The organism is Paenibacillus sp. B-A-8, assembly GCF_048572915.1.
Taxonomy (GTDB): domain Bacteria; phylum Bacillota; class Bacilli; order Paenibacillales; family Paenibacillaceae; genus Paenibacillus_AQ.
This window is the reverse complement of sequence record NZ_CP183882.1, coordinates 2,018,504-2,076,174: the sequence shown is the minus strand read 5'-3', so window position 1 is coordinate 2,076,174 and position 57,671 is coordinate 2,018,504. Positions and strand designations below refer to the sequence as shown.

At 43.0% G+C, this 57,671-nt stretch carries 27 protein-coding genes and 2 pseudogenes (1 of these 29 cut by a window edge); 10 read left to right on the top strand and 19 right to left on the bottom strand.

Annotation, left to right across the window (positions count from 1 at the left end; genetic code table 11):
- The first annotated feature begins 475 nt into the window (after positions 1-475).
- The 6 genes from ACN6MV_RS08980 (at position 476) to ACN6MV_RS08955 (ending at position 8,190) form a co-directional block, all read left to right on the top strand.
- Entirely contained in the window at positions 476-1,426 is a 951-nt protein-coding gene (locus ACN6MV_RS08980) for an ABC transporter permease (RefSeq protein WP_042125771.1), read from the top strand.
- 11 nt (positions 1,427-1,437) lie between these two features.
- A complete protein-coding gene (locus ACN6MV_RS08975; RefSeq protein WP_042125769.1) occupies positions 1,438-2,367 on the top strand; it encodes a carbohydrate ABC transporter permease in 930 nt (309 codons plus the stop codon).
- 92 nt (positions 2,368-2,459) lie between these two features.
- A complete protein-coding gene (locus ACN6MV_RS08970) occupies positions 2,460-3,965 on the top strand; it encodes an ABC transporter substrate-binding protein (protein WP_042125767.1) in 1,506 nt (501 codons plus the stop codon).
- A 187-nt stretch (positions 3,966-4,152) separates the two neighbouring features.
- Positions 4,153-5,892 (top strand): sensor histidine kinase, encoded by a 1,740-nt coding sequence (locus tag ACN6MV_RS08965; protein ID WP_375102385.1) that lies wholly within the window; start codon positions 4,153-4,155, stop codon positions 5,890-5,892.
- Positions 5,893-5,894: 2 nt separating this feature from the next.
- Complete coding sequence (locus tag ACN6MV_RS08960) at positions 5,895-6,656, top strand: response regulator transcription factor (protein ID WP_076121812.1); 762 nt, start codon at positions 5,895-5,897, stop codon at positions 6,654-6,656.
- Positions 6,657-6,696: 40 nt separating this feature from the next.
- Positions 6,697-8,190, top strand: coding sequence for an ABC transporter substrate-binding protein (locus ACN6MV_RS08955; RefSeq protein ID WP_419886176.1), 1,494 nt, complete (start codon positions 6,697-6,699; stop codon positions 8,188-8,190).
- Between the two features lie 74 nt (positions 8,191-8,264).
- On the opposite strand, the gene ACN6MV_RS08950 is transcribed toward ACN6MV_RS08955, so the two are convergent.
- From ACN6MV_RS08950 to ACN6MV_RS08920, 7 genes are all read right to left on the bottom strand, one after another.
- The gene (locus ACN6MV_RS08950; protein WP_042125761.1) at positions 8,265-9,755 is read right to left on the bottom strand and encodes a DHA2 family efflux MFS transporter permease subunit; all 1,491 of its coding nucleotides are present in this window, start codon (positions 9,753-9,755) and stop codon (positions 8,265-8,267) included.
- Between the two features lie 17 nt (positions 9,756-9,772).
- Entirely contained in the window at positions 9,773-10,372 is a 600-nt protein-coding gene (locus ACN6MV_RS08945; protein WP_042125759.1) for a TetR/AcrR family transcriptional regulator, read from the bottom strand.
- 251 nt (positions 10,373-10,623) lie between these two features.
- Positions 10,624-11,526: a carbohydrate ABC transporter permease gene (locus tag ACN6MV_RS08940; RefSeq protein WP_081954242.1), complete on the bottom strand. Its 903-nt coding sequence runs from the start codon at positions 11,524-11,526 to the stop codon at positions 10,624-10,626.
- Positions 11,527-11,554: 28 nt separating this feature from the next.
- Positions 11,555-12,445: an ABC transporter permease gene (locus ACN6MV_RS08935; protein ID WP_419886175.1), complete on the bottom strand. Its 891-nt coding sequence runs from the start codon at positions 12,443-12,445 to the stop codon at positions 11,555-11,557.
- Between the two features lie 127 nt (positions 12,446-12,572).
- The gene (locus tag ACN6MV_RS08930; protein WP_419886174.1) at positions 12,573-14,222 is read right to left on the bottom strand and encodes an extracellular solute-binding protein; all 1,650 of its coding nucleotides are present in this window, start codon (positions 14,220-14,222) and stop codon (positions 12,573-12,575) included.
- Positions 14,223-14,445: 223 nt separating this feature from the next.
- Entirely contained in the window at positions 14,446-16,065 is a 1,620-nt protein-coding gene (locus tag ACN6MV_RS08925; protein WP_419886173.1) for an extracellular solute-binding protein, read from the bottom strand.
- 44 nt (positions 16,066-16,109) lie between these two features.
- A complete protein-coding gene (locus tag ACN6MV_RS08920) occupies positions 16,110-18,356 on the bottom strand; it encodes a helix-turn-helix domain-containing protein (RefSeq protein WP_419886172.1) in 2,247 nt (748 codons plus the stop codon).
- 655 nt (positions 18,357-19,011) lie between these two features.
- On the opposite strand from ACN6MV_RS08920, the gene ACN6MV_RS08915 reads away from it, so the two are divergent.
- Positions 19,012-20,403, top strand: a complete 1,392-nt coding sequence (locus ACN6MV_RS08915; RefSeq protein ID WP_419886171.1) for a SpoVR family protein — start codon at positions 19,012-19,014, stop codon at positions 20,401-20,403.
- A 55-nt stretch (positions 20,404-20,458) separates the two neighbouring features.
- On the opposite strand, the gene ACN6MV_RS08910 is transcribed toward ACN6MV_RS08915, so the two are convergent.
- The 3 genes from ACN6MV_RS08910 to ACN6MV_RS08900 form a co-directional block, all read right to left on the bottom strand.
- The gene (locus tag ACN6MV_RS08910) at positions 20,459-23,539 is read right to left on the bottom strand and encodes an S-layer homology domain-containing protein (RefSeq protein ID WP_419886170.1); all 3,081 of its coding nucleotides are present in this window, start codon (positions 23,537-23,539) and stop codon (positions 20,459-20,461) included.
- Between the two features lie 471 nt (positions 23,540-24,010).
- Positions 24,011-24,910, bottom strand: a complete 900-nt coding sequence (locus ACN6MV_RS08905) for an AraC family transcriptional regulator (RefSeq protein WP_419886169.1) — start codon at positions 24,908-24,910, stop codon at positions 24,011-24,013.
- A 179-nt stretch (positions 24,911-25,089) separates the two neighbouring features.
- Positions 25,090-32,481, bottom strand: coding sequence for an endo-alpha-N-acetylgalactosaminidase family protein (locus tag ACN6MV_RS08900; protein WP_419886168.1), 7,392 nt, complete (start codon positions 32,479-32,481; stop codon positions 25,090-25,092).
- 268 nt (positions 32,482-32,749) lie between these two features.
- Here ACN6MV_RS08900 and ACN6MV_RS08895 point away from each other — a divergent pair, with 268 nt between their 5' ends.
- The gene (locus ACN6MV_RS08895; RefSeq protein ID WP_042125692.1) at positions 32,750-33,610 is read left to right on the top strand and encodes a helix-turn-helix transcriptional regulator; all 861 of its coding nucleotides are present in this window, start codon (positions 32,750-32,752) and stop codon (positions 33,608-33,610) included.
- Between the two features lie 119 nt (positions 33,611-33,729).
- Here ACN6MV_RS08895 and ACN6MV_RS08890 read toward each other — a convergent pair.
- The 6 genes and pseudogenes from ACN6MV_RS08890 to ACN6MV_RS08865 form a co-directional block, all read right to left on the bottom strand.
- Positions 33,730-34,767, bottom strand: a pseudogene (locus ACN6MV_RS08890) (protein prkA); the annotation flags it as partial.
- A 421-nt stretch (positions 34,768-35,188) separates the two neighbouring features.
- Positions 35,189-39,664 carry a beta-L-arabinofuranosidase domain-containing protein gene (locus tag ACN6MV_RS08885; RefSeq protein WP_419886167.1) on the bottom strand — a complete coding sequence of 1,492 codons (4,476 nt, stop codon included), beginning with the start codon at positions 39,662-39,664 and terminating at the stop codon, positions 35,189-35,191.
- Between the two features lie 111 nt (positions 39,665-39,775).
- Positions 39,776-43,066, bottom strand: a complete 3,291-nt coding sequence (locus tag ACN6MV_RS08880; RefSeq protein WP_419886166.1) for a family 43 glycosylhydrolase — start codon at positions 43,064-43,066, stop codon at positions 39,776-39,778.
- Between the two features lie 89 nt (positions 43,067-43,155).
- Positions 43,156-46,650 (bottom strand): carbohydrate-binding protein, encoded by a 3,495-nt coding sequence (locus ACN6MV_RS08875; RefSeq protein WP_419886165.1) that lies wholly within the window; start codon positions 46,648-46,650, stop codon positions 43,156-43,158.
- Positions 46,651-46,789: 139 nt separating this feature from the next.
- Complete coding sequence (locus ACN6MV_RS08870; RefSeq protein WP_419886164.1) at positions 46,790-47,782, bottom strand: S-layer homology domain-containing protein; 993 nt, start codon at positions 47,780-47,782, stop codon at positions 46,790-46,792.
- 86 nt (positions 47,783-47,868) lie between these two features.
- Entirely contained in the window at positions 47,869-51,117 is a 3,249-nt protein-coding gene (locus tag ACN6MV_RS08865; protein ID WP_419886163.1) for a family 43 glycosylhydrolase, read from the bottom strand.
- Positions 51,118-51,573: 456 nt separating this feature from the next.
- Between ACN6MV_RS08865 and ACN6MV_RS08860 the strand changes: the two genes are divergently transcribed.
- Positions 51,574-53,208 (top strand): recombinase family protein, encoded by a 1,635-nt coding sequence (locus ACN6MV_RS08860; protein ID WP_419886162.1) that lies wholly within the window; start codon positions 51,574-51,576, stop codon positions 53,206-53,208.
- 59 nt (positions 53,209-53,267) lie between these two features.
- Here ACN6MV_RS08860 and ACN6MV_RS08855 read toward each other — a convergent pair.
- A pseudogene (locus tag ACN6MV_RS08855) lies at positions 53,268-54,140 on the bottom strand (protein prkA); the annotation flags it as partial.
- A 181-nt stretch (positions 54,141-54,321) separates the two neighbouring features.
- On the opposite strand from ACN6MV_RS08855, the gene ACN6MV_RS08850 reads away from it, so the two are divergent.
- The gene (locus tag ACN6MV_RS08850) at positions 54,322-55,260 is read left to right on the top strand and encodes a DUF2161 family putative PD-(D/E)XK-type phosphodiesterase (RefSeq protein ID WP_419886161.1); all 939 of its coding nucleotides are present in this window, start codon (positions 54,322-54,324) and stop codon (positions 55,258-55,260) included.
- Between the two features lie 973 nt (positions 55,261-56,233).
- On the opposite strand, the gene ACN6MV_RS08845 is transcribed toward ACN6MV_RS08850, so the two are convergent.
- Positions 56,234-57,451, bottom strand: a complete 1,218-nt coding sequence (locus ACN6MV_RS08845; protein ID WP_419886160.1) for a PLP-dependent aminotransferase family protein — start codon at positions 57,449-57,451, stop codon at positions 56,234-56,236.
- A 139-nt stretch (positions 57,452-57,590) separates the two neighbouring features.
- Positions 57,591-57,671, bottom strand: partial view of a response regulator transcription factor gene (locus ACN6MV_RS08840; RefSeq protein ID WP_042125683.1) — the 3' end only. 576 nt of this gene lie beyond the right edge of the window; only the last 81 of its 657 coding nucleotides appear in the window; its start codon lies off the right edge, out of view — the gene reads right to left on this strand; the stop codon is at positions 57,591-57,593.

The window sequence follows — 57,671 nt, the reverse complement described above, 5'->3', positions numbered from 1 at the left end:
ATCGCGACATCCCCTCCTTATAGGTAATGATGAGAACATTCAGATCATCGAGTGAGCATCATTATCTATCGAATTGTTATCAATCGCATTAATGCTAGCGCTTACATTTACACTATATAGAATCGAGCAAATCGTAAATATGTCATTCTCGCTTATCAAGAATTTCGTGTTGTACTGCGGGATGATTTACGTTTCACCGCTATGTTGATGTTCTAGAAGTGTGTCATTCTTGCGCTTTTCGCCCATAATTCCGTTGCATTACAATGCCAAAGCTGCTCAAAGAGGCAATGTGTATAAATCTCCATAGCACATGTTTTTTTTGCGTTTTTAAAGGAAATTCATCCTGAATCTAACGTTTGTTGACTGAAGTATCATGTTTCTTAACTGGAAGCCTCTCATCGTACTTCTATAAAATTAATTTAGGGAAAGCGGTTACAAAGGCAGCATGTATGAAACACATGAAGGAGCGGATGATATGAGCACTAAACTTGAGCGGAGCAAATCTAGAAAGCGCATACACTGGCGAAAGCAAGATTCCGAGTTAACCCTGCTCGCCTTGCCGACATTGATCTGGTATATCTTATTTTCTTTCTTACCGATGTTCGGTATGGTTATCGCTTTTAAAAATTTCAAAATAAGCGGCAACTTTATTAGCAACGTACTAAATAGTTCTTGGGTCGGCTTCAAAAACTTTGAATTCTTATTCAAATCCAATGATGCCTGGATCATTCTTCGCAACACGATAGGGTATAACATCATCTTCATTATTCTTGGCATCGTGTTACCAGTAATGTTCGCCATTATGATCAGCCTGCTGCATAGCCGCAAAGCAAGCAAGGTTTATCAGACCATGATGTTTCTGCCCTACTTTCTGTCATGGGTAGTCGTCTCTGCTGTAGGTTGGGCCTTCTTCAGCTTTGATAAAGGCATCCTCAATCAATTTCTTGCCAGCCTTGGGCATGATGCTGTGAATTGGTATATGGAACCGCAATATTGGCCCTACATTCTTATCTTTTTAAACATCTGGAAGAGCATAGGTTATGGCATGATTATTTATCTGGCAACCATTACAGGAATCGACAGCACCTATTATGAGGCGGCAGTTATTGATGGAGCTTCCATCTGGCAGCAGACACGCTTCATTACCTTACCCATGCTAAAGCTGGTCATTGTCATGATGTTCATCCTGTCAGTAGGTCGTATTTTCTACACGGATTTCGGACTGTTCTATCAGGTCACACGCGACTCCAACTCCCTCTACAATGTGGCCACAACAGTTGATGTCCTAGTTTATAAACAGCTAAAAACCGCCACTGTAGGAATGGCATCCGCTGCCGCTTTCGTCCAATCGATGCTGGGCTGTATTACAATCCTGAGTGCTAACTGGATCGTTAAAAAAATCGATTCTGACAGTGCAATGATCTAGGAGGAGAGACAATGGCAAAGACACCCACCTATCAATCTGGCTTGGAGAAATTCAACCGCACAAGTAACGGCATCAATGCTTTGTTCACCCTAATTTTTATTCTGATGGCAATTGCCTGCGTTGTGCCTGTGATCGTCGTGTTATCCATCTCGCTTACCGATGAGTCCTATATTCGTGAAACGGGATACAGCATTCTTCCAACCGCACTTTCCGCAGACGCATACGCTTATATCGCCAAACAGGGAACGATGATTCTGCGTGCGCTAGGTGTATCCCTGCTTGTAACAGTCGTAGGTACTGTACTTGGCGTGCTGCTCACCACAACGATGGGATACGTCATTTCACGTCCTGGTTACAAGCTAAAGAACTTCCTCACCTGGGTTGTATTTATCCCGATGGTATTTAACGGTGGTCTTGTATCCAGTTACTTTATCAACACAAATTTCTTGGGACTCAAAAACAGTGTTTGGGCACTCATTCTGCCGCTCGCAGTATCATCGTTTAACGTTATTATTTGTAAAACCTTTTTTAGGAGCACAATCCCTGATGGCTTAACCGAATCTGCTGAAATTGACGGGGCTAGTCAGTTTCGCACCTTCTTCTCAATCATCCTCCCCATCTCATTGCCTGTACTAGCTACGATTGGACTGTTCCTTTGCTTCGGTTACTGGAACGACTGGTTTCAATCGATGCTGTATATCGATAATCAGAATCTGTATTCGCTCCAAGCGCTGCTTAACAGCTTGATGTCCAATGCTGATGCGCTCGCCAGAAACTCCATAAGTATGGGGATCAGCTTCGCTGAGCTTGTCGCAACAATGCCCAAGGAATCTGCCCGCATGGCAGTTGCTATTCTCATCGTGTTGCCTGTTGCCTGCGCATATCCCTTCTTCCAGAGATACTTTATTACCGGCCTTACCATTGGCGCAGTCAAAGGCTAGTTCCGAAATAAGCCAAGCCCAGCTTGGTTTATGATAGATAACCGTACTTTTACTACGGTACATTTCATCATTCAACACTAGGAGGAGTTAAAGTGAAGAACACCCTCAAGTTCGCCTCAACATTATGTATTCTCGCATTAATGCTGTCCCTGCTTGCTGCATGTGGCAACTCGAACTCGAATTCGAAGCCAGCATCCACAGCAACCAATGAAAGCGAGAGTGGTACGACGGCTACTGATGCACCAACCACCAAAGAAATTCCTACATTGGTATGGTGGCTGATCGGCGGACAGGTTCCTGAGAACTTTAGTAAAGCAGTTGAGCAGATGAACGAATACACCGCTGAGAAAATCGGTGTCAAAGTGGATATTAAGGTGGCTAGCTGGGGCGAATGGGATACAAAAATCAACACCATTGTGAATACGGGTGAACCCTTTGATATGATGTTTACCAACAATACAAAGTACAGTAAACAGGTCGCTATGGGAGCGTTCGCTGACATTACAGATCTTGTACAAAGTGAAGCTCCTGAACTTTACAAGTCTATCCCTACCAAAGTATGGGATGGTGTGAAAATTGGTGGAAAATATTTCGCTGTACCGACGTATAAGGATTCTTCATTAACTCAATATTGGGTGTTCGATGACAAGCTTGTACAAAAATATAATATCGATTACCAAAACATTAAAACGATGCAAGATTTAGACAAACCGTTCCATGATATGAAAGCTGGTGAAGGCAAGAGCTTCTACCCGTTGCAGTTGATCCAAGGCGAAGGCTTCCCAGGCATTTTAAATAATTATGATGATATGACTTTAGGTTTCAATCCTATTGGAGTTAACGTGGAGGATGCTTCCCGGAAAGTCGTGTCCGTGTTTGAACAACCGGAAGTGATGACTAACTTAAAGCTGCTGCATCAGTGGTATAAAGATGGTATTGTTAACCCGGATGCACCAACTAAAACTGAAGGCGACAAATACAGAGCGTTCTTCTCCGCACAAGCCTTCCCTGGTGCAGAAGCTGGCTGGCAAATCACCGCAGGGATTGACAAATACGTCATGACGCAAATTTTTGGTCCTTTGTATACAACTAGTACAATTCAAGGCTCGATGAATGTAATCTCGGCAAATTCCAAATACAAAGTGGAAGCTATGAAATATTTGCAATTAGTGAATACAGATCCAAAATTACGAAATATGCTTGCGTTTGGTGAATTAGGCGTCGATTATAAGAGCATTGACGGAGAGAAATCAATCGAGCGTATCAGCGATACCTGGCCTTTAGCAGCATACTCCCAAGGCACCTTCTTCAATCTTGCGGTTACGAAAGGGGCTCCTCTAGACCAGTGGGAACAAGTAAAAAAATTGAACGAGCAAGCAGCATCTTCCAGCATATTGGGATTCGCACTGGATATTGGCGAGCTGCAGACTGAGGTTGCGAACTGCCAAGCTGTATATGATAAATATAGATATGAATTGCTCACAGGCGCTTCTGATCCTGAGAAGGTAATCCCTAAATTGCTGTCTGAGCTGAAAAATGCCGGAATGGACAAAATTATGCAAGTGGCTCAAGAACAAATCAACAATTACTTTAAGTAACCCTTATCGAACGCACATGGTATATCAGCGCTGATATACCATGTGTTTTCCTTTACTCCTCTAAAAAATTTATTTGAACTAAAGGTACGCTTCATATATATTTACAATGAATTATATGCTCTCTCAACCACAGCAACGAGAGACTTATTCCTCTATATTATGTGTCTGACCTTAGGGGGCATTACAAATGAGGTTTTGGAGGAGTTCTTTTTTTCATATTAAGATATATCGCAATAAATTCTGGGCTTACCTGATTTTTATTGTAACCATCGGGGTAACACTGGGTACTATGACCAGCGCTATACTTGTTAATCAATGGATCGGTAACGCGCGGATTGAAGCTGCGAATGCCTTTTCCCGTATTGAGAACAACTTTCAGAATGATGCCGATCGGATTGAAGCTTACATGCAAAGATTGTATTCCAATCATGATCTGATGAATGACGTCCGTTATTTTATGAGCCCTTCCGTTGAAGGGTATCTGACTAAAAGATTGGAGAATAGCCCTTATTCATCACAAGCACTACTCTCTTTTCCTGAGGATACTAAAACTTATCTTTACAGCTGGGCACAGGGAGATATAACTCAAATCAGCGTTCATACTAAGGATTACGGAAATGTTATTTATTTTAATAGTTTTGGAATTCCTAGCTTCCAGTTTGGCGTTCCAAATACAAACGAAATTTTCGATGAAAGTATACAGAAGGGCTTCGTCTCTCACAAAAAACTAAATCAAAGTGCTACGGAAGCAGGGGAAATCCGCTTTCAGATCAGCAGCAAGCGAATATTCAGTATCGTAAATAATTATCAACTCGGTAATGCGGCTGTAATTAACTCTACCGGGGAGATATTCATTATTGGTAACAATGAATCCATGACTGATGAAATCACCCAACAAGCGGTTGCGAATAATAAAAATCACGGCTTTATCGTAAATAAAGGATATATTCCCATTTTCTTTGTTACCTTTTCATCCACCAAATATAATTATCAATTGGTTAGTACAGTAGACTTGGCTGCACTTATACGTCAGCATAGCACGGTTTTGCTCAATATTTTTATGATCGTCTTTACCGCTATGATCTGTGTACTGCTGCTCGTAGTCTACAATCTTCGTGATGACTCACGATTTCTTCACCGTATTATACAATCAATCAAACGTGCGAAAACTGCCGACTTCACCCCAAATAAGCCTGCACGTTATCGTATGAATGAATATGGTATGATTGCTCGCGAAGTCGACGATATGATACACCAATTAGACAAATATATTCGGAACGAATACTTGCTTAAGCTAAAACAGCAGGAAGCAGAAATGAAAGCGCTTCAACATCAAATCAATCCTCATTTTCTTTATAACACCTTAGAAGTCATTCGATCTACTGCATTGGTTCATCAGAATGAGCCTACCGCAGACGCGATTGCAACGCTGGGAGCGTTATATAGAGAAATTGTTAAGAAAGAAAATATCATTTCAATTGGTAGCGAACTGGAACTGTTGCGGAAGTACCTGCAAATAATGGAGTTTAAATATCCTGAGCACTTTTTTTATCAAATGGATGTTGAAGATTCTATTCTAGCTCTCCCTACTGTGAAGTTCTGGATGCAGCCCTTGGCAGAAAATTTCTTTGTCCATGGGTTTAATATCAATAAAGAATTTAATTTATTTATCGTGTCAGGCTGGGAAGATGAGAACTACTATAGGCTGGATTTCATTGACAACGGAGTACGAATTGATGAAGAACGGCTAACTGCTATCAGGCGAACCCTTTCGAGTAATAATGACCAAACCACCAAAAGCATTGGATTATATAATGTCTATGCCCGACTACAATTTTTCTATCAAGAGGATTTCTCGATTAGCATTGAAAACAATGATGAAGCTGGTGTCAAAATCTCTGTACAGATTTCTAAAAGAGGTGATTAGATATGTACAAACTTTTGATTGTGGATGATGAACCTCAGATTTTGGAAGGTATGAAACGTATTCTGGATTGGGAGCACTACGGATTCAAACAAATCGAAACAAGTGACTCCACTGAAGATGCTGTATTTAAAGCCGTAGATCTAATTCCTGACATTGCTATTATTGATGTGTGTATCGGCAAAAATCTAGGGTATGATGCGATCCAAAAGCTAAATGAAGTGAACCTTCCAACCAAATATATTATTATAAGCGGCTATAGTGACTTTCAATATGCCCAGCAAGCCATTCGTTGCGGAGTGAAGGATTACCTGTTAAAGCCTGTGGACCGAATCAAGCTGCAGGAGGTCATTGAAAAAATAATTATCGAAGATTTACATGGCACGATTAGAGATGTGAATGCGGACTCTATGAGTATTGATCCAGTATTGGGGATTCATTACGATGCCTTATCCAAGCTGGTCAATCGTATATTAATTATGATTAAAACAGAATTCGCTCATAATATTTCGTTAAAATCCGTCGCAGACCGCTTTCAAATGAACAGTACCTATCTTGGACAAATCTTCATTAAAGAAACAAGTATGAAGTTCTCAGAGTATCTAATGAGCTATCGCATGCATCGTGCACAAGAGCTCATCCAAACGACTAATGAGAAAATACACTGGATTGCCCTTTCAGTTGGTTATAACAACCTGAATTATTTTTATACACAATTTCAAAATCATTTTGGTACATCTCCCTCAAGTTTACGGATGAAAAGTTAAGCTGGATATACATTGCATAGCGATTTAGGGGGCCGGGGTCATGAATAGATATAGCTGCTTCATCTGTGGCATTATAGTGCTGTTCATTTCACTGTTAACTGGCTGCAATAAGCAGAATATGAACGCTGCGAGCTTTAATGCAGAACCCGTTGTGAATCTGATCTATTATACCATCGGTGATCCTGATAAGGATCTTGCTCTAGTTAATGACAAAATTAACGAGATATTGATGAAAAAAATTGGAATTACGATAACCTATAATAAAATTGGTTGGCAGGAATATGCTGATCGCATGAATACAATGATCTCCTCTGACAGCCCTTTTGATATTGCGTTTGCTCCGGATTATGCTAAATATGCCAAACGTGGGGTATGGCTGAAGTTAGATGACTATTTCATGAATCTAGCCAAAGAAATGTACCTTGCTATTGATCCCATATTTTGGAAAGGCGCTAAGATGGATGACGGGTTCATCTACGGCGTCCCCACCAACAAAGAATTGGCTGTACGCGAGAATTGGATGTATCCTGATTCTCTGGTAGAAAAATATAATATTAAAGTTAACCAATATAACACACTGGAATCGCTCGAACCGCTGCTTCGCATGATACAAAAAAATGAACCCGATTATTTGCCCATGGAGCTTGATCGAGACTCACACAATTTTTTTGCGATGTACGGCTACGAATATATAGGGGACAACAGACTCCCATTAATGATCCAATCTCTGAATCCTGCTGCTCCTGTAGTCAATATCTTCGAAACCCGTGAAGCCAAACATATATTGGATACGTTAAGACGTTACTATCAATTAGGGTTCATTAATCAAGACGCCGCTTTGCGAGAACCAGGAAGCTTGAAACATGGTGTAAAGGTATTTTGGGAATCTGGTAGTGGCGGTCCACTCTCTGAGAGCGTCTGGAGTAACGATCTGGGGTATAAAATTGTAACCAATCCAGTAACACCCGAGGTGGCAACTACAGAAGCTGTACGCGGAGGGATGATGGTTGTGAAGGCAAATACGAAGCATCCTGTGGAGAGCATCAAATTTCTAAACCTATTGAATACCGATCCTGACCTGCGTAACTTATTTCAATATGGCATTGAAGGCGTTCATTATACACTGGATCAGAATGGCCAGGTTGTCCTAAGTTCGATAAAAGACAGTCAAGGAAATCCGCTTCCCAAGGCGAACGGTGGCTACACTGGCATACAGTACACTCAGGGAAACTGGTTTATCTTAAGTACATTAGGTGGAAGCTACCCTGACCCACTAAACAAGTGGGAACAATTCCGCATCTACAACTCCAAGGTTGTGGAGTCCAAAGTACTGGGCTTTACGCCCGATCTGTCAGAGATAAGCGAGCAAATTGATAACATTGAGATTGTCTGGCGCAAGTATTATCCAAGCCTCATGACAGGCAGTGTCGATGTCGATACCATTCTCCCGAAATTCAACCATGAGCTGTATGAAGCAGGGATTAATAAAGTACGTATGGTGATCCAGAAACAGCTCGATCGTTGGCGGGAATAGGAAGACACCGTAAAGAAATGCCCCTCAAGTGAGACACTTTAGATAAAGTGACCTTCTTGGGGGGCATTTATTAACTAGTGACCCATCATCATAGCTGGATCTACCTCTTCGCCACTCTTTGTGACTTGTTGTATCTTCGGCTTGCGAAGGATAAGGGACATAGCAATACCAACACATACGATACAAGCGGTCAGGAAAAATGTATCTCCAAAGCCAGCTACTAAGGCAGTTTGTGGATTACCTGTCTTTCCGATTGTCGCCATGTGAGTATTGATATGAGATGTCAGGTAAGCTGTAAGACCTGTTACTGCGAACGATACGACAACCTGTTGCGCTGCTGAAGTCAATGGTGTCACACGGCTAACCAAATGACGTGGAGCTGAGTTTAATACATGTGTATTAAGTGGCATCATCGTTGATCCCATCCCTAACCCCATCACACACACCGACACGATAACCATCCAAATCGGTGTATCCACGTTTACCGTCGATAGTATAAACATCGCGATGGCGATAACACTCAACCCACAGAACGCTAGTGGACGAGCTCCAATTTTATCAAACAACCTGCCACTAATCGGCATCATAAGACCGGCGCACAACGCTTGCGGCATCACGATCCAACCGGTATGAAGTGCGGTATATCCTTTAATATTCTGTAAATACAACGGAATCATCAGCGTAGCGCCAAACAATGCCATCTGTACGATCCAAGTAAGAATAATACCACGTGTGAAATCAGATGATTTAAACACCTTCAGTTCAAGCAAAGGATACTTCTGTCTAAGCTCTACCACTATGAACAATATTAATGCGATACCACCGATTGTTAAGCCTGTAATAGCACCTGTTGAAGACCAATCTGCTCCCCCTTCACTCACACCATAAGCAAGCATAGCGAATGCGATCGGAGCAAGACACATCCCGAGAATATCAAGATGTGTTGACTTCTGAGGTTCTGTCTTCGGTAAGTATTTTTTACCCAAAATGAAGGCCACAATACCAATTGGCAAATTGATAATGAAGATCCAGTGCCAACTCACGTAATCGACAAGATAACCGGATATTACAGGACCAAAAGCTGGCGCCATCAGCATTGGAATTCCAAGAACACCCATAATAGAGCCGCGACGTTCAGGCGGGGCTAATTTGAATACCATTGCCATCCCGATCGGTGCAACCATACCTCCGCCTAGACCTTGAATAATACGGAAAATAATCAGTTGTTCAGGTGATTGGGCTAAGCCGCACAGAACAGACCCTAATGTAAACAGCACAATCGTTACAAGGAAAATACGCTTTGATCCAAATTTATCGGTCATCCAACCGGCAAGTGGGATTACTGCGGATAGTGCCAATGTGTAACCCGTTATCGCCCATTGAATTGTCTTTAGATCAGTATTGAAATATTCCACTAATTTAGGAACTGCATTGTTAACAACTGTACTGTCCAGAATAACCATAATCATACCGACGATTATCGCAAGAAGTGGAGGCAGAATAGCTTTCAGAGAGAACGTGTCGCCTTCCTGCGTAAGGGGTTTTGTTGAAGCATTTGATGTCATTGTGATACCTCTTCTTTCTAAGTTTTGACTGAATATTTGTGAAAATAATGCTCGAAAAACAAGTCAATACTTTCCTCAATCGATAAAGGGATATCGAGTAACGACGATTGAATGTGATTGTTCGGCTGACATTTAGAAGCAGACACTTTGGTGAACGGTGACATAATGGCAGCAAACATATGCTGTGTCATCAACAATACGGTCTTTGGATCTGTAACACCTGTCACTTCTGTCATGACTGCGCTTAATTTTTCGAACCCTTGTTGTTTCATAAAATGTACATATTCGGCTACCGATTCAAACAGTGGATCATGGCCAAGAATTCGCTTGAGCAAATCAGGATAATCATTAAGAAATGAGGCGTACTTCAAAATAAATTGTTTCAGCCGTTCGATAGGCGGATATTCCACAACATCAAATATGTCAAACGCCGAGCGGAATGTTTCCAGGACTGTCTTCATCGCTTCATGCATAAGCTTGTCTTTCGACCCGAAATAATAATTAATTAGCGCCACATTGGTGCCAGCTTCACTAGCAATCATCCGAATAGTGACACTATCAATCCCTTCGGACTTAATCAAATGCAGCGTTGCGTCTAAAATCTTCTCCTTCGTCATAGAACTCTCCTCATCTCGACATACAATTAAACAGCGTTTAAAACAATGATTAATATACCTTGAAAACTAAATCTGCGTCAATGGAAATTTCAGAAAGTAAATTCACAGTTTTCAACAAAGACTGACTCATGCGATGAAGTGCTTAATTTTGGAGAACAAAAATAACCGGTCGAGAATGTATCTCGCCGGTTTATTGTGTAGTATATCTTTAAAGATGTTGGATTGAATCCATTCCTAGTAGAAGTGTCCTCCTAGCCCTTTACCGAACCGATCATTACACCTTTTTCAAAATATTTCTGAATAAACGGATACACGATAAGGATCGGTAAAGTTGATACAATAATAACTCCATACTTAACCTGGTCAGCAAATTGCTGCGCATATCCGCCTGCACTGCCGCCTGAGCCTCCGCCTTGGGAGAAAACCTGGTTGGATAATAGAATATCACGCAGAATGATTTGTAACGGCTGCAGGTCATTCGAATGAATATAGATAAGCCCAGTAAAAAAATCATTCCAATGTGCTACCAGATAATACAGCGCAATGACCGATATGACGGACTTAGATAAAGGGATCGCAATATAGAAGAAAAATTTAAAATGAGTACATCCATCCAATGCAGCGGATTCATAAATTTCTTTAGGCAGTGAAGCTTCAAAGAACGTGCGTGCAATAATAAGATTAAACACATTCACTGCAAAGGGAAGAATAAAGACCCACATCGAATTGGTCAGGGATAGATCCTTCATCAGGATATACGTTGGAATTAGTCCACCATTAAAAAACAATGTAAAAACGAAGAAAAACATCAGGAACCGGCGTGCACGGAACTCTTGTCTGGATAGTGTATACGCTGCTGGGATCGTAAGAAGCAGATTAAACATTGTTCCCAAGACTGTATAAATAACGGTATTCTTGTAGCCTATCCAAATACGCATATCCTGAAAAATTTGCTCGTAGCCAAAGAAACTGACTCCTCTGGGAAATAGAGTAACCTTTCCTGTGGAGACCAAGGTCTGATCACTGACAGAAGCAATAATAACAAAGTACAAGGGATACGCAACGATTAGGAAAATTAGAACACATAAGATAATTATTGAAATATCAAATAGAATCTCACCCGTACTGCGCTTGTGAATAGTTGTCGCCTGCATAAGCATCACCTTTCGATGTTCTCTCCATTTACCAGAGGCTAATATCTGAGTTGCGTTTGGAAATCCAGTTCATGGTAACCAGAAAGAAAAAATTGATGACGGTATTAAATAATCCGATGGCTGACGAATAACTGAATTGATTGGAAAGAATACCGATTTTATAAACATAGGTGGAAATGACCTCTGATACGGGAAGGTTCAATGAATTCTGCATCAAGAATACCTTCTCGAATCCGGTTCCCAGTACATTCCCCATACTCAGAATAAATAATATGATGATTGTCGGAACCAAGGCAGGGATATCGATATGCAGAATCATCTTCCATTTGTTCGCTCCGTCAATCTTAGCAGCATCATACAGACTTGGACTCACTGTTGATAATGCGGCCAGATAAATAATACTGTTCCATCCAGCATGCTGCCATATATCCGAAATCACAAACACCGGGACGAAAGAATTCGTGGAGGCGAGCAAATTAATGTCCGTATCGCCAAGCTTGGAGATCAGTTGACCAAGAATTCCTGTATTCGGTGACAGGAGAACATTCAACAATCCAACCATAACTACAATTGAGATAAAATGAGGCATATATACGATAGTCTGCAGCAGCTTCTTAGTGCGGAACCATTTCACCTGATTCAGTATGAGCGCTAGTATGATCGGTGCCGGAAATCCCAGAACGATTGTTGTGATGCTGATAATCACAGTATTTCTCATCAAATCCCAAAACTGATAGTTATTTATGAATTGCGCGAAATAATGCAGACCACGCCAAGCCCCGCCTGCCAATCCACGCGAGAAATCATAATCCCTGAAGGCAAGCTGAATTCCATACATTGGAATATAGTTGAAGATGATAACTACAACGATCGCCGGAATAATCATAATCCATAATTGATAATCGCGTTTAAGCTCCATTAGATTTCTTCGATGTTTGTTGGGAGTTATTGAGGACATCATAAGCCTCCTTAATAAGGAGACAGCTTCTCTTCATCCTGTAAAGAAAAGCTGTCTCCGGATGTTCTATAAATATTTACATGTCATGTTATTTCTTACTTTTGTAACCATCATAGTATTTCTGCATGGTGGACAAGTTGTTATCCAGCCCCATCTGCTTAATGTTGCTCACATAGGAGTCCCATTCCTTGGTAACTCCCCCTTTGGTAACCCACTGTGAGAACTTAGACATCGCCAAATTAATCATATTCGTATTCACTAACACCATGTCATTGTTGTCTTCCGGGTTATATTTAATGAACATGCTTGGTAAAATATCGTTATCCTTGTCAATCGCACTGAGGACCGCCTGCAGCGGCTCTGTCTGTTTGCCAACAGATTGCATATCAGTACCAAGTGTCAGTTTCAATGAATCGGAGATAAAGGTAGGTCCATTATCCGCCCAGGTTGATGTCCACTTCCATGTGCCTGGGTCCATTTGGCTGTCAGCAGGCGGCAGGACCGCGTAGCTTCCATCTCCATTATCTTTGATGTTCGTACCAAGTGATCCGAATAGTACCTGCATACTAACTGTAGGATTATACAGCTCATTAATAAATTTCATTGCCGCTTCTTTATTCTTGGACTTAGCAGACATGACGACCATATTGCCGCCAAAATTCAGTGAGTTTCCGTCATAGTCATAGGACAGCTTGATATTCGAATCAGCCGACACTTTTAGCGGAGCGATCGACTCGTATTGCGGAGCTAAGGTGTTGCCGAAGCGATCCGTTACTTCCCAACCCCATGAGAAGCCGACCTTCGCTTTGTCCCCGCTGCCGCGCGCAACCGATTGGAATTTGGAATAATCCTGCGTGAAGGCTTCCGGGTTAATTAAGCCAGCCTGCCAGCACTTATTCATGAATTCCACGAACTGTTTGTATCGATCATCCACAAAGTAATTTTTAATCTGGCCACCCTCGGTGAAATATCCTTGACCACTACTATCCGTTAATGTAATACCTAAGCTGCCAAGCAATATTTGTGGCTGAAAATAACCAAATCCCGTCGTCCCCACCGGTGCGAAATCCATAGGAATTTCATCATTTACATCACCGTCTCCATTGGCATCCTTCTCTTTGAACGCCAGGAGCACATTAAATAATTCATCCCAATTCGTCGGCTCCTTAAGTCCCAGATTGTCTAGCCATTGTTTATTGATATATTGCCGACTTACCGTATCTGGCCAGAATCGTTGATATTTCGGTAAACCGTATATTTTTCCATCTAGCTGTGTAGCGATTAATTGGGTCTCCGGCTTCTCTGTAAACATCTGTTGAATGTTAGGGCCACCTGTTGAAATGAGCTCGGTTAAATCCTGAAAGAGACCGGTGAACTGGGCAAAATCAGCATCCGTGATCACATTCGGTCCTATAAGGATATCCGGAATATCTCCTCCGGCTAACAAAGCGCCTTTTTTCTGATCCCAGTCTGCTGAAATTTCTTGCCACTCAATATCAACACCCACCTGCTCCTCAACCTTGGTCAACCATTCCATTTTGGAGAACTCTTGCGTAAGTGGATGTTTTAGCATGATCCCTTTTAGTTTTACTGTACCGGTTGTAGAATTCGTTGACGAACCTGAATTAGAAGAAGAGGCACCATCATTATTACCCCCGCCACCACACCCCGCAAGAATTGTTCCAAATAGGCTAAGTGCTAATACGGGCGTTATTACCTTAGACAAAGATTTCCTCATACAACGAACCTCCCTTTTTTTTGGTTTAAAGCGTAGGGTCATGGTGCGAGGCAAGCAACGGAACTACACCTTATTGCTTCTTGCTGCCCACATTTCACATGACGGCTACAACGCAACTTTAAACCGGGATCGAGGCGGCTGTATACGAACAAGAATTTAAGCATTCGCAATTTTTGAAAGCGTTAACAAAACGGCGTTTTCGGGTGTTTATTTGAATGCGTTTTCAATTATTGTTGACGTTCAAATTTGGTTGAGCATAATAATCCTCATACCCGTGTTGGTATATTCTGTACAGTACTGGCAGTCCCATTTGTTTCAGCTGATTAATATACTGATCCCATTCTTTATCTACAGTTGAATTCATAATCCATTCCGCAAATTTCTCATCGACCAGTTTAAAAATATCTGATTTCGCCAAGGCCATTTCATTAAGCTCCTCTGACGAAAATTTAATCATCGGATAAATGTCCTCTGGTTTAGGCTCATAAGCTTTATAGATGCTGTCCAATTCTCTTCGTATCGTTACCGCGGGAGGAACAATCGTTTTGTTCTCCAATGATTGCGAAAAGTATAGCGGACCATTATCCACGAGCGCATTCGTCCATTGCTGTGTATCTTGATCACCTTCTGGAGCGGGAACTATGGTATACATGCCGTCAGGCTCCTTAGTCACATAATCAGGCATGGAGCCGTAATAGCCTTGGATCGAATTTTCCTCAGTGTAGAATTGATCAATCCATTGAATGGTCTCGACAGGATGCCGATTAGCTGTTGTCATGCTAAACAGATTGGTTGTTATTCTAACGCGAGAAGGACTCGTTGGCCATAATGGCTCCACCTTACTACCGCTACGCAGCGGTGGCAAAGCCACATATTCATCGGCCCATTTACCAACGCGATCTGTTAATGACCAGCCGAAGGTCACACCAACCGTTGCCACATCGTCTTGTTGTGCACTCGCTTTCATCCCGGAATAATCTTGCGTGAACACGTCAGGGTTGATCAGCTTTTCCTTCCAGAGCTCTGCCAGGTAAGAGACTAGGCTCTTATACTCCTCACTCTCGAATAAAAAGCGAATCTGCCCTTTCGTCACTCCGATCATTTCTTCGGTGAAATTATCTGTCACTCCATAAGCCCCAAGTAAACTAGTCACACTAAATAAACCTCTGCTCCTCAGACTTCCTCCAGCACCTGCCCACCAGTCCATTCCAATCTCATCCTGCTTCCCGTTGCCATTGGGATCTCCATTGCGAAAGGCGGTTAATACCTCGCGCAGTTCATCCAACGTAGTCGGTTCTTTCAGTCCAAGCTTATCCAGCCATTTCTTATTAATCATTAAGACATTATAACTATCTGTATTAATCGGTCTTACACCGGGAAGAGAATACATCTTCCCATTCGGAAATGTACTCACCCGCTTGGTTTCGGGAACTTCCTCAAACATTCTCTTAATATTCGGGGCATATTTATCGATATATTCGCTAAGGTCTACGAATTTATCCTTATTCGTGATGATATCCTGATCGTTCAATCCAGCCAAAAAAGCATCAGGTAATTCTCCGCTTGTCAGAGCAGCGCTTTTCGCTTCTTCCCATCCGTTACGTTTCTGCAGCCAGTTGACATGAATTTTTGCATCAGAAGCAATGTGATTCAAATAAGGAATATCCCGAAGATTCTTGGATAGCTGATGTGTAGGTGTCATCACGCTAATCTGTACCCTGTCTTGCGGCTCTACATTGCTCTCTGAAGCACGGTCAGACTCATTATTCGCACTGCATCCATGAAGCAGTGTAATCACCGGTAGCATACATACAACTACAACCCATGGTCTCAATCCTCGCATATTGAATCCCCCCATAGCTTAATCAGCAATAGACAAGAAAATATTCACTTGTTAAACAATCTGAATTGTCCAGGTGTGACTCCTACATGTTTTTTGAAGGCGCGAATAAAGCTGGAAGGGTTAGTGTAGCCTACCTTACCTGCAATCCAATCAATGGTTTCATCGGAATGGATAAGCAGCTGCTTCGAATGATTGATTCGGCGCCCATCCATAAAGTCTTTAAAGTTCTGCCCGGCGTTCTTCTTGAAATAGTGGCTAAAATTCGATACCGACATTCCAAAGTGATCAGCAACAGCTTGTAGTGAGAAGTTGATATCGAACTGATTCTCTTGAATATATTGAAGTACTTCATCCAATGCAGCAGCCTTAGAGGAAGTATGCGTACTAGCCATCAATTCACATAATATGTCCGCGCTTTTCTCTAAAATCTCAGTGATCTGGGCTACCGTAATGCGATTATGAGCCGATGTGATCCCAAGCTGCTCCATATTCCCCTGATGCTTCAAACGGATCAGATTGTTTAATATAATGGTCGAGATATTTACAAATACAGCCCGAATCATATAAGGAGGCGTTCGATCATGTTGAAGAAATTCAATGAGTCGATGAACGGTGTTCTGCACTTCAGTAGCATCACCCGTCATGATGAACAACTCCAACGATTGAATCGTTTCTGCGGGATAAGGTACAGGCTCATTCCGCTGCAGCATCAAATCGTGAAAGGACAGGATGGAGTCTTCATTCTTGATGCGCAAATGTTCGACTGTTCTAAGCGCATTAATATAGGAAGCATGAAATTCCCCTGGATTGTCAACGGTATTTCCTATTCCGATCACAAGCTTAGCGCCAGTAGCCAATTCAATCTCAGCCTGCAGCTTCAGGAACATCTCCCGTAATGCTTGCTCTGCTGTATGTGTGGAAATAAATAAAATATCATCATTATGAATGCTCCGAATAAAATATCCTTCCAGTGCATCTTCGGGCTGTAATTTAATGCTCTTCACGATTTCAAATACTTGATCGATATCCCCAATCACATTGATGACAACAGTCGTACATTTTGCATTCGTAAAAGTGATGCCATAAGACTTTGCCTCTAGCAGTATGTCTTGAAGTGATGAGTACTGGCCACTTATGATTTCATATAGAATGTTATCACGTAACTTCGGAACGATGCTTTGGACATTCAGATCTAATTGTTCTTTTGACTGGAATAGATTCTGGATTGTGGAGCGTATAATATCAAACTCATTGCCGCCACTCTCCGCGTTGCCTTTAAATGCATGCCTGGAGAATTGAACAAGAGACTTAATCGGGGCATAATTATTACGGATGGATAAATAGATGATAATGATCTCTGTGAGCAGGATTGATATAACCAGAATAATTGTGTTGCGCTGCGTTTCCTTCGTCTCCAAAAGTACCGATTCCAGCGGATTCATGCTTATGTATTTCCAGCCATTCTGCTTGGAAACGGTCTGGGAGGCCATATAAGCTTCTCCGTCATAATCAATTTCACCGCCTGATGGCGATGTTTGCAGCTGCTGAATAAACTGCTTGAAATTCGCATCACGCAAATCATCACGTTGGTTGAGTGAGAAGATAGGGTTGTTATGTTGATCAAGAATGATGAAATCTCCAGAATAGCTATTAGACACTGATTTCATCATTCGCTCGATCGTATCATGCCTGATCATATAAATGACGCAGCCTTCAGATTGATCGACGCCTAGAGGAAGAGGAATCATCAAAGTAATCATCTTAACGCGGCCTTCCCCAAGTATGGTAACATCCTCTGACGGACGAACTTGAATCGAGTTGATTACATTGATCGCTTGGCTGAACTGCTCTTGACTCCAAGAACTATATACATATCCATTCTTGGAATTCATAAAGCGCTCCAGTTCATAGATATACCCTGTACTTGAGAACAGATACCCACTTTGTTTGATATATAAGAAAGTATCATTCAAAAGGGTATCCGTTGTTTTATATTTCTTCATCTCATTAGCCACGACGTATCGCTGGTATGCATCATTTTTTAATAAAGATAATTTGATCTCAGCATTAGCTACAATCGATGTAGGGAGAGAATAGATCGGACGCATAAACAGATCCATACTGCTGGCTACTTGCTCGGTAATATGTGTATTCCAGTCCAATATTTTATTCTTCACAATCGAATTGGAATATGGATAGTAATAAAAAATAATAACAGAAAGCGGCAGCAACAAGACAATGATATATGAAAGTAGAAATTTCCATAAAATATTTATTCTAAATTTACGCATTCTTACCTCCATAATCATAATCACTGAGTAGAAGCTACTACAATGTACAGCTATACTCAGTGCATCTACTCATTCCTGTAGCTCAACAACGTCAACCGAGTTGGTCAAATCCGATGTTCCTCTTGCAAGCCACGCTGCATAAGCTCATAAGTAAGCGTGTTCAATCTCTTACCGAGTTCTAACACTCTTTAGCTTTACTATATGGAACGAAGCAACTCCCCTGCCAAATGAGTTCACTTCCAGCTCTCCTAAAGATTTCCTCCCCCCCTTATCCCTCCCACTTGTTAAATTTAGGCTAAATAATGATTGGTCCAAACAAGATTTACATTTCTATTAATCATTTAACAAATCTATATATGAATACGGTTACATGGCTAAAGTAGCACATGCATTGGCGATTGTAAATACCGAGACGTAGTTCATTTAAACTTATTCATATTTAATTAAACTAAATTTGCAATACAGTAGCTTCCAACTTAAAGATGGAATTTCCACGTACAGTGACAGCGAGGAAGAGTTCGTCATAATGCCCTTCTCCTATCCATATAAATAAATATGAACTACATTGATCGACCCATCTATTTGAAGCCAAACCCCATTTCGTGAGGGTTTATTCAGGTTGGATCTACAGAATTATAGGAGGGAGCACAGAATCATGCCAAGCGAAGAAATTAATGCGCTGGAGCGGGCGATTGCTGAAATTACGGAAATAGCTACTGGCTTTGGCTTGGATTTTTATCCTATGCGCTATGAGATATGCCCTGCCGATATTATTTATACATTCGGTGCTTATGGAATGCCGACTCGATTTGGTCACTGGAGCTTCGGAAAGACGTTTCACAAAATGAAATCCCAATACGATTTCGGGCTGAGTAAAATATATGAGCTCGTCATTAACTCCAACCCTTGTTATGCCTTCCTGCTTGACGGGAACTCGCTGATTCAGAATAAGCTGATCGTCGCACACGTGCTGGCACACTGTGATTTTTTCAAAAATAACATGCGCTTCTCCATGTCTAACCGGGATATGGTAGAGAGCATGTCAGCTACAGCGGATAGGATCGCCGGCTATTCAGTAACGTATGGTACCGATGCTGTGGAGAGTTTCATTGATTCAGTGCTAGCCATCCAAGAGCATATAGACCCCAGCCTCATCCAGCCGCGCAAGCTAGGTAAGACCCATCTGCTGGAAGCCAAAATGAGAGAACTCAAAGACGCCCCCCCTGGTGGCTCTAAATCATCTAATCCGTACGACGAGTTATGGAATCTAGACAAGAGTAATTCTGGACCACAAGAAGCATCCTCTGGGAATCGTGCGTTCCCACCAGAGCCCGAAAAAGATATCGTCTGGTTCATCCAGCAATATTCCACGGTCTTAGAAGATTGGCAGAGAGACATTATGACAATGCTCCATGATGAAATGCTCTACTTCTGGCCGCAAATGGAGACGAAAATCATGAACGAAGGCTGGGCTTCCTACTGGCATCAGCGTATCGTCCGCGAACTAGATCTAACCGTTGAGGAAACCGTAGAATACGCTAAACTGAATTCCTCCGTTGTGCAGCCCTCACGGCAAAGCCTGAATCCGTACTATCTGGGGCTGAAGATCTTCGAAGACATCGAACGCCGCTGGGACCGCGAGAAAATATTTGAGGTACGCGAGCTGGAATCCGATACCTCTTTTATCCGCAGTTATCTGTCTAAGGAACTGGTGAACGACCTCGATCTTTATGTTTTTGAGAAAAAAGGACCGGAATGGAAAATCACCGACAAAGCTTGGGAAAATGTACGGGATCAACTGGTACTTGCCCGCGTCAACGGCGGCTCTCCTTACTTGGTCATAGAGGATGCTGATTTTGAGAAGAATGGGGAATTATTTATAACCCACCGCTACGAAAGTATCGAGCTGGATCTGAAGTATTTGGAGCGCACGCTCCCGCATATCTATTCGTTATGGGGTCGGACCGTTCATTTACAGACCGTCGTGGAGGACAAAAAGGCTAGGTTTTCGTATGATGGCAAGAAGGTGCAGCGGAAGTTTATTTAGGGGTTAGCTTAACGAAGGCCCACAGAGCATCAGCGCTCTGTGGGCCTTCTTCATTTTAGTTGTTATGTGGCAAGGGTACTACTATAACGACTGGACCCGGGTTAGACTTCCCGTCAATAACCGTGAAATTAGTTCCGATAAAGGTGGATATTTTGTCCGTTAAATTTAAATGGGACATTACTCTATAGTTACCATCAGGTAAATAAAAATCAAATTTGCCATCAATAATTGAAACTGTTAACTGAAAAGTAGACCCCGACTCCGTACTATTCACAAAAAACAATCCGTCCGCTAAGTTCGATCCATCTGAATAGGTTAAAGTACCTGTAATATTTTTTTGAGGTAATGCTATATGGATTGAAATCGGACTAGTCTGCTCCTTCCCTATTGTAATAGGAAAGCTTAGCGGTGTTTGATTTTGATTCAAATCAGTAAATGTATTCGCCTCATAAGAGCCCTCTGGTAAGAAAAGGTTAAATTCTCCGTTCTTTACTTGGAAGAAGTATTTAGTAGCCGGCTTCTCAGAACCAGTGCTAACAAGGCCTAGCCATCCATTTACCTGTGAATCCTCCTCAGAACTAATAGTCCCCGTATACTTCTTTGGCACTACAATATTCAGTGGATTCGGTTCAGGTTGGTCATTGGCTATTATAAAAGAATAATTTAGCTGTATTTGCTCTATGCCGCTAGATAAATTAATTAATTGATAGGCACCTTCAGGCAAAAACAAGGTAAATATTCCTTGGTAAATAGCTGCAGTGAAGAAGGACTGTGAACCATCTACATTAGTCTTATATACGGTTATAGATCCATTTGTTATAACACTTCCATCTGCATTTTGAACACTACCAACATATGCTTTAGGTATCGTAATTGCCAACGGACTTGGAATCGTCTTACCGTTAATCACCGTGAACCTATAATCTATTGAAATTCTATTAGCGATATTATTGACGAAAAAATTATCTGCCTGGTAGTTACCGTCAGGCAAATACAGGCTATACTCGCCCTCTAGAACCTGTGCGAAATAACCTGGAACCTCTGGACTATCTGTTCCATGCACCAAAAGTGTTCCTGAAGGTACTACTGATCCATCTACCCTAGCGATAGTCCCAGTAGTCTTAGGAGGAATTATTATAGTAAGTTGACTTGGGTCAATCTGACCATTAACAATCTTGAGTTTATAATTTAGTGAGATTTGCTCTTGGGTTTCATTATTAATCTGATTAACTAGATATGTTCCATCCGGTAAGTACAAAGTAAATCGACCTTCTACTATTTGTGCATTGAAAATAGCAGATACATTGGGCTCTATCCTTGAAATAGTTAACGAACCGTTTCTTACTGAAGTACCATCTTGAAACTTAACACTACCTTGATGTCCTTCTGGGATTACAATATCAAGCGAACTAGGGTCAGGCTGTCCATTAGATACCTTGAAAGTATAATATAACGAAATCTGCTCCGATGAGTTTAAATCAGAAACCCCTGTAATTAGATAATCTCCATCATGCAAATTAATATCAAATTTCCCGTCAATCACCATTGTTCCGTAACCAATACTCATATCATTTTCAACCTTTTTCAAAGAAAGAATGCCCTCTTTAAATAATTTCTGACCATCTGCACGTGTAACTGTTCCAAATACGTTATTCACTGGTCCCGGCGTGCTTGTTGGTGCTGGTGGTGTCACTTCAGGCGTAAATGTCGGCATTGGAGTTGGCAATGGAGATACAATAGGCGTTGGTGTTGGTGTTGGTGTTGGTGTTGGTGTTGGTGTTGGTGTTGGTGTTGGTGTTGGTGTTGGTGTTGGTGTTGGTGTTGGTGTTGGTGTTGGTGTTGGTGTTGGTGTTGGTGTAGTTACCGGTGCCGGCGTTACCGTTGGTACCGTCCCCGTTCCCCCCGGTGATGATCCGCCTGGCGATCCAGAAGAACCAGATGTTACTCCTGCAGGAGTTGGTGTAGCCGTTGATGCTGCTCGAAGTATACCATTTATAGTTAAGTTCACATTTGAGGGTACATCTTTTCCTACCTCTAAATTACGTGGTGCCTGTTCCATAATAATTCCGAGTGCATTTATTATTGCATGAACAATCGTCCCAGTCCCTATAACATTCGTGCTCGCGTTAAGAATCAAAGTTTGAATACTCACTCCATTAGCAGCTTCAATGGTTGCCGCTGATTGAACCTGGAGCTTCTCAATAACTGTTGAACCAATAGCAACAATTCTAATCGTCCCTGTCTTCTTATCAACAATCACCGAGGTTAGTCTAGCATTCTCAAAATGAATACTGTGTGCTCCCCCACCTTTAACCGTAGTAATACCGTTAACCGTGACATCTTTTAACAATACATCTCCCTCGGCAATTCCTTCTGCGAGTAATAAGTTACCCGTGATCGTCATGTTTCTTAGAGTTACATTAGGAGAGTTAATGACTACGTCTCCGCTTACTTTCTCATTCCCTGTTAAAGGACCATAAGTACCCGCTGTATCGTACGAGAGGCTTCCTATAGAAGCTTCATTCTTGATCGTTAAGGATCTGTCCAAGATTACGATAGCCTCTGCACGAGTAGCAAAGGATTCTGGATGAAAGGTATTATCCGAATATCCCGACATGATTCCTTTATCGTATACAGACCCTATAGCCCCTTTACTCCATGCAGGACTAGCTGATGTGTCGCTAAACTTATTAGCTGAATCTGAAGAGGACAGTGCAAGTAATTTACTAATAATCACCGCAAATTCTTGTCGTGTGACCTTCTTATTAGGCCCGAATGAACCATCTGAATAACCTTGTATGTATCCTGCCGCATTCGCCACTAAAAGACCTGAATAATACCAATCTGAAGCTTTTACATCTTTAAAAGAATGCTCCTCTGTCTTAACAAATCCAAAAGACTTATTGATTAGCACAACCAACTCAGCTCTTGTAATCGAATGATCCGGTTTAAAATCCCCGTCTGGATAACCTGATACGAGTCCTTTCTCCATCCATTTCGTAATTTGCGCTTCAGCCCAAGTCCCTTGAATATCAGAAGCCTTACTTGCAAAAATCGTACCGAAAGGTAATGAGGTAAGACAAACAATAAGCATGAATACGATAGTTTTCTTTAATAAAACCTGTTTAGTAATCACTTTACTCCTCCTATTTATGTATAAAATGAACTACAGATACTTCTAATCCTTTAACTATTAGTTCAATAGTGCTAGAGAATTCATAGCGATCATATCATACTGTTTTTTACATAGGTGTCTTATTTTGTCGATCATGATATGTTGTTTTCTTGTCTATTAGATGCGCTCCAGATGCTTCTATTATTAGCACGTTAAAAAGCCCGCAGCGTATAACCCGCTGCGGACCTTCTTATGTCGACACCCCGTATCGACTGAATAATTAGAACATAGCAAATGCTGCTGAGGTGAAAGTAACGTAGGGGAATTTTGGAACTGTAGGAGCGTAGCGCTCGCCTTTGTCTTCGGATGTTATCCGCATAAGCGGTAAAAATCAAGAACATCTGGAGACAACAGCGACCGAAAGTCCAAACATTCCCGTAGTTGCTGTCGTCACCGAGGAGCCTTTCCCTTTGCTTTTTTATTTCGTTCAAATTATTCTGTAGATTTTTTCACAGGAACATAAATCTCCATCACCGTATCCGGCCGCGAATGGCAGCGTTCGTCATAGAATTCGAAATCCAGATTACTGTCATCATAGACGTAGCCGCTGTCCTTAAACCATTCTTCGAAGATATACTTCCAAGTGCTTTTTATAACCTGTGCAAACTGTATTTGCTCTGTATCCGTTGAAGTATCCACTGGCGGCGTTGTGAACACAGCATATTCGGCTTCTGGCACATCCATCGTCAGCATATCCTCTTCCACCTTGGAGTAGTCCTCTACAATAACACCTAGAAGATAAGTCGCATTACCATTATCTGAGGAAGGAATACATAAGCCGACTTCTCCGTGTTTAGGCGGGTTTAGTATTTTATACATTTTGGACTCCAGATTCTCACCTTCATAATGGCTCCAAAAAGAAGCAATATCCTTGGTGTACATACTTCCAGCAACATTAGTTTGGATCCCATACCCAGCGACCTTAAATGCAGGCTTGCGAACAATAACAGGGTTCATTATAAAACCTCCGATTTCAAATAGTGTTGTTCCTTTAGTAAATCCGTCCATCCGTGCGGCATATTGTGTCGGGCTATAGCCAAAAGCCTTACGAAAGGCCTTAGTAAATCCGCTTTGCGTCTCAAAACCATAGTCCAGCGCGATATCAATGATCCTTTTACCGGCAAATAATTCAAGCGACGCTAAAGATAACTTCCGGCTCCGCACATATTCCATCACGGACATTTCCTTGCATAGGCTAAACACTCGGCAAAAATGATACACCGAATATCCGACCTCAGCGGCTATTTCTTCTACTGAAATATTTTCTTTGATATGAGCTTCAATATATTCAACACATTTCTCTATATCTTTACTGTAATTCAAGTGCAGCACCAACCTTCCCCCGTACGGTGATTTCATTATATCAACTGGATGTGAGGATCGTTGTTCCTGTTTTGCTGAGCTATGTTCAACCCCTTTTCTTTCTCTTTAATAAGCGCAAAAAAAGGATGAAGCAGCCTGATTAAGCCACTACATCCCTTTTTCACTTTTACCAATTCGATTGAATATTCCTAACCTAAATACGTTAATAATCTGCTGATCATGACTGCAGCTTCCGCACGAGTCAGATTACTCTTCGGATTGAGTTTATGATCAGGGGTCCCTTGGATTAGACCCAATTCGATGCAAGTAGCCAATGCCTGCTTTGACCATATACCTGCCTGATCCGCATCTATATACGTAGCTAGTACAGCTTGCGTAGCATCTGATACTTTAGGTGATTTCCCCTTCAATTCAAGCACTCTTGCCATAATAACTGCCATTTCCTGACGGCTTAGAGGCTTCATCGGATCAAACAAATTACCTACATACCCTTTAAGCAACCCAGCATCTGCTGTAGCAATAACACTATCGCTGTACCATTTATCTTGCGGCACATCCTTAAATGATGTTGACCCTTTTACTTCAAGACCTAGAGCTCGTGCCAGGATCGCTGCGATTTCAGAACGATTAATCGTCTTGTCCGGAGCAAAATTCTGATCTGTTATCCCCTTCAGGATACCTTTACTCACCAAAGCCTCAATATCCTTAATTGCCCAGTGGCCCACGGTATCGATAAAGGATTTAGGTTTGATTCCAGATCCTTGATCTGAGTCGGTTCCTGGATTTGGAGTTGCCTCCGGTTTCGCACCTGAACTTGGATTAGAACTTGGGTTAGAAACATTGCCAGGATCTGTCTCTGATTGATTACTATCCTTTGCTTTGACCGTTACAATCGCTATTGCTTTCATATCAGTCCCAGCAACCGTGCCTTTTACTTGGAAGCTCCCCGCTTGTGCATAACTCGAAGAATGAATCTCATCCCATACAACCAACGTTTTCTGTATCGTATGATTGCTCAGGGTCACAGTTACTTCCGCAGGCAGTTTCGGCGCGGAGCCAACTTCGGTTTCAATCTTTACATCCTCTATAGCTACAATGCTAAGAGCGAATTCAAGACTTTTTATCGCATTTTCAAGCTCTACTCGCATTTCATCTAGTGAAGTAATCGTAGCGCTAGGATCCTTCAGAATCTTCTCCGCTTTATCCAGAGCAGCCGCAACGATTGCCCAGGTTTCAGATGAATAATCTGAACTCTTTAATGCTGCTGCATCGGTAATCGTTTGTTGAAGGAGATCTTTAGAGATGTCTAGATTACTTCCCTTAATATAAAAATCATCTAGAATAAAAGCAAAATCAGATGTAGCTTTTCCCGAACCTTTGGTAATCATTTTGAAAATTACTTGATAATCATCCTGATTACCGGTTGTAAAGCTTTGCTTGAATGTGATATAACCGCCATTTTCTCCAGCTTTATTGCCTGGATTGGTTAAATTACCTAGCGTTTCCTTTAATACAATCTCTTTTGAAGAACGTGATTGTACCGACACTTCATAACCAACATACGTTTCTGAAGTATAGATAAATCCTAACTCATATTCTTTATTTGGCTTCAATTTCACGCTAGATTCGTTTGTTTTAATGAGTTTACCCACATCTGTTTCATTCATTTTTAGCGAGTTTTCACCATTCAGAACCCAAGTCATCACAGGACCAACTTTGTTCTCAGCTGCCTGAACGATAGGATTGTTATCGTGTGGATTACTTTGGTCAGTTGCAATATGAATTTGTCTAGACCCACCACCATACTCAAATGGACCCCAACCTTCATACACATTCTCGAAATCCTCATACACAACATAATTTTTATTCGTAGGATCCTTCTCCACTGACGTATGCTTCCAAATACGAACATCATCAAATTGTACAGTACCAACTCCTGAATCAGCTAGCAACTTCACTGTTGCAGTAGTAACACCTTCAGGAACCTTAAATTCAACATTCATTCTCTGCCATGTTGTATCGACATACTTGAAGGATGAGTTATGGATACCGTCCTGCCCTGTCACATGATTAGAATAGGTTTTACCGTTAATTGTAACCTGCAGAGAAGATTTTCTTCCTTTCTCCGTCTGAGTCCACACCCCGACAGTATAATCCTCACCAGGCTGTAGTCCATTAATTTCCTGAGACAAGATACCCGCTTTGTTTCCAACCTCAGCGTATTTATTCCAATTCGATTTGTTCATTTCTTTGCTGGTATCGTATTCGCGATCACCTTGCACTGTCTTGATTGTAATATTACTTAGATCATCAGCTGTCCAGGAACCTGGAACATTCAATTGCTCAGAATTAAAGGCGAAATCCTTAATAAGACTGCCTTCACCCCAATTTGTTGCAGCAGGGACCAATACTAGAGCATCCGCTGATGTAGGATAAAGCACATAAGGTGTATTTTTCTTAGCCTTATTTATCGTGAGAGATCCATCATGAGCAACAACTGTATCGACTAACACTTTGCCTTGTTGTGTCAGCTCATACATATTGAATTGGCTCACATCTTTAAATTCATCCGTCAACTGCCAAGTTGTCGCGTTGCCTGTTGTATTCCAGTGATATAGTCTTGCACCTTCGTTTACACCCAAGATCTTATTGGTCTTCATATCCCAAACCCAAGGAATTAACGAATTCGCTTCACCAGTATGACGCTCTGATTCGTCTGTTGTCGTCCCCGTATCTTTCCAAGAAGATATAAGCTTGCCATTTTTAGATAACTCAATCATATTCGTTAATTTATTTCTCTTAGAGATCACTTCGTTATCAAACGTAATTTTATCCTCTTCATATTTCATAACACCAAAATGTTGCATGAACTTCGTAGGTAATACTTCGTTAAAGAATACAGTTACACCTTGCTGTACATCCGGTTTGGAATCTCCCCACGTTGTCACACCTGGTATTTTTTGTCCTTTGAATAAGGCATTTCCAACGAAAATATCTAGATTATTCTTCACTATTCTTGATAGAATGCTAGAATTCCCCTTATTCGGATATCCTAAATCTGGACCCCAGTGAACAAAATCCACACCGGGCTCTAATGGGCCGGCAAATTCCGTTCCTACTTTTAGTCCAAGATTATTAGCGTATTGCAGCAATTTATAGGCATTGTAATCATTGCCTGTATACACATCAATATAGAAGAAGTCTAATGTAGGATCATTCGGGCTCAAAGAATCCTTCGTCAGATTAAATAAGTTTTTGAACCGTGACTCTAGATTCCCACTCAAGACATCCTTCGTCTGATCAACATAATAAGACGTATCAATCCAATCCCAACCTCCGGAAAGCCTATCTACTGTCGGCCCTTTTGATGATGCTCCATTTAAGTTGGAATAATTCAGTTCGTTAGCATCAAGTTGATACTCTGTTGCATTGAGATGAACACCCACGTTAAGATTATACTTATCGCCCTCATTGATGAGATAGTTTAATTCATCCAATCCACCCTGCCTCACACCAATGTTGGAATAGGATGGAATATCATCATCATGGCCCTCTGCCTGATATCCCTTATGAAGAATCATCTGTCCAAAGCCATCAGTATAATTGTACAGAATTTTACCCGTATCCAACGAATTCAAGAAAGGATCATTTGCCTGGCTAGCAAAGTTGAATGCGATGTACATCATATTGTTCTGCATATCCCGAGCACCAAATGGCTCCTTAAAAATATTCGTCCGATAAGCAACAGCTGCATCCTGCCAATCTGTTTTACCGTCATTATTCCGATCATTTGTCACAACTACCTCATACCAAGGCAGTTCTTCCGTTTCATTACTTTGAAGATGGCGATACGTCCAAGTACCCGGCTTCACTGTCACTTTATTGACAAGTGGTTTCTTTTCCGTGGTCACAATAATTTTATTGCCACCGCTGATTACATTGTCTTCAATCGATGCTCCCAAGCCATTTCCGCTCACCATAGCCATCGTAACGCCTGAAGCGCTACTCTGTTTCATAAGATTCATGTTATCGACCAGTTCTTCTGTTAATCCGTGCCATGCTCCATCCGATTTACTCCATGCATACGTTGCATTTTCCATAGCGCTATTCACATGGATTAGAGAATTGTTAATTTGAATCGAACGGACAACAAACCCATCCGGTTTTTCAGTTATTTTATCAATTTCAAAACGTACGATATGATTCGCTTTCGCCTCAATATGTGCTTCGATGACAACACCAATCTCGTCAATCATCATTGTATACTGATACTTACTATCGCTCTCTTTATTAGATATGGTGCGAGGCACATAATCCATATTGTTGATCTTCAGACTATTCGTTTGCTCCTCGCTAGCCTGTAGTTTACGTTCATCAACTTGATATTCAACAATACCCGGGAAATCTTTATATACTGTAACGTTTAAACCATCTTTAGTGATCGTATCTGTCTCTGAGGCAACCTGAAGCTTAGGTAGTGACTCTAGCTCTACCATCTTTACATTGCTCACTGTCATCTTTTTACTTCCATACCAAGATCGAAGTCCAAGCCAACCTGGCTGCATAGTCATTTCTTCTTCAGATACCGATCCCATATCCGTTGTCACGCCATCGGGGTCCGTAATCTTGAAGCTTATGGTTGTTCCTACTAAACGAAGTTCGATATGATAAAGTGTATCGGCTAGCATCTCATATGAGTTTGAGAAAGTAGCCTCGTTTCCATTTGCAAACAATTTCCAAACGCCGTTAATGTCATGATTAACCGATACATATGCATTATCCGTGGATCCTCTTAATATAAATCCATATCGCCCACCAGTTGCTCCAGCGTCTACATTTGTTTTGTAATCAAAAGTAACCTTCTGATCCATCAATTTAGGGCTATCCTTATCCACGGCTAGTGCTACACCTGGCATGTTCAATTGAATTTGACCATCTCCGTTACTCTCTACCACCGGATTACTACTATCCAGAGAGCCCCAATTCTGTGCCGAATAATTTGGTTGGTATACTCTGATTTCTTCTGCGGTTATTGCATCTACATTCACCTTAATTGCAGCATCAGTTGTGTTATATAAGCCAAATGCTCCTGGGGAATATGCAGATACTGGTACATTACCGACCAATACTCCATTTATATATAGGCTTAATTCCTTCTCAATGACCTGCACACGTAAAATATAATCTTTGCTTATTGCAATGGCATCAGTATTGCCAATGGCAGCTTCGCTACCTTCCAACTGATATTTCCATTTTCCCGCGCTCTCTTGATATATGGTGATATTGCCCAGTTTAACACCAACTTCACCATCACTCTTCATTTTCACTTGATAGATCCCATTTGATACTGCTGTTATATCTCTATTAAAAGCAGTTGCTCCAGCATCAATAGTCCCTGTCAAATATCCATCTATAACTTGCGGTGTCGCATGATACCCATCCCAATTAGGCTGAGAATTACCTTCATAATATTCCTCGTAAATCATTTTGTCCGTTTGTGTAGAAGTATTCATATCCATAAACTCTTCGGTAAAAAGAATATTATCGATATATATGGTATCCTGAGCAACAACCCCAAAACGTCCTTCTCCGAATTGCTGTCCTGCCGGTAAGCTTGCATACAATTCAGCCCCGTTAATGCTTAGGGTTACAGAGGAGTCGGAATATTGTAAACCCACTTTATTCCAGACGAAAGGTTTAGGATTTGAACTACTAGTACTAGTACCAGATGCAACAAAATCAATGATGGTGTTACCCTTTTTCAAAATCCATTTCGCACCATCAAATGTAATTAGAGCATTGTTACCAATAGCAAATCCGATATTGGTATTCGTAGGTTTCACACTAGCCATATAAGTCGCACTCTGTAGGAGCGGAGCATCAGTATTCCATGTTTCACCGTTCAGACCAGATAACTTTAGAATTCGGTTGCTGCCTTCTGTAATAATGGTAGACGTTGCACCGTTACTCCAGTCGCCTGTTATACTGTCTTGAAAATCATTACTATACTGAATAATTTGTTTGGGTTTTATGATCTGATTTGTATAGTGTATATTATCTATCTGCAATTCTACCGTACTTCGAATTCGAAGACCGAAGTACCCAGCTACTTCTGAGAATTGCGCAAAAGTAATATCACCGATCTCCTTTTTATTCAAAAATACCGTGATTGTTTTCCCTTTAAAATTGAACATGAGATTATTCCATCTGCCTTGGATCGGGTAAGGAATATTTAATTTACTTCCCCAACCCGAGTTAGACTCTGGTATCCAGATGCTAGGGTCAACCCCAATCTCATTGAATATGCTCGCCGTTTCATTCATTCTAAAACCAAACGCAAAGCCTTGACCGCTACCTAGTTTCGCTGGATTAATCAGCTTGAAATCTAACGAGAGTGTACCCTCTTGAATTTGTGGGGAATCTAGATCTACACCTCGTTCTTTTGATCCTTTTTTCAGAGAAAGAACTTTATTTCCCGTAAGATCGGTCACTACTTGAGCATTTAAACCTGACCAATGAGGTATATAATTAGGATCTTCATAGTCTTGTACATAATCAATGACATTTGAAGGTTTATCTTTTGTACCTACACCTGCAATACGTAACTCTTTAATAGAGACATTTCCTGTTGCAAAACGTTTATATAGACCTACCTGACCAATCCCTGTCGACTGATTCAATAAATCCGTATCCTTATTGTAGTATGTCACTCCGTCTACTATAACCACGAGCTTCGTACCATGAAAGCCGATTTGTATTCGATAATCTATATCTGTTTTCAGTTCAGGACCCTCGAATACTTCCCAATTACCTGAACCATCCGGACTTTGAATTACCCAATCTGTATTGGCATCGTAACGGATAGACACCCCTTGATTCGTATCATTTGATCCTATAACAAAACCAACATTACTTGAAACTGAACTTGTATAGCGCATCGTTGTATCAATAATTCCGGCAGATAGCCATGGAGCTTTATCCCATGTTGCAATGGCTCCACCGCCATCCACTTTAGTTATCGCAATGGTTAGTCCATTATTTACAGAAGTTGTTCCTGCTCCTTTAACGAACGTCATTGGTTCCGGTTCCATTGACTGATAATTATTCGTATACGATACTGCCCCTTGACCCTCAGGAACATTTAATTTGATGTCATTTAAGAAGTCCTCTATGTTCGCCTCTTCAATTGTACCCTCTTGTGAATCCGTTACTGTAATAGTCGCTTCTGCTTTGACATCCGAGGCTTTAACATTTCCCTCTACGTTAAAAGTGCCCACCTTCGCATAACTTAAAGGATCGATTTCATCCCAGCTAACCATTACTTCGCCGATGGAATCATCGTTGTAAACTGCTTGTACTACCGAAGGGAGTTCTGGTGGTTCACCAACGGAAGTTTGAACATTTGTTGGAGAAATACGTTTAATTACTTGTTCGTGAACTGCACTTAACGAATCACCAATTTCTCCTTCAGCAGCATAAGACGTACTTCTTGGATATATGATTGATTGACTTGTAGCCATTAAAAAAATCATCATCCAAATCATGAATCGATAAATCTTTTTCGCAACCTTTTTTCGCATCGTACCTTTCCCCCTTATAATAGTCTATTGGATATAAATTAAAACGCTTTCAAATACATTTTTGATTTTAACAATTTTATTCGATTTATACTTTCAAAATATAACCAATATTGAAAAATCCGTTTGAAATACAGAACTAAAATCAATTATTATTCTACCCATACGCCCCACATTAGTTCTGGAATGTTAATAGTTTCAATGATACACTGAGTGATAATAAGCGGTGAATTTTGACACAAATGTCTGAATACTATCAGGGGCGATTATTATGAACCGAGTTGTTGATCTCTTATATCATGAGTCTGATCAGGAATTAATCTATAATGCATTAGAGCGCACCTTGAAACCAGGTTATTTTTTTGGACCTCATTGCCATGAGAATCTGGAAATCTGTTTAATGAAAGAAGGAGAATGTGACATCATTATTAATGGTGAGAGGATTACCGTTCATAAAGGTGAAATAATGGTCATCTTCCCTCATATGATTCACTCTTTTCATGTAAAATCAGATCAAGAAGCCGTCTTCCTACAAGTTCACTTTTCTCCAGAAAACTTTATTGCAGCAGACCCCAAAGTAAATGAATATATCAGATTTTTACATTATATGTCAGATAGACATATAGCCTATACCTTCCATCCATATACGAAACAGATTCTTTCATGTGTGGATCGTATTTGCGAAGAAGTAAATACTGAAGTAAATATGTACCACAAGTCGCTAGCAAATATTTATATCTACGAATTACTGTTTCTATTATCTCGCGAGATTGAAAAAAGTGTTCGTAAAGTATTCAGAATAAATAATCCCATAGCAATTCGAGCTATCCATTTCATTAGACAAAATGTAGAAAACAATATCACACTAGACGATATCGCTAGCAACTGTAATATAACTACCCGATACCTATCGAAAATTTTCAAACAATACGTGAATATATCAGTGAACGATTATCTTTGTATCACAAAAATTGATAAAGCCATGAATTACATATGTAATACAGAACTCTCCATCACAGAAATATCTTCAAAACTCCAATTTTCTAGTGCACAATACTTCTCAACCGTATTTAAAAAATACAGCGGCGTTACTCCAAAGGAATATAAAAATCTTCGTACGAAGGATATATAGGTTAATAATTGTATCTATATAACAAAAAAAATGAGCCTGCTCCGTCATAATCGACTTCGAGCACAGCTCATTTTCATTGTATATCTGTTATTCTTACTACCCTATGTTCATCCTGATGCTTACCGATTCAGCAAGCTTCCCACATACTTCAGCAGCTCATTGGCGCAAATTGGGCAATAATGGTGCCCGTCAATAAGTCTGGCGCATACCTCGTTGATCCGTTTGAGCTGGCTTTCATCCGGCGTTTTGGACGAGGTGGTAATTTTGACGATATCTTTGAGATCAGTGAATAGCTTCTTCTCAATCGCTTCCCGCAGGCGGTCGTGGTTGTTGTACTCAAATTTCTTCCCTTTGCGTGAATACGCGGAAATCCGGATCAGGATCTCTTCACGGAACGCTTTTTTCGCATTCTCAGAGATACCGATTTGCTCTTCAATCGAACGCATTAACCGCTCATCCGGCTCCATTTCCTCATCCGTAAGTGGATCGCGGATTTTGGACCAATTGCAGAAGGCTTCGATATTATCGAGATAATTCTCAAATAATGTCTTAGCAGATTCCTCAAAGGAGTAGACAAAGGCCTTTTGCACTTCGCTTTTTGCCAAAATATCATATTCCTTGCGAGCGATGGAGATGAAGTTCAAATAACGCTCCCGCTCCTCTTTAGTAATCGATGGATGCTGATCCAGGCCGTCTTTAATTGCCCGCAGCACATCCAGTGCGTTCATGCACTGCAGATCACCTTTGATCAAAGCGCTGGAAATCCGGTTGATAACATACCGCGGATCAATTCCGGACATACCTTCATCTAAATACTCCGTTTGCATTTCCTTGAGATCTGCTTCTTTGTAGCCCTCGACCTCTTCACCATCATACATGCGGAGCTTTTTGATCAGATCCATGCCTTGTTTTTTGCTTTCTTTCAAACGGGTCAGGATCGAGAAAATCGCAGCGGCACGCAGCGCATGCGGTGCAATATGCACATGATTCATATCACTCTGAGCGATCAGCTTCGCGTAGATTTTTTCCTCTTCCGATACCCTGAGGTTATACGGAACAGGCATAACAATCATACGGGACTGGAGCGCTTCATTCTTTTTATTAGAAATAAACGACTTATACTCGGTTTCATTCGTATGTGCGATGATCATTTCGTTGATTGTTGGATGATTAAGTTAAAAGTAAACGGTCTTCTTTAGACATCAGAAAAGGTTTTTGCTGATTGTAGGTTCTCGTGTAGTTTAGGACAACTTGTAATAATTCTTCTAATACTTCCCTCTGCTATAAACATACTTATGTTGTAGAGGTGAAGCCGATGTGGGAGAGCGTACAAAAGTTTCAAACTGAACTAGGCGAAATTGAAATTTATAAACCAGTGACACCCTCTACTAAAAGGGAACAAGACGATTTTTATGTTTTTCTGGCAAACCTATTATATATAGATTATTTAGAACAGTTACTTGATCAGCAATATTAAATCTATTACTGTCATTTTATTTATATGGTTAATATATAAACAGAAGCAGACGCCTATAGCAATCTGCTCCTGTTATATAAATGAAGGATTAAACTAATGAATTATTCCAATATTTTGGTGGCAACGATCGCAAGGTCCGTAATGTCAATCTTCTGGTCACCGTTCAGATCAGCGATCTTGGCCTTCGCCCAATCAGGGCTGGTGGCGTTCTTGCCGTAATGGTAAGCGACGATCGCAAGGTCACCTACACTGATAATTCCGTCGTTGTTCAGATCTGCGGATCCTTCCTTAATTATTGCTGCCTTGAAGGTATCCAACGCACGGAGCAGATCATTTACGGCTCCATCAACTTGAGACTGTGTCGCACTCGAGTTGTCTTTAACCGCTTTGGCCGCGTTAATCGCAATGCCGAACGCATCTTTGACCGCTTGCGGATATTGGCCAGGCAGAGTACCCACGACTGCGGCGCTATACAAGTTCTGCGCATTCGTAATCGCTGCGTTCAGCGCGGTCTTGTCTACGCCTACATCGATGCTCCCTACAGAAATGACCTTATGGTCCAATGCCGCCTGGATCACGGCTCCCTCGGACGTTCCTAATTCCGCCCGGCTCACGGCTATCGTCCCGCTCGTGTTCTGAACACCTGATTTCACCTTGAAGGTCAGATCCAGAACCGGCTTACTCGCTCCCGAAACACCTCCGATACTGGCAGTAATCAGTCGAAGTTCCCCGGTAGTGTCCTTATCCTCTTTCACAACCTGGATGTTGTTGTTAGCTCCCGCCGCAAGCATATAGTCAAATACTTTGGCATCATAGGTTAGAGTGATGTCCTGGGCATAAACACTTTGGGTAACGCTGTTTAGATTAACCCCCACTTTAAAGCTGCTGCCAGCCTTCACACTGCTGTCTACTGTAAGTGTAGCTGTTACTACTTCTTTTGCTTGCTTATTGATGCTAACGGTATAAGCTTTTTCTGTTACCCCATCTTCAGCTACCACTCTAACGTTCAAAGTAGTCATATCGGTTGGTAAAGATACTTTTCTTTTCGCAGTATCGTCAATTAATACACCATTAACATATACCAAAGCATTCGCGTTTTCAGGAGTGAAATTGACTAATGACTCTGTAGCATTTTTTGGAACAGAAATGGAATAGTGATTATTAGTCAATGCTGCTGGCGTTCCATCCGCTGTGACACTCTGAAGGTTCGTGCTTTTGTTATAGTCTTTCAAAATGGAAACCGTTCCGAATAATCTGCCGACGTAGCTCGAACCTCTATTGGCAAACTTCACGGTTACTTTTGTTTTTCCTGCTAACAAATTTGCCGGGATTTGATATCTTACATCATAAAATTGATCAGGGGCTTTTGCTTCTATGGTTTCTTCCTTAATAAGAATACCGTCCACATAAACGTTAAAGGTTCTTCCTTTATCACCGCTATAGTATCTGGTAGATATATAATTAGTAACAGAAGGATCGACTGCCATATCATAACTAAGCCAGGCGGCTCCTGATGACCCGCTCCAAGCCTGCCGGTACTGTTCCCCTCCGAAGGAACCTCCTCCTGTATTTCCTTGCAGATTATGTGCCAATTCGTGCTGATCATTCGTAATTTGAACTTCATCGATTTTAGCGATTGCCTTTTTAGCCGCCGTCTTTTTATTCAAAATATTTTTCTGGAAGGTCTGTGAATCCAATGCGGATAAATAGAAATAAATCCCGTATCTTTCCTTGTATAAAGTATAAAAAGGCGTAAATTTCAAGTGATTATCTTCATCTGTATTCCGCAAGGTAAATTCCAGTTTTCCTTCCGTCTTAACCAAATTGTTGTTAATATCACGGACCCAATCATTAACATTACCATCCTTAATAAGGATGTAATCCTTGAAGGTCACGCCCGAAGGCAAATTGGCTTTTTGTGAAGCAAGATGTGGAATGGCGACCATTTGCTCTGTCCCAAGGCTAGCACTTAAAACAAGAGGACCATAAGTGAATGCTGCCACTTCAGGATTATCTTGAAGAGTTGATACTTGGACTTTTAATGGGAATGTCAGTTCAACGATATCCCCTGTCTTCCATACCCGATGGATATCAATATATCCTTCAGCTGCTTCCCCATTAAATGTTGTTCCGTTTATCGCTACAGCTACCTTATCACCTTTTGCAACCCACTCAGGAGATCTGAATTTAATCGTAATATCCTCGGAAGGTGCCGCATTAATTGTAAACGTTGCCTTATCGCTTTGGGGGAGATCTGTTTGTTGTGTCAATTGAAGGCCCTTTTCAGTCCAGTTCAATATCGAACTCAAGTACATGTTGACATAAAGATCTTGACCGGAGTGAAAATAGATACTGTCATCCAGTTTCGTAAAATTCTCCATACCGCTTCCCGTATCGCACCAGAAGCTATCAAACTCGGTTGAAAATACTTTGAAATAACCTGTACCCATAGGCTTAAAGTACGTACTCATACCGGTCTCCGGATTAATGGAGGACATTATCTCATTTTTCAATGTTTTCTCATAATAATTAGCATACTTAATATCACCGGTAAGCCTGAATAACTCTCTAGTAAGCTTTAGCATGTTGTACGCGTTACAAGTTTCATCATTAATGTTATTCCTATAATTATCTAACTGCCCAGGTTCTCTAAAATGCTCATTTTCGCTATTTCCACCTGTTACATAGGTATGGTCATTAACCACCATTTCCCAAAAATTCTCCGCTGCTTTCAGGTAAAACGATTCTGCCTCACCTAATGTGCGATATCGATTCAGTGCGCCAATAAACTTAGGAATTTGTGTATTGGCGTGCTTATTCGCTAATACGTCTTGCCCATTAACAATTGACGTAAACAGAGAGTCTTCATCAAACATATGGGCCGCGGTTAAATGATCCTGATTATTGGAGAATTTAAATAATTCATACAATGCATCGTTTATACCGCCATATTCAATATTCAATACTCTAGTGTGCGTTGATTCGTTCCATGTTTGAGTTCTTTGATAAGCCCAATCCCCCAAATTACTTGCAATCTCTAAGGCATCTCCATTTCCTTCGTATTTATAAACATCCACAAGCCCGGTTATTATTTTATGCATGGTGTACCATGGCACCCAACTTTGTCCCTCGATCTTTCCTTCAATCACATCAAAATGCGTTTCTGGTGTTGCAAAAACATACCCGTTACTGCTTGCATTTTGACATACTTTCAGTTCACTAATCACATAATCAATTCTGCTCTTGATTTGTGCATTCTGTGTTGGGTTCTCTTTCGTTTGCTTATAGGCCTGTGATAACGCTGTCAAATAATGTCCCAGGCTATGCCCTCTAAGATAACTCCAGTTCCCTTCCCAACCGTTGTATAGCTCCGCTTTCTTAGGTAAACCTGCTACGGTTCTAAATCCAGACAAAAGACGGTCCGGATCAAGCTTTAATAAATACTCAATATCTTTATTTAAGGCATTCACATAATACGGGTCGGTAACATCTACCTGCTCCAAGTCGAAATTTTTGATCTTTGCTGAATCCCCTAGATATTTACTTGTTTTCACAAGAATCGAAAACGTTTTTGTTAAGGTTACTGAACCATACGTTACAGTAGCTTGTATAGTCACCGAGGTATCTACCCCTGGATCTGTAAGCACTCCTGTATTTGATATCACATCCGGATTGGATGATTTCCACGAGATGGCACTACGATTTGCTCCTTTTATTGGAAAGGTAAGATTGCCCCTAGTTGTCCCCGGCAGAACGATTGCATCTAAATCTTGCTGTGCAATCCTCTTTTCGTCTATTACGCCGCCTTCCCCTTTATAAACGTCTCGGATCACTTCTTCCGTAGCAGCTACACTATAAATCTTGAATTCGTCCACATTCAGTTTTGCATAGCCTCCCCCATACTGTGGCGAATTGAATCCCAAATACTTATGTTCCGTATTATTTGCTGCAATGCTGCCACCTTGTTTATTATAAATAACCTTTTGAGCTAGACCGTTACGATAAATCTCCACATTTTTTGTTGCATTATCATAGGTAACCGCAATATGCGTCCACTCTCCAATGGGAAAGAACGTGCTGCGATCCCCAGTAACATACGATTCCTGTACACTTGTTCCAGTTGAAAGCTTCAACGGAACTGTATCGCTCAGGATGCTTAAATACCACCCTTCTCCCATCCAGTTTCCATTTGGCTTGTTCCACATGATCATGTGTTCACCTATTAACTTAGAGTCAGGCTTTACCCAGAAGGAAACTGTTAGATTTTGTGGCTGCAATGCCGATGACGTGCCTAAATCAATATAATTATTGGTCCCGTTTAGTTGTAAAGCCTTACCAACCTTACCCTCAACATAATTTGCCGTCCCATTTAATACCCCTCGAATCCCGTTACTAGAGGAATCTGTAATATTATTTTCAAACTTGAATTCCAGCTGTTTTGAATCATCTACCCCAGCTGCATATGCCGGAATCGTGGAACCTAAAAAACCGGACATCAGATTCGCCAGCAATGTTATAGATAAGATTTTAATTAACGTTTTTCTCTGCGACTCATTTTTACCTTTTATCCGTTCCATTGATTGACACCTCTCCTTGTGTTTTATATGAGGATTGAGTGAATCAAATCTAGCGTGAGAACAAGGGATGGTATGCAAAACACTCCATCCCCATTCTCGCTTATGGTAGTTTTAGTCAGCTATTTTAGTGGCAACATACGCCAAATCCGTAATGTCAATCTTCTGGTCGCCGTTCAGATCAGCGATCTTGGCTTTCGCCCAATCAGAGCTGGTGGAATCCTTGCCGTAATGGTAAGCAACAATCGCAAGGTCGCCTACATTGACAATTCCGTCGTTGTTCAGATCCGCAGATACTTCCTTAATTACTGCGGACTTGAAGCTATTAACCGCACGGAGCAGATCGGTGACTGCAGCGTCCACCTGAGACTGTGTCGCGCCCGAGTTGTCTTTAACCGCTTTGGCCGCGTTAATTGCAATGCCGAACGCATCTTTGGCCGCCTGCGGATATTGACCAGGCAGAGTACCTACGACTGCAGCGTCATACAAGTTCTGCCCATTTGTAATCGCTGCGTTCAGCGCAGTCTTGTCTACGCTCACATCGATGCTTCCTACAGAAATGACCTTATGGTCCAGTTTCGCCTGGATCACGGCTCCCTCGGACGTTCCCAATTCCGCCCGCTTCACGGCTATCGTCCCGCTCGTGTTCTGGACACCGGATTTCACCTTAAAGGTCAGATCCAGAGACGGCGTGCTTGCTCCCGAGATACCTCCGATATTGGCGGCGATCAATCTGACCTCACCAAGGGTATCTTTGTCCTCTGCCATCAGCTCCACATTATACGTTGCGGATGTCGCGCTCATATATTCGAAAACGTTGGCATCATAAGTGAACGTGATGTCCTGGGCATATACGCTTTCTACCAAGTTATTCAGCTTCACGCCGACGGTAAAGCTGCTTCCAGGCTTCACGCTATCCGTTGCCGATAATGCAACGGCAGGCTCCAGGGGTTCCGGCTCTTCCGTAGACGGCCAGACGGGATCCGCCGTGGAGGTGCTTGTCGTCAAATAAATCCGGTCTATCGTCAATCCGTCTTCCCTGCCCCAGAAATTCAATTCATGCTCGCCGGCCGTCATATTCAATGGCTCTCCCCCAGGCACGACGGAGCCGCCGTTGCTGAGATTCACCCATTTGAACTGTCCACCGCTGATTCCCTCAATCCCGTTGGAAGTGAATTTATACTGCTGATCCAATCCGACATGGACGGAATCGGAATTGAAATCCACGCTCTTGGCTAGGATCCAAAGCTGGTAAGCCCCTGCTTTCGGGATGTTGATTTTATATCCAAGCCTGGAACCTGAGGCTAGGGTAGCTGTATCCGTCCCGGGCATACTAAAGCCGGTATCAGGCCCGAAGAACATGGCTTTCGTGGACTGCCCGTCGACAAGCGACCAGGTATGGCCGTTGATCGTGCCGTGTACGTAGGCCTCCTTCGAGTTGTCCACCGCTGTTTCCGCCTCGATGGCTATGACAACAGGCGTATCAACAGATACGCTAATTTGAGTTGTTGCAGCTTCTCCCAATTCTCCCTGATAACTTACAGCAACTTGGGTCGTTCCGCTGGCTTTTGCAGTAATCGTACCGTTTGAAACCTCTGCAATATTTGGACTCGGGTTATTGTAGACCGCTTTCCTCGTCACATCTTCCTTATGTCCATCAAGATACTCTGCGGTAATTTTAAAGGCAGCTGTTTGACCGGAATCCAGAGCAAATGAGGGATTATCTACTGTAAGCTCCTTCACCGTAAGCTCGCTGTTCAAGTCTTTAACCAGCAAATTCAGTGTATCTGTCAATCCTCCATAGCTCACATCAATGCTAGTTGAACCATAGCCTACTCCCGTTACAACTCCCTTATTAATACTTACGATACCGTCTTTTGCCGCAGTAGCAACAGCCTGAGCAGTAACGTCAGCGCTTGTTCCATCGGTGTATACAGCAGTAACCTTCATCCTTGCCTGGTTGGCTCCGGATACAGTGTCGATTTTATATTTATCGATGGATGCGTTGATTGCTGATAGATCATGAGCAGCGCTCTTTTGCTTGAACTGCCAATAATCTATCTTAAAAAGATTGCCTGTCGCTTCTCCCTTGAATACCAAATAAACATCATGGACTTCGGAAGCACCCGAAATATTTGTTGTTTTTTTCTGCCAAACCTGATCTCCGCCTGTGTTGGAAATAGGGAGCGTCCCGATCAATGTCCCTTCAGTACTGTCAAGATGAAGCTCCAATGTGCCTCCGTTAAAAGCGCTGGATACATTTGCAGAAAATAAACCGGCCCCGATAGACCCAAAATCCACATTTTTTATCTTTATATAGTCTCCGTTATCAATATGGTAAACGTTCATTCCACCATGATTGGATGGCTCTGTTTTTATGCCCGATGCCCATGCAATGGTTTCAGCTTCATTTCTGACATATGGATTTAAACGCATCAGCGCAGCTGGTCCCTGAGTTGTCATATTGATCACCGGGAATGTGCCGTCAGGATTATAATTAAATTCCTCAACGGCTACTGAACGAGTGAAGCCTCCTCCTCCCGGCAAGGCGCCATTATGATAAAAAAAGTAGGAATGTCCTTTAAAATCTATGACTCCCGGATGGTTAGTAAAGCTTTTACCTTGAGTCGACATAATGACGCCTCTATAGGTCCAGGGACCGGTAGGGCTATTGCTGGTAGAATATGAGATATATTCAGGTATACCTCCGGCAGCATATACCATGTAATATAAATCTCCGTGTTTATAGAACCACGGCCCCTCCTCATACAATGTCAGCCTGGAGGCATTCCCTGTACGCTTCCCAAACCCTTCTGTCGTCAAAGGTACCGTTACAATACCAACGTTTTGGTCGTAGGAAATCATGTCAGGATTTAGTTTTACATATTTCAATTCAGGATTTCCCCAATAAAGATAGGCCTGACCATCCCCATCAATATATGCAGCCGGGTCAATATCGCCCCAAGCGCTGGCGACTAACGGATATCCGAGAGCATCTACAAACGGACCGGTTGGACTGTCAGAGACTGCCACCCCGATCACCGGTCTTCCAAGCGCACTACTTGTAACCGTTGCGTAATAATAGAATTTACCATTTCTTTCTATAGCATGGCCCGCCCACGCGTCGCCTTTTGCCCAACTAAACGTTTTATAAGACAAGGGTGATCCATGATCTGTCCAGTTGACCATGTCTGTGGAGGAATATACTCTCCATTCATTCATCGTAAAATAGGTTGAGCTATCCTCATCGTGTCCGGTATATAGATAGACCGTATCACCAACTACCAATGGAGCAGGGTCAGCGGTATAAATCGTTTGGACTACGGGATTATCTGCAAAAGAAATAGTCGTTGATACCATCAAGCTAATTAAGAATGTTACTACGAGGCTTAAAGCCTTTTTCATTGACAAACCCCCTCCACATTACATTTGATAATTGGATGTAAGAAATATGGACAGGAATAAAAAATCCCCGTCCATATTTTCACCCATGATTAGTCAGCTATTTTAGAGGCAACATACGCCAAATCCGTAATGTCAATCTTCTGGTCGCCGTTCAGATCGGCGATCTTGGCTTTCGCCCAATCAGAGCTGGTGGAGTCCTTGCCGTAATGGTAAGCAACAATCGCAAGGTCGCCCACATTGACGATGCCGTCGTTGTTCAGATCCGCGGATACTTCCTTAATTACTGCGGACTTGAAGGTATTCACTGCACGGAGCAGATCAGTAACTGCGTTGTCAACCTGAGACTGTGTCGCGCCTGAGTTGTCTTTAACCGATTTAGCCGCGTTGATTGCAATGCCGAACGCATCTTTGGCCGCCTGCGGATATTGACCAGGCAGAGTACCTACGACTGCAGCGTCATACAAGCTCTGCCCATTTATAATCGCTGCGTTCAGCGCAGTCTTGTCTACGCTCACATCGATGCTTCCTACAGAAATGACCTTATGGTCCAGTTTCGCCTGGATCACGGCTCCCTCGGACGTTCCCAATTCCGCCCGCTTCACGGCTATCGTCCCGCTCGTGTTCTGGACACCGGATTTCACCTTAAAGGTCAGATCCAGAGACGGCGTGCTTGCTCCCGAGATACCTCCGATATTGGCGGCGATCAATCTGACCTCACCAAGGGTATCTTTGTCCTCTGCCATCAGCTCCACATTATACGTTGCGGATGTTGCGCTCATATATTCGAAAACGTTGGCATCATAAGTGAACGTGATGTCCTGGGCATATACGCTTTCTACCAAGTTATTCAGCTTCACGCCGACGGTAAAGCTGCTTCCAGGCTTCACGCTGTCCGTTGCCGACAATGCAACGGCAGGCTCCGTCGGTTCCGGCTCTTCCGTAGACGGCCAAACAGGATCCACCGTAGAGGTGCTTGTCGTCAAATAAATCCGGTCAATCGTCAACCCGTCTTCCCTGCCCCAGAAATTCAATTCATGCTCGCCGGTCGTCATATTCAATGGCTCTCCCCCAGGCACGATGGAGCCGCCGTTGCTGAGATTCACCCATTTGAACTGTCCGCCGCTGATTCCCTCAATCCCGTTGGAAGTGAATTTATACTGCTGATCCAATCCGACATGGACGGAATCGGAATTGAAATCCACGCTCTTGGCAAGGATCCAAAGCTGGTAAGCCCCTGCTTTCGGGATGTTGATCTTATATCCAAGCCTGGAACCTGAGGCTAGGGTCGCTGCATCCGTTCCGGACATATTGAAGCCGGTATCAGGCCCGAAGAACATGGCTTTCGTGGACTGCCCGTCGACAAGCGACCAGGTATGGCCGTTAATCGTGCCGTGTACGTAGGCTTCCTCCGAGTTGTCCGCCGCTGTTTCCGCCTCGATGGCTACGAACGTAGGTGTGTTGACAGTTACGCTAATTTGAGTTGTTGCAGCTTCGCCCAATTCTCCCTGATAACTTACAGCAACTTGGGTCGTTCCGCTGGCTTTTGCAGTAATCGTACCGTTTGAAACCTCTGCAATATTTGGACTCGGGTTATTGTAGACCGCTTTCCTCGTCACATCTTCCGTATGTCCGTCAAGATACTCGGCGGTGACTTTAAAAGTAGCCTTTTGACCGGTATCCAGAGCAAACGAACGATTGTCGACAGTAATCTGTTTGACCGACAATTCACTGTTCAGGTCCTTTACGAGTATATTTAATGAATCAGTTTTTCCACCGAAGCTGATATCGATAGTTGTTGACCCATACCCCACCCCAGTGATTACTCCGTTCTTAATATCGACAATACCACTTTGTGCAGGGGTTGCGTTTGCCTGAGCAGTGACATCCTCACTTGTTCCATCACCGTAAACAGCTACAACCTTTAATTTCGCCGTGTTAGTTCCAGAAGCCAAATCGATCTTGTTTTTATCGATGGATGCATTGATTGCGACAAGATCGTGAACTTCGCTCATTTTTCCGAACTTCCAATAATCTACCTTAAAGAGATTGCCTGTCGAAGCACCTTTGTAGACCATGTAAAGATCATGAACTCCCGAAGCGCCGGAAATGCTAGTTGTCTTAGTCTTCCAAGCTTGATTACCGCCCGTATTGGAAATAGGCAGGACTCCGATCAGCGGACCATCCGCGTTATCTATATGAAGTTCGATAGTTCCGCCGCTGGAATCGCTAGCAACATTCGCTGTAAATGTACCGGCGCCTTCCGTGCCAAAGTCAACCTTGGATACGGCCGTCCAGTCTCCATTGTTGATACTGCCGACAGCCAGGTTTATGCTGTTTACCATTCCTCCCGGTTCGGTCGTAGTTTCAGTAGAGATCCCTCCGTTCCAACCGATCGTTTCAGCCTCTACTCTTTGGTAGGGATCAAAGTTTTTCAGTTGAGCAATCCCGGTATAATCGCCTGTGATTGTTTCGATAACTCCGTTTGCATCAAAACTCACTTTATTAATGTGCGCATTACGATACCCGTGCGCTTGCCCACCCAATTCCGGTACTAGACCGCTCTCCGCCATGGCTTTAGCCACGGTCTGAGCATGGTAAGTCATGTACCATTGGTCGTTAAATTCAAACATGGCATGATGATTGTTCCCACCGACACCGAAGAAAACAGCAGGGTTAGGTAATATGGTTTTTACATAGGTGAATGGACCCAATGGATGATCACTCACCATATAAGCAATCGTTCCTGTTGGAATATCCGTCGGGTGTTGACCGGAAAAGTTTGTACTATAAGAGTAGTAGTATTTTCCGTTATACTTGTTGATTCCCGAATCCTCAAACAACCAAGGCGGATTAATCGGTTGAGCTTTACCGCCGCTGGCTGCCAAATCCAGGCTGATCATATCATCGCTAAGCTTTGCAACACGCGCGGTACCCGGATCTTCATCCTTTCCGGCTGGAATCCCCCCGCCAAAATAAATGTATCCGCTTCCATCATCGTCAATAAGTACGGCAGGATCAAAGAGCCATGTGACATTCTCGACACCGGAGGTACTTCTGCTGATCAGTGGTTTACCAATCGGATCGGAAAACGGTCCAATCGGGCTGTCCGCGGTGAGAACGCCGATTCCGTTTGCACTATCTGCAAAATACAGGAAAAACTTTTCTTTGCCGTTTATCGTTTTATGAGCCGCAGCAGGAGCCCATGAATTATTTGCCCATTTGGCAGCGCCTTGCTGGCCGGCTACAGGGATTTCTCCGTGGTCTGTCCAGTTCACCATATCATCGGATGAAACCACCGTAATTTTGTTGATCCGACTATATCCGTTGTCCTTAATTGTCCCATTCGCATTGTATTCAAAAATATCATTTGTCATGTAAATATAAACTCTACCATCATAAACCATGGCGTAGGGATCAGCCCCGAACTTGTGCGAAAATAGCGGATTGGCATTGCCGGGTGTTTTGGCCATGGCCGGGGTAAGCGGTGTTTCTTCCGCTGCCTGTACCTTTGGATTTCCCGGGCTTGAAGCGATTGCAAGAGTTAAAACCAAAATGAGTGACAATAGTTTATTCCATACTCGCATATTATTAACTCCACCCTTTCATAATTTGATTAATAGACACTTCAATTTATATAGGTGCTTCATGAAGCTTTACTAGAATGTTGACACCTCCTTTCCCAGCAGTTCAGTAGTCTGAACATGTTCATGAAAGGTTGGATGCTTAAATGTTCAACAACCGATAGATAATGACGGCTGCTTCTGCCCGAGTCGCTAGGTCTTTAGGTTTTATCATGCCATTGTAACCTTCAATGATTCCTTTCTTGACCAATCGGGTCAGGGCGTTTACCGCGTAAGTGGATACATCCCCAGAGTCTCTGAAACTGCTTAAATCCGAGTCTTTCTCATCCAGCATTCTTCCTGCAATTTTCATAGCGCGTTCTGCCGTCACCATCATATCTTGTCTGGTAATCCTTTGCTTCGGGTCAAATTTGTCGTCGCCTGTACCCAGAGCAATTCCGAATTTTTTGGCAATCCCTACTTCCTTGTAAAAGTAATCGGTCTGTTTGACATCTTTAAAGTTACCTTCGACTTCGGCATCCAACTGCAGCGCCCTGACCAGCAAGCTAACGAAGTCAGCTCTGGTAATTTTCGCCCCGGGACTAAAAGTGGTAGCTGAAGTTCCCTTGATAATTCCCGATGTGGCAAGCGTTTCGATCTCCATCCTCGCCCATTCATAGCCTTCAAGATCGTCGAAGGTCATCTTGTTTTTATAAACCGTTTCTTTTAAAGCCGGGTCCAATGCCTTTACGGATACCAGTTGGATGCCGGCATCTCCCTTGGTTTTCCCTTTAAAAAGAATAGAGGCTAAGGCTATATTCCCTTGCTCGCCTGTCTTCTTTCCGATTTTCGTGAAAGCTATCGTCATGGTTCCGTCTTCGACCTTCGGAGTTATAAAGTAACCCTCTAGCTTCGATTCGGCTTTAACCAATTCAACAATTTCAGGGTCGAACCTGATTATAGCTTCATAAGCATAGAGTCCATTCAGGTTATCTCCATTCAATGTAACCGTCAGAGTTTTGTCAGGAAGAGCTTGATTTGAAATTTTCGTTAGTGAAAAGCCCGTCTCCGCTTTTGTATATCCCGTAACGGGCATGAAAGCCGTTGTTAGGACTGCAATGAAACAGATCAAGATTGCTAGTTTTCGTTTTCTCATTGGACACTCCTTATTTCAGCACACCCCATCCCTTTGTTCTCTAGGCGGAATAGGGCGTACTGAGAGAATATTTTACAATTAATTTACTAATTAAGAATTTTGGTGGCGACGAATGCAAGATCCGTAATGTCAATCTTCTGGTCGCCGTTCAGATCGGCAATCTTGGCTTTCGCCCAATCAGAGCTGGCGGAGTCCTTACCGTAATGGTAAGCAACAATCGCAAGGTCGCCCACATTGACGATGCCGTCGTTGTTCAGATCCGCGGATACTTCCTTAATTACTGCGGACTTGAAGCTATTCACCGCACGGAGTAGATCAGTGACTGCGTTGTCAACCTGAGACTGTGTCGCGCCCGAGTTGTCTTTAACCGCTTTGGCCGCGTTAATTGCAATGCCGAACGCATCTTTGGCTGCCTGCGGATATTGACCAGGCAGAGTACCTACGACTGCAGCGTCATACAAGCTCTGCCCATTTGTAATCGCTGCGTTCAGCGCAGTCTTGTCTACGCTCACATCGATGCTTCCTACAGAAATGACCTTATGGTCCAGTTTCGCCTGGATCACGGCTCCCTCGGACGTTCCCAATTCCGCCCGCTTCACGGCTATCGTCCCGCTCGTGTTCTGGACACCGGATTTCACCTTAAAGGTCAGATCCAGAGACGGCGTGCTTGCTCCCGAGATACCTCCGATATTGGCGGCGATCAATCTGACCTCACCAAGGGTATCTTTGTCCTCTGCCATCAGCTCCACATTATACGTTGCGGAAGTTGCGCTCATATATTCGAAAACGTTGGCATCATAAGTGAACGTGATGTCCTGGGCATATACGCTTTCTACCAAGTTATTCAGCTTCACGCCGACGGTAAAGCTGCTTCCAGGCTTCACGCTGTCCGTTGCCGACAATGCAACGGCAGGCTCCAGGGGTTCCGGCTCTTCCGTAGACGGCCAGACGGGATCCGCCGTGGAGGTGCTTGTCGTCAAATAAATCCGGTCTATCGTCAACCCGTCTTCCCTGCCCCAGAAATTCAATTCATGTTCGCCGGCTGACATATTCAATGGCTCTCCCCCAGGCACGACGGAGCCGCCGTTGCTGAGATTCACCCATTTGAACTGTCCGCCGCTGATTCCCTCAATCCCGTTGGAAGTGAATTTATACTGCTGATCCACTCCGACATGGACGGAATCGGAATTGAAATCCACGCTCTTGGCTAGGATCCAAAGCTGGTAAGCCCCTGCTTTCGGGATGTTGATTTTATACCCAAGCCTGGAACCTGAGGCTAGGGTCGCTGCATCCGTCCCGGGCATATTAAAGCCGGTATCAGGCCCGAAGAACATGGCTTTTGTGGACTGCCCGTCGACAAGCGACCAGGTATGGCCGTTGATCGTGCCGTGTACGTAGGCCTCCTTCGAGTTGTCCGCCGCTGTTTCCGCCTCGATGGCTATGAAGACCGGCGTACTGAAACGAAGAGTATAGACTGCTGCTTCAATCCCGTCTCTGATCACCTTCACCGTTGCTATGCCGGGGATTTCCATCGTTTGTGTGATTTTGACCATCGCCTCGGGATCGTTAGCCATCGCGGTAACTTGAGGCGGAGCTGCCCCTTCCGGAACATCAATGTCATAGGAATAAATATTTGGACTAAAGCCACGCAAAGGAACACCGTTTAGACGAAGTTCTTTTAAATTCGTATCAACATTAGTCCCTTCCAGCTTGTCGCCTATTTTAAAGTAATCAAAGTCAACGTAACCGCCTGCAGTTTTTGTTGCATAATTGAATAAGGCAAATCGGTAACCCATAAAATGTGGCAGGGTGTATGACATTTGCAGGGTATTCCCGATCGATGCCCAGCGTTTACCATCCAGACTGTAATAGAAGGATGCTTTGTCCGTCCGATTCTTATAATCAAGCTCAGTCCGTAAATAGACGACGTCCTGATTGATCGGAATACTAGCCGTTTCTAATGCCGACCCTGAGCTTCCGTTTACCATCACAATCGACTTTTCAGATCCTGACATTTTAACCCCTACATAACCGTAAATTTTCTGAAAAGAAGATATTCCGGCTACATCCCCGTCTTTCATATGGCTGACATCAATTGCGATTGTCCCTGAGCTTTCCGGACCGAAGGTTCTCTGGGTAAGGGTATTTCTGGCATCCAGAATACTTGTGCTCGTTCTTCCCGTTGTTAATCTAAGGTGTCCGGGACGGTCCGTCAGAGACCAATATCTGTTATCGGGATTATGGTTCCATTGCCATACGTATGCAAGATTGGAGCCGTTGTCATCATTTTCTCCGCCGGCTACCTCGGTATGGTATGCACTAACTCTCTCTGTCCTCTGATCAAAATTGTCGGATGCCACCCAGGATTTCGAAAGCTCTGCAGCAATTCCCGTATCATTGACATCACCGAATACTGGCCAATTGTCCTCACTCCAAGTCATGGGAACAATATACGGGATGCGTCCCACCGAACCGTAATCCTGGAAGAGCATCCCATACCATTTCCCGTCAGCTGCTTGAACGATGCCGCCTTGGGCTACGCCGGCTCCACTTGTGTTACTCCCGGATTTCAGCGCAACCTTGCCTTCATAGGGACCGTCAATCTGATCTGCCCTGTGAACCAGTTGAGTTCGAATTCCCCCGGTCGGCCATGAAATATTAAAGATATAATATTTGCCGTTAATTTTATAAATGTGAGACCCTTCAGCGCCTAAACCTCCGGTTCCTCCGGGAGCGCTTGCATTTTGAATAATGACTTTGTTCATCCCTCCCGGTTTAATCGCCGTGGCATCCGAAGTAAGCTCAATCGCGCGAATGGTGCCATTGCCATGAACCAGATATACACGTCCGTCATCATCAAACAATAGAGACATATCATGATAAACTCCGCCGGCCAGTTCATACTTTTCCCAAGGTCCTTTTTCGATGTTCGTGGTTTGAAAAACAAACGTTTTACCGATATCATTGGAAGCAAAGACGACATAGAACTTGCCGTTATGATATCTGATATTACTAGCCCATGAGCCCTGCCCGTAAATATTCTGCCCATTGGTAAGCGTCTGTTTGTCATTGTCCGCTAGGATATCGTATACGTAACTGACAATTTCCCAGTTTACAAGATCCTTGGATTTCATAACGGGAACGCCCGGATTCATATGCATCGTTGTACTGGTCATATAAAAGGTATCTTCTACCCTGATTACACTAACATCCGGAATATCCGCCCATATAATCGGGTTCTTGGCGGTTTGATCCGCAGCATAGATAGATTTACCTGGTAGAAAGCAAATGAAGAAAGAACAAACCAAAACGAGTACCCAACACTTTTTATACATCGTATTTAATTCCTCCCATTCAGGCTCTATCAACCATTGATTTATCCCTTTATTTACTATTCTTAAAAATGATAGCGCTTTAATAAATATATTTAATAATACTTCTAAACTATATAATCGCCCCCTCTTCGCCCTTAATATCACTTCTCGCAAGCCATTCTCCTGAATTCTGCACTAATTATATCTGCGACTTTTAGTAAGTACAATGTAATTTCTTTTGAAGAAAGTAGACTTTTTGGTGCTCAAGTTTCGTTCGTATCCAAAAATAGCCTCCTGATTCTGGAAAAGAATCGAGAGGCCTATCATGCCTAGTAATTCGAACGGCCTCCGGCCGATTTCACCCATTTTAACGAAAAAACAGGTTATAACTTGGTTCGCATTCCCTTTATTTTGCTTGTACAACGATGATATAATCTTTTCGCAGTAATTAAACCAAAAAGAAGGGTGTATAAATTAATGCGTGAACTGCCCCCTAACATATTGCGAATTATTAATTACATCCGTAAGTCAAGAGAAGAAGAAATCCAAGAAGAACGAGAAGGAATCGATGCACTAGAACGTCAGCGCGTTCAAATGGAAACCGTATTGAAGCAATACGGTGTACCTTTTGAGCAAGTTAAAGAAGTTGGGTCGGGGGATTCAATTTCAGGACGACCCATCTTCAGACAAGTGCTGAGTGACATTGAGAACGGCAAGTACCAAGCGATCGCAGTACGTGAGATTCAGCGATTAGGGCGCGGCTCATACGGTGATATGGGTGTGATTTATGATTTGCTAGAGCAAAATCGCATTTACATCATTACTGAGAGTCGTATTTACGATCCCCGTAACTCTGATGATGCAAAGTTTATTCGGATGCAGCTCTTTATCTCTCGTGAAGAATATTTCATGATCAAAGAGCGACTTGTTAATGCTCGGTATTTTAAAGCCCGTGAGGAAGGGAAATTCATGAACTCACACCCCGCATACGGTTACCGGTCAAACATCAAAACTAAGAAACTTGAACCCTTTAACTATGATGAAAGCACAGGAGAATATACCGATGAAGCTGCGATTGTACGCAAAATATTTGATTGGTATGTGAATGATGATATCGGATATCAAGCCATCTCCACGAAACTCGTGAAAATGGGGATCCCTACCTCCAAGAACAAAAAGCATTGGCAAGGGCTGGTCATCCGCCGAATGTTAGAAAATCCAGTTTACATCGGACATATTTACTATCGAACCACAGAAAACATTAAGGACCCTTCTCTGAAACGGGGATATCGCCAAATCAAGCGTCCCAAAGAGGAGTGGCTGATTCACGAAAATGCGCATCATGCAATTATTGATAAAGAAACGTTCGATGCTGCACAGCGTAAATTGCAAGCAAATAGTAATCTTGCTCTTCCCGTTAAAGAACAGTTCCAGTCTTGTGAATTAGCATCACTTGTCGTTTGCCCAACTTGTCAGAAAAAAATGGTTCGCCAATACTCTACCCAGCATTATGATAAAAGGGGAAGCAATGTAACCAGCGTCTATCACAAAGAATTTCTCTATGACAAAGAGTGTCGTAAATCTTACAAGTACAGAGATGTTGAAGATCAAATCATTAAGCTTCTGCAGCATGTTAAAGATCTTGATACGAATCAACTCGAGTCAATGATTGAACAGACTCTTAACCGTGCAGCAAGCACAGCTAATAATCCATTGGATGACCTACGTATCCTGGAAGACAGTAAAAAGAAATTACAGTCGCGGCTTGAGTTTATTTTTAACGCTTATGAGTCCGGCGACTACACCCGTGAAGAGTTCAATAAGAGAAAAACAAAGCTTACTGAGGATTTAAAAGGTATTGAAGCGGAGATTCTCAAAATCAAAAATAAAGAGGCAACTGATGTGAAAAACGACATCAACATAGATTCAATTCGCAAGAAAGTATCCTCAGTAATTGATGCCTATCGTACGCTAAATGACAAGACAAGAAAAAATACGTTATTACGTCGTGTATTCGAGAAGGTTGAGGTTGAGGTCTTGGAGCCAGGCATTGGCAGGCGTCCTGCGAAGTTGCTCGTACGTGGATACTTCAAACATGATTTTCTATTATAAGAATCGGATTTTCTATTCTGTTACTGCCTTTACTGCCATTATTTTAGACTTTATCATCTAACTATCATTTCATCCGCACTAATTAATGCGAATCGACCAGCCTTGAAATTACCTTCTTGCGTCAGAGACAGCAGGTTCCACAGGAACTTTTCGTCACATTTGAGCATTTCTTGGAACTCCATTAGTCCACGGTTAGCTTTATTGAGCTCTCCGTCAAAACGGTACGCACGCGGATCGGATTCCGAGCCAAATTCAGTAATGGTCGAAAAATCGATGCTCCCGGTCAAATCGGCGATATCTTGCGACTTCGGATCAGATGGACTAAAGGTACCAATCCCTACCCGCTCTTCTTCTGACAAAATAACCCGGGCTACTCTGACCTGTTCAATATCCCCTGCATATTCATTTCTTAGCCGCATCTGGCAGGAAGGACAGAGGTTACCCTCAATCCGTACACCAAGTTCCTTCTCAATCTCTGGACGAAGCTCCAGGGGGATCAAATGTAGCGGGTCCTCATGCATCGGGCAGCCCTCTATTGCATATACCGCACCCGCATCTGTCCGCGAGTATTGTTCCAAACCACGTTTAAGCAGCGTGACTAGGGTCGATTTCCCCCCACTGACAGGTCCCATCAATAATAAAATCCGTTTACGAACATCGAGTCTACGTGCTGCAGAATGAAAATATTCCTCGACTAACTTTTCGACGGCACGATCAAGCCCAAAAATTTCCTGCTCAAAAAACTTATAACGTTTGCGTCCGTTTATGTCCTCTACGCCATGCGACTTAATCATGTCATAAACGCGGGAGTGAGCGGTTTTAGCGGGAGAGGGGTCTTTTTTCAAGATTTCTATATACTGCTTGAAGGTCCCGCTCCACGCCAAACGGTCGTTCTCAGCCCGATACGAAGCTATTCGCTCAAAAATATCCATTGCTCGCTGCCTCCTCTTGCGCTCTTACTTGCTCTCCTATAACGTTAAAAAGTGTATTACATACCTATGCAGAAAGCGTGGAATAGTTGACCTCTTTTTTGCTGTGCTATAATAGAGAATCATAAAATCGCAGTAAAACCTTAATGGAAACCCGAAAATAACGGGCTACGGGAGTGACACTATGGCGGTACGACATGAAACGGAGCTGTATGCTCCTTTAAAGGTTTTTTTTGAAAAGCAAGGATACAGCATCAAGGGTGAGGTTCGGACTTGTGATTTGGTGGGGATCCGTGAGGATTTAGAGCACCCTCTAATCGTGGAGATGAAAAAATCGTTCAACCTGGCCTTGCTGCTGCAAGGGGTGGAACGGCTGAAGCTCAGCCCTACGGTCTATCTCGCAGTGGAACGTGTCCGTGATAAAAAAGGGGCGGTGAACCAGCGCTGGGGCGAGCTTAGCGGACTGTGCCGCCGTCTTGGCCTCGGGCTGATCACCGTTTTTTTTTATAAGACCAAAGCACCGCTGGTCGAGGTGCTCGTTGAGCCGGACGAGACGCCGCCTGCCCAGCGCAGCAACAAGCGGCGGCGCGAGCGTCTGCTCTATGAGTTCCGCGAGCGCAGCGGAGACTACAACACCGGCGGCAGCACGCGCGTTAAGCTCGTGACGGCCTACCGCGAGAAAGCGCTGCGTGTCGCGCTTTCTCTGCAAGCAGCGGAGGCGGAAGCCGCCGTTGCTGCCGAGAAGGCCGCTGCGAAGGCTTCGCTCGCAGCGGGCAAACGTGCAGCGGCGAGCACCGCTGCACAGGCTCCGGCGCTGAGCTCAGCGCCGGAGGGGCGTGCTGCCGGGGACACGGCAGCACGGGAGGCAGCGGCGGCTGGCACGCGAAGCGGTGCCCCTAGCGCTGCCTCAAGCGCACGCTCGGCCGGGATCACTCCGGCCGAGCTGCGGAAGCGTAGCGGCGTACCGAACGCCGCCGCTATGCTGCAGCACAACTACTACGGCTGGTTCCACCGTATCAGCCGAGGGCGCTATACCCTGACCCCAGCCGGTCAGGCCGCGCTAGTGGAATACGCCGCTATAACTGGCGGCGCAACTCATAACAGCAATCATCACAGTAATTAGCTTGCCTATCGTAAGCAGTACTTTTTTTCGATTATAATCTTTTTGTTGGATTCTAATCCTTTACCCCCCAGTTCTAATCATTTACTCGGTCTTTAAACTTATTAATCTAATTCACACATAACATGTCTAACTAACGCCAAAAAGCATCCCATCTACGGGATGCTTTTTCGTATGTCTAATCTTATTTGAATCCTATCTCTGTGCATGCATTCCATGTTCTTAACTTACACACAACACACTAGTCTCATCCGGTTCTAAGTGACTGTACTTATTTGACTTATTTACACTCTCGAACACCAGCCTTATTACTAATTACCATTTTCTCTATTTACTTTAACATGCTACTCTTGCTGAATCATTCACATTAGAACCCTATACTACATTCAACATTCACTAATACTAAAACGTTCAAATCAAATTATACTTAAAAACACCATTCCGAAAAAGGCACACTAAGTTATTAGGGAAATCCTCCCTAATATTCTTCGATTCACATGCTAAAAACCGTATTTTAGGGAATTCCTCCCTGATTTTCGCCAGATTAACCCCTAAAACGGGGAATCCCTTAATTTTTTAGGGAGAAATTCCCTAAACAGTCCACTTTAGAGTTTAGATCGAACAGTTTTAGGGAGGATTTCCCTAAATAATCTCACATTTCGCACTTCATCTTGCCCAACTTGAAATTCTATCCTTGTTTTAGCTCTAAGGTGTCTTGTGTTATGTTTGTTCATCCGTCAGCTTATCTGTCAGTCCATATATCTGTCTTATTGTCTTCACTATACATCTGTCCATGTATCTGTCTGTTCGTCTATCTATACATCTGTCCATGTATCTGTCTATTCATCCATCTATGCATCTTTCCACAGTCCGTCTATTCATCTCTACGATAAATCCTCAATCGTCCTGACTTTTTATTCATTTCACTCATACTTTATCATTTTAATCATTTCATTCATAATTTTCATTCCACTATCTAACTCCGAGCCGTGAACTCCTTAACCGCCTCGCTCATTAAATTCATGCCGAGCAGCAGCTCATCCCGGCCGGGATGGCTGAAGTTAAGACGAATATGATTTCCGCTCCCATCCACACTACATAACGGTCCCGGCAAAAATGCCACTCCCTTACCCAGCGCACATTTCAGCAGTGCCATAACATCCATCCCCTCCGGCGGAGATACCCAGAGAAACATGCCTCCTGACGGCAGATCGTAGGAGCTTCCCTTCCAAGCTGGACGTTTAAGCAGCTCCACCATCAACTTCAGTCGGGTGTTATATTCTCGATTCAGCTGCGCAATATGCTCACGAAGATCAAAAGCGGTCACATCCAACAAATGATGCAAGAGCCGCTGATTTAATGCGCTCGATTGCCAGTCTGCCATCTGCTTGGCCGCAGCCATCATCCCGATCACTTCCCGGCTACCTGCTGCCCAGCCCGTCCGCAGCGCAGGCGCGACGGTCTTGCTGAACGAACCGATATATAATACGTGTCCGCCGTCACTTATATTTTCCAGTGCGTACAAAGATGGAAATCTTGTGGCCCAAGGTTCACCATACTTTTGAAAATGTAAATCACCATATGAGTCATCTTCTACAATCAGGATGTTATAGGCGATACAAAGATCCAGCACCTCACGCCGTCTCTCTAAACTCCATAGGATGCCACTTGGATTCGTAAAGCTTGGTGTTGCGAACAGCATCTTTGGCTTATGCAGTTCAATTTGCCTCCGCAAAAGATCTGGATCAAGCCCGTCCAAGTCACCCTCTACGGGAATAATAATGGCGCCTTGCATCCGAAGAGTTTGCAAGAATCCTGGAGATGTCGGATTTTCTACCAATACGCGATCCCCCGGATCAATATACACCCGCGATAACAAATCAATCGCTTGCTGGCTCCCCGTTGTTAGCAGAACTCCACCTTCAGTAACAGTTACCCCTTTTTCTCTGAGCCAATCCCCGGCAAGCCACTCCCGAAGTGGACCATACCCTGCAGGATCACCATATTGAAGTGCCCCTGCATCTGCAGATATCACCGTAGAGGCTGCTTCGGCAAGCAGCGATAACGGGAACAGTTCTTCCGCTGGTAATTCTTCAGCAAGCGATATCATGGAGCTTCTCCGTGTTTGGGTGCGAATACTTAGAAGCGGTGACGATAGCAGTGTGTGTGCGCGAGCAGAAAATTGGTAAAGCATGCGAAATCCCCCTTCCCTAGTACCAAGTAGAAATGGCTTGGTGATCCTCTTCCAAGGACAATTATCCATTCAACATGATATGCTTTCTTCTATTTCAAGAATATTCCACCTTTACCGTCATTATGTCGTATAGCTTGGGTTATGCGTAGATTTGCCTGTTTTGTCTTGAGAAGAGAGCAAATTTCTCAATGGCTTGCGCTCGCGTCGAAACATCAAGCTT

Bases quoted from the DNA above. Each gene is read 5' to 3' on its own strand.
- ACN6MV_RS08980 (WP_042125771.1), top strand. From the start codon at position 476: ATGAGCACTAAACTTGAGCGGAGCAAATCTAGAAAGCGCATACACTGG.
- ACN6MV_RS08975 (WP_042125769.1), top strand. From the start codon at position 1,438: ATGGCAAAGACACCCACCTATCAATCTGGCTTGGAGAAATTCAACCGC.
- ACN6MV_RS08965 (WP_375102385.1), top strand. From the start codon at position 4,153: ATGAGGTTTTGGAGGAGTTCTTTTTTTCATATTAAGATATATCGCAAT.
- ACN6MV_RS08960 (WP_076121812.1), top strand. From the start codon at position 5,895: ATGTACAAACTTTTGATTGTGGATGATGAACCTCAGATTTTGGAAGGT.
- ACN6MV_RS08955 (WP_419886176.1), top strand. From the start codon at position 6,697: ATGAATAGATATAGCTGCTTCATCTGTGGCATTATAGTGCTGTTCATT.
- ACN6MV_RS08950 (WP_042125761.1), bottom strand. From the start codon at position 9,755: ATGACATCAAATGCTTCAACAAAACCCCTTACGCAGGAAGGCGACACG.
- ACN6MV_RS08945 (WP_042125759.1), bottom strand. From the start codon at position 10,372: ATGACGAAGGAGAAGATTTTAGACGCAACGCTGCATTTGATTAAGTCC.
- ACN6MV_RS08940 (WP_081954242.1), bottom strand. From the start codon at position 11,526: ATGCAGGCGACAACTATTCACAAGCGCAGTACGGGTGAGATTCTATTT.
- ACN6MV_RS08935 (WP_419886175.1), bottom strand. From the start codon at position 12,445: ATGGAGCTTAAACGCGATTATCAATTATGGATTATGATTATTCCGGCG.
- ACN6MV_RS08930 (WP_419886174.1), bottom strand. From the start codon at position 14,222: ATGAGGAAATCTTTGTCTAAGGTAATAACGCCCGTATTAGCACTTAGC.
- ACN6MV_RS08925 (WP_419886173.1), bottom strand. From the start codon at position 16,065: ATGCGAGGATTGAGACCATGGGTTGTAGTTGTATGTATGCTACCGGTG.
- ACN6MV_RS08920 (WP_419886172.1), bottom strand. From the start codon at position 18,356: ATGCGTAAATTTAGAATAAATATTTTATGGAAATTTCTACTTTCATAT.
- ACN6MV_RS08915 (WP_419886171.1), top strand. From the start codon at position 19,012: ATGCCAAGCGAAGAAATTAATGCGCTGGAGCGGGCGATTGCTGAAATT.
- ACN6MV_RS08900 (WP_419886168.1), bottom strand. From the start codon at position 32,481: ATGCGAAAAAAGGTTGCGAAAAAGATTTATCGATTCATGATTTGGATG.
- ACN6MV_RS08895 (WP_042125692.1), top strand. From the start codon at position 32,750: ATGAACCGAGTTGTTGATCTCTTATATCATGAGTCTGATCAGGAATTA.
- ACN6MV_RS08885 (WP_419886167.1), bottom strand. From the start codon at position 39,664: ATGGAACGGATAAAAGGTAAAAATGAGTCGCAGAGAAAAACGTTAATT.
- ACN6MV_RS08880 (WP_419886166.1), bottom strand. From the start codon at position 43,066: ATGAAAAAGGCTTTAAGCCTCGTAGTAACATTCTTAATTAGCTTGATG.
- ACN6MV_RS08875 (WP_419886165.1), bottom strand. From the start codon at position 46,650: ATGCGAGTATGGAATAAACTATTGTCACTCATTTTGGTTTTAACTCTT.
- ACN6MV_RS08870 (WP_419886164.1), bottom strand. From the start codon at position 47,782: ATGAGAAAACGAAAACTAGCAATCTTGATCTGTTTCATTGCAGTCCTA.
- ACN6MV_RS08865 (WP_419886163.1), bottom strand. From the start codon at position 51,117: ATGTATAAAAAGTGTTGGGTACTCGTTTTGGTTTGTTCTTTCTTCATT.
- ACN6MV_RS08860 (WP_419886162.1), top strand. From the start codon at position 51,574: ATGCGTGAACTGCCCCCTAACATATTGCGAATTATTAATTACATCCGT.
- ACN6MV_RS08850 (WP_419886161.1), top strand. From the start codon at position 54,322: ATGGCGGTACGACATGAAACGGAGCTGTATGCTCCTTTAAAGGTTTTT.
- ACN6MV_RS08845 (WP_419886160.1), bottom strand. From the start codon at position 57,451: ATGCTTTACCAATTTTCTGCTCGCGCACACACACTGCTATCGTCACCG.